We start from the raw sequence: 51,393 nt of genomic DNA, 5'->3' as shown, positions 1-51,393 counted from the left end.
TGTTGTTAATTTGTAATTAATTGTTTGTCAGACTTAAATATACAAAATAATTCGGTGATTACCAACTTTTAAAGATACTTTCTTATCCCGAACTCACGTACAAAAGTCGTGATTATGCGTCTACAAGATTTTACTATAACTTGAATAAGCTTAATCCTGTAATCGGGAGTGAAGATGCCGTTTATACTCCTTCTGATTTCCTGAATCAGGAAGTGATTGAAAATGGACAAGTGTCTATAACGCGTTCTCAGCAACCCAAAGACAGCTATACGGCTGGAAACAAAATTTATGCTGGTTATATTTCGGCAGACGTTTATCCAGTGGAAGCATTGCTTGTAAATGTGGGGTTACGCTATGAGAACAGCAGGCAGTGGGTAAATTATGCCGAAGATGGTGGCAAGATGCAGCGCAGGGATTTGAACTGCAATGATTTGTTCCCAGCCATGAATCTTCGTTACCTGCTCAATAAGAAAAACAGCCTTCGTCTTTCATTTTCCCGTACGGTAACTCGTCCTTCGTTTATTGAGATGGCTCCCTTCCTTTATCAGGAGTCATATGGTTCGGCGCAAATCCGAGGTAATGCTGATTTGCAGAACGGCTATAACTATAATCTTGATTTGCGTTATGAATATTTCGGTGAGGGGGGCGATATGTTCTCGGCTACAGCTTACTACAAGCATCTGGAAGATCCTATTGAGCAGATACAGCAGTTATCGGGAGGAGCTACTATTCATTCGTTCCAGAATGCCAGCAATGGTATGGCAACAGGTGTGGAAGTAGAGTTTCGAAAAGAGTTATTGAAAGATTTTCGTCTGGGAGCTAATGCTTCATTTATGTATACCGATGTGAAGCTTCCTGAGGGTGGGGCTTATACCAATACACAACGTGCATTGCAGGGAGCATCTCCTTATTTGGTGAATGCGGATGTTACTTATAGCCCGAGTCTGGGAGAAGTGAAGCAATTGAGTGCTGCATTGGTATATAACTTACAGGGACCTCGCATTCAGTCGGTAGGTATTTCCGGTTTGGGCGATGTGAAGCAGCAGCCCGTGCATACAATGAATTTTGTCGGAAATTTTAAGTTTAATGAAAAAGTTGCGGTAAAGTTGCAAATCAATGATTTGTTGAATCAGCCGGTCGTCTTTAAACAGGAAGTTCCATCTACAGGTGAAAAGGTGGAAGTGGAACGTTTCAAACGTGGTACTAACTTCGAGATAGGTATTACATATAATCTATAAATAAATCAATAGAATAGATTTTAATAATTAATTTAAAGCATTTGATTATGAGAAAAAATTGGAAATTGGCAACAATGGCATTGGTTGCAGGTATGACTCTTTTTACAACATCTTGTAGTGATGATGATCCTGCTGAAAATACAGGAATCGGTGGTGATACTGACGATGCTTATGTGCTCGACAAAGATATTACAGAAAATGTGACATTGGAAACGGGTAAAAATTATACGCTCAACGGAGGTATTCATGTTAAGCCGGGAGCAACTCTGACTATTCAGCCGGGTGTGACTATTACTGCTAAACATGATGGGACAGTTGACTATATTCTTGTAGAACAAGGTGCCAAGATTGATGCACAAGGTACTGCATCTCAGCCAATAGTCATGACTTCTGAAAAGAAGGAAGCTGGTGCATGGGGTGGTTTGCATATTTGTGGATATGCTCATACGAATAATGGTTCAGGTAGTTCTGAAATAGGAAATGCACCTTATGGTGGCAATAATGACGCTGATAATTCGGGTACTTTGAAATATATACGCCTGGAGTATACAGGATATGCTTTCGATGAAGAGCACGAGGCCAATGGTGTTTCTTTCTATGGCGTAGGTAATGGAACAACAGTAGAACATTTGCAGGCTTATAAGGGTTCGGACGATGGCTTTGAATTTTTTGGTGGTTCTGTAAATGTAAAATATATGGTTTCTACTAGTTGCAGCGATGATTCTTTTGACTGGACTGAAGGTTGGAATGGTAAGGCACAGTTCTTGGTCGCTTATCAGGAAGAGCCGACTTCACTGGGATATGATTGTGACTGCTTGATGGAATGTGATAATAATGGAACTAACTTTGCGGCTACTCCCGTTGCTCATCCAGTTATAGCGAATGCTACGCTGATTGGTAATGGAGGAGATGCTCAAGGTGTACGTTTGCGCGCCGGAACGGAAGTTGAACTTTATAACACAATTATAACAGGTAAGGGGAAAGCACTGAGTGTTGAAACTGATGAAACTGAAAATGCTTTGAAAAATGGTACTTCGAAACTGGAGTATGTTGCAATCGCCGGTGAGCTTTCTTCTAAACAAGGAATTTATACAAATGCGGATTTTGCTCAGGCTACAGGTAATTTGGACAATCAGACATTTACATGGAGCAACAACTATGTAGGTACACTTGATGGTGGAAAAGATTTGTCGGCCGATAGCTTCTTTACTAAAACTGATTATAAAGGTGCTGTGAAGAGCGGTGAAGACTGGACATCTGGATGGACACTGTGAAAGTGTTTTTGATAAGGCATACAAACTTCTGCTTTTTACGGAGGCTATCTCAAGCTGAAAAAAATGAGATAGCCTCTCTTTGTATATATGCTGATTGGTTGTCTTGCAGAGTTTGACGTGGTTACTTTGACAGTGAAGTTATGTCTTTCGTAATGACTTTATTCGCCTTCTTCTATTTTTTCGTCTTGACTCAACAGGCGTGAAGAAATTTTTTTCTTGGGAGTGATGCCAAGTTCCCTAAGCATTTCGGCTTGGCGGATAACATTTCCTTTTCCTGTAGAGAACTGGTTCAGAGCCGTATCGTAGGCATTGGATGTAGCTCGTAGGCTTTCACCTATCCGCTCGAAAGTTTCAGTGAAACTTACCAGCTTTTCGTAAAGGGCAGTTCCTCTCTTTACGATTTCTCGTGTATTCTTTTCCTGATATTCCCGTTTCCATAAATCGAGAGCCAGACGCAAGGCGGCTATCAGGTTGGTAGGACTCATCAGGATAACTTTTTTCTTGTAGGCATAGTTCCATAGGTTGGAATCTGTCTGAAGCGCAAGTACGTAAGCTGGTTCATTGGGAATGAACATCATGACAAAATCCAGTGACGACAAATTATATTTGGAGTAATCTTTTTGACTGAGCTCATCGATGTGTGCTTTTACTGATGAAAGATGAGCTTTTAGATATTGTTCCTGTTCACTGCGTTCTGTACTTCCTATATAATTGGTATAGGCGGTAAGCGATACTTTAGAGTCAATGATTACTTGTCGGTTGTCAGGGTATTTCACTAATACGTCAGGCTGTAGGCGCTGTCCGTTTTCGTTGCGCAGAGGATTTCCGTGTTCATCTTTCAGAAATTCCTGACGGAAGTATTCTTCGCCTTCTCTCAGACCGGAGTTTTCGAGAATTGACTCCAGAATCATTTCTCCCCAGTTACCTTGTGTCTTGGAATCTCCTTTCAACGCACGCGTCAAGTTATTGGCTTCGTCGCTGATTTGTTTGTTCAGTTGTACCAGTTCTTTTATCTTGTCTTCCAGCGAGAAACGCTGCTTCGATTCTTTATCGTACACCTCCGCTACCTGATGCTTGAACTCGTTCAGGTTTTCTCCGAAGGGTTTCAGCAGACTGGAAAGGCTTTCGGAGCTAAGTTTGTTGAAAGTTTCGGTTTTCTGCTGGAATATTTTATTGGCAATGTTCTCAAATTCCAGATTGAATTGTTTGTGGAGGTCACTCATTTCCTCTTTCTGATGTTCGAGTTTATCTTCGAGTGCACGCTTTTCGGCCTGCAGCGAAGCCACCTGACGACTTGCCTCTACATATTGTCGGGTTGTGTTTTCTACTTGATGTTGTATGCGCAGATTCTCTTCCTTGAGCTGTTCCAGTGTTGTTGCCGTCTGACGTTTTTCTGCTTGTAGCAGTTCTTCCTGATGAGTTACCTGCAAGTGCAGTTGCGTTTTCAGTGCATTCAACTGGCGGGAAGCTGCCAGATACCCCAGCACTCCTCCTATTATAAACGTAAGAATAAGGTAAAGTATTTCCATGTTTTTGTTGTACTATGATTATTTTCAGCGTAAAGATACTGCTAAACTTTTAACGGGAAAGTGACTTACATTTATATTTTTACTGGCGAATAAGTCTTATCCTTTGGCAGAAGTGTCAGATTAATCAGGACTATTGTCAGAAAAAATGTGACAGATTGTCACAATAAATCTTGTGGCACGTTTTTAGTAAGTAGTAGGGTGTCCGTTAAAGGGCATAATAAAATGTATATATAACAAGTAAAAATATAAAGACTATGAACATTAAACCATTAGCAGACAGAGTTCTGATTCTTCCGGCTCCTGCAGAAGAAAAAACAATCGGCGGTATTATTATTCCTGATACAGCGAAAGAAAAACCATTGCAGGGTGAAATTGTGGCAGTAGGAAATGGCACAAAAGACGAAGAAATGATATTGAAAGTGGGCGATACTGTATTATATGGTAAATATGCTGGTACAGAAATCGAACACGATGGCGTTAAATATCTGATGATGCGTCAGAGTGACGTTCTCGCAATTTTGGGATAATTCATTAGTTGAACTTTTAAAACATTTAAGATTATTATGGCAAAAGATATTCTCTTCAACATTGATGCTCGCGATCAGTTGAAAAAAGGTGTAGACGAACTGGCTAACGCCGTGAAAGTGACACTGGGTCCGAAAGGACGTAACGTTATCATCGAAAAGAAATTCGGTGCTCCTCATATTACAAAGGATGGTGTAACAGTGGCTAAGGAAGTAGAACTGAGCGATCCTTTCCAGAACACAGGTGCGCAGCTGGTGAAGTCGGTGGCTTCGAAAACTGGAGACGATGCGGGCGATGGTACAACAACTGCTACCGTATTGGCTCAGGCTATCGTAGGCGTAGGCTTGAAAAACGTTACAGCCGGTGCAAACCCGATGGACTTGAAACGTGGTATCGACAAGGCAGTTGCTAAGGTTGTAGAATCAATCAAGTCACAGGCTGAAACTGTAGGCGACAACTATGATAAGATTGAACAGGTTGCCAGCATTTCTGCAAACAACGATCCGGTTATCGGTAAGCTGATTGCTGATGCTATGCGTAAGGTTTCTAAAGATGGTGTTATCACTATCGAAGAGGCTAAGGGTACAGATACTACTATCGGTGTAGTAGAAGGTATGCAGTTCGACCGTGGTTATTTGTCAGCATACTTCGTAACTGATACAGAGAAGATGGAGTGTGTAATGGAACATCCTTACATCTTGATCTACGATAAGAAGATTTCTAACTTGAAAGATTTCTTGCCTATCTTGGAACCGGCTGTTCAGAGTGGACGTCCGTTGCTGGTTATCGCAGAAGATGTAGATAGCGAAGCATTGACAACATTGGTTGTAAACCGTCTGCGTAGCCAGTTGAAGATCTGTGCTGTGAAGGCTCCGGGCTTCGGCGATCGTCGTAAAGCCATGCTGGAAGATATCGCCGTATTGACAGGTGGTGTCGTTATCAGCGAAGAAAAGGGCTTGAAACTGGAACAGGCTACTTTGGAAATGTTGGGTACTTGCGATAAAGTAACTATTACAAAAGAAAATACTACTATCGTAAACGGTGGTGGTCAGAAGGAATTGATTCAGGAACGTATCAACCAGATTAAGGCTGAAATGAAGAATTCTACTTCTGATTACGATAAAGAAAAACTGCAAGAACGTCTGGCTAAATTGTCAGGTGGTGTAGCTGTTCTTTACGTAGGTGCTGCCAGCGAAGTAGAAATGAAGGAAAAGAAAGACCGTGTAGACGATGCATTGTGCGCAACTCGTGCAGCTATCGAAGAAGGTATCGTTCCGGGTGGTGGCGTTGCTTACATCCGTGCAATTGATGCTTTGGAAGGCTTGAAGGGTGACAATGCAGATGAAACTACAGGTATCGAAATCATCAAGCGTGCTATCGAAGAACCTCTTCGCCAGATTGTTGCCAACGCTGGTAAGGAAGGTGCAGTAGTTGTTCAGAAAGTTCGTGAAGGTAAAGGCGACTTCGGATACAATGCACGTACTGATGTTTACGAACACTTGCATGCAGCGGGTGTTGTAGATCCTGCCAAGGTTACTCGTGTAGCTCTTGAGAATGCAGCTTCTATCGCAGGTATGTTCCTGACTACAGAATGTGTTATTGTAGAAAAGAAAGAAGAAAAAGCTGATATGCCTATGAGCGCTCCAGGAATGGGCGGCATGGGTGGTATGATGTAATCTTCCCCTTTCCATATAGAGTAAGAACCTCTCATCCTGAATTTAATTCAGGGTGGGAGGTTTCTTTTTTTATTATACTTAAGTATGTGACTTATTGTTTGGGCGTATCTACAGGTTGGTGTGGTAACTGTATTTCGAGCCCCTCAATTTTTGCTGATATGAATTAGATGTATAAACTGTTTTGTATATCTGATTTTTTTTATAACTTTCCCATAGTGAAAATAAAGTAGCGAGGAAATTTATTATGACAAAAGAAGAATTGATGCGTAAAGCAATAGACCTTTCGGTACAGAATGTGGCCGAGGGTGGTGGACCGTTTGGTGCTGTAATTGCCAGAAACGGGGAGATAATAGCAATGGGTGTGAACCGGGTAACTCCTGATTGTGACCCGACTGCACATGCCGAAGTGAGCGCTATTCGTACAGCGGCTAAGATATTGGGTACTTTCGATTTGAGCGGGTGTGAGATTTATACTTCCTGCGAGCCATGTCCGATGTGTTTGGGAGCTATTTACTGGGCTCATCTGGACAGGATGTACTATGGCAATAGTAAAAAGGATGCGGCAAAGATTGGTTTCGATGATGCGTTTATCTATGAAGAACTCGACTTGAAACCGGAAGATCGCCGGTTAAAATCGGAAGTGCTGTTGCCCGAGGAAGCCATTAAGGCTTTTCAGGATTGGGAGAACAAGACAGATAAGGTAGAGTATTAATGTGCTTAAAAAATGAAAGCACCACCGATTACACTGATTGCTGAATGATTGCTAAGATAAACAGTGTAATCTGTGGTGCTTTTTCTTGACACACAGCTTAATTTTGTATTTGCTTGTAAATTTACATTTTCATTTGCCTTTCCGGTGTGCTGATTGATCAGTGCTGTTATCGTGTCATGGTTTCCCAAGGTCTCAAATGGTTTTCTTCCATTGTCAGGAAACTCTTTACGAATATTTTTTTCAGTTTCTTAATCATCTCTAGTTATCCTGTTTTTATGTTTTGCAACACAAAATTACAGGTTTTAGAGATACGTTGTTATGTTATATAGCAGAAAAATTAGCTGTTTTATTTAATTCTTGACGTAAATCAATTCCTAAAAAGATTGAGTCTGTTTGAACCGTAGGCAAAAGTCCCTTTGTTAAAATTTCAGCCGGAGAAATTCACTTTCGAAGTTGGGAGTGAATATACCTTTGCCTAAATTATCTCTAATTTCTTCCAAGGTCCAGAAACGCCCTCCGTCCAGTTCTTCACTGGGTGCAATCTCCCCATCGTACGTCGTACGATGACTGAATACCAGTTCTTTTTCTCTATCCGATTCGAACACATAGTGAGTCAGCAGTTCCGGGGTAAAGTCGGTTATGCCAAGCTCTTCCCCCACTTCCCGTTTCAATGCCATTTCCACACTTTCTCCCAAGTCGACATGTCCTCCTACCGAGGTATCCCATTTTCCCGGTTGAATATCCTTCCATGCCGGTCGTTTCTGTAAGTATAATTCTCCTTTTGAATTGAAAACATGCAGGTGTACTACCGGATGAAGCAGTTTACTGCCGCTATGACATTCTTTTCGGGTAGCGGCTCCGGTTATATTGCCTTCTTCGTCTACGATGGGAAACATTTCTTCATTATTGTCGAGCATAGCCTTTTGAATTAAGTTGTACGTTGCAAAGATACGGAATTTTGTCGAAATACGTCGGGTAAGGAAAAAGGGTGAAGGAAAGAGGCTGAATCTTATTGTGTAAGCACAATGCGTATTCAGCCTCTGATCAGTGTTATGGATAAAGGAATTTATTTTATTCTTCTATTGAAAACTGTCTTTTATTCTGTTAGGGAACAGCGATAGAGGGTTGTTCTAATTTCGATGGGCTAAAACAATTCTTTTACTTCAAGTTGGTGTGCGATGAAGGAATCAATTCGAAAATAGCCTTGATTCGCTTCATGTCAAATTTAGGTGTACGGTTGTAGTAATAAATACCGTTTTTCTCTTGTTCCACATCTGTGAGCTGCGTATAACAGAATCCCATTACATGTTTGGCATTTTTCAGGGCTTCTACTTGTCCTTGCAGGCGCGTATAAAACTCTTCTTCGGTTTGTGGCAGATTACCGTACCCCCATGAATTTTTGCGTTCTTCGGCACTCATCCATCCTATGCCCCCGAATTCATCGACCATGTAAGGCTGGCCTTCGTAGATAGCCAGATACTTTTTGTCACGGCTATTGCGATAAGGTTCTTGCCCTTCCTTGAACGTTAATTGTTCGGCTAAGCGTTTGCCGTCTTGCTCATAATTGTGTACACTCCATATATCGGTCAGGATGTGATCGTCCCCACTGGCATCGTTGATAGGGCGGGTGGGATCCATAGCTTTGGTCATGTGATAGATGTCTCGGATTAAGCGTGGATAAGCACCGTCTCGGCTTCCCCATGTTTCGTTGAAAGGAGTCCACGTTACCAGTGAGGGATGATTGCGGTCGCGGATCACAATTTCACTCCATTCGCTGATAAAGTTGCGTGCGGCCACTTCGTCGTTGACATCCATTCCCCAGCTTGCACTTTCGCCCCAAGTGATGTATCCTAATTTGTCTGCCCAGTAATAATAGCGCTCTTCGAACACCTTTTGGTGCAAGCGTGCACCATTGAATCCTGCATTCTTGCCTAAAATGATATCGTTTTTAAGAGCTTCGTCAGATGGGGCTGTCCATATACCGTCAGGGTAATATCCTTGGTCTAATACCAGTCTTTGGAAATAAGGCTGATTGTTCAGGTAGAATATACCATTGGCAATATGTATTTTACGCATACCGGCATACGATTCAACCTTATCGAGTACTTGTCCCGACTTATCCTTTACCAGATAAGTCAGTCCATACAAGAAAGGCGATTCCGGTGACCATAATTTCATGTTTTTGACAGGAAGCACTATACAGGCATTATTGGAACAGGTAGTCTGTTTTCTGCTGATAACTTTATCACCGTCTTTCAGAATGACCTCCAAGATATTGTCTGATTCTTTGTAGAAACTTGGAGTTGCCACCAATTGTTTCTGGTCGATGTCGGTGCGCAGTACCATATTTTTTAAACCCTCATTGGCAACAGCTTCCATCCAGACCGTCTGCCAGATACCTGTGACGCGTGTATACGAACAACCACCAGAGAAGAAGTTGGTGCATTGTTTTCCGCCGGTCTGTTTGCCTCCTCGCAAATCATCCTTTACTTGAATGACCAGATTGTGGGTATTTCCTGCCTTTACAAAGCGTGTGATATCGACAGTAAACGACGAGCTGCCACCCCAGTGTTGCTGGACTTTCTTTCCGTCGATGTACAGTTCGCACCAGTAATCTACAGCACCGAAATGCAGGAATATCTTTTTTCCCTGCCAGTCGGAGGGTATAGAGATTTTTCTTTGATACCACATACAATTTATAAAATCGGTATGTTTGACTCCCGACAACTCACTTTCCGGACAGAAAGGTACTGTAATGTTTTGACTGAATTTCTCTGAACTTTGATATTGTCGGTCGACTCCAGACTGTCCAAAGTCAAAGTCGAAAGTCCATGTACCATTTAGATTGATCCAGCTCTCTCGTTCAAATTGAGGTCTGGGATATTCTTTCCGAGGTAAATCGCTGGCCTTGGCATAAAAAGCCAATGACAGAAAGAATACGACAGCAGTAAAGAGTTTTTTCATTGTTTATTGAGTTTAAGTTTTAATGATTTGAGTTATTCATATGTATTGGGAAAAGCACTGATGCGCAAACGTGCAGCTCCCATGGGAATCAGTGTGATGCTTTCTTTTTCTCCTTTGGGTGCATTCGCTTCGGGCAATTCATGACATAGCCCATATTCATCGATCTTCCACGAAGGAACCTTGCGTCCCGTAGCTTTGATTTCAATCGGACAGCTTTCTTGCGTAAATGGGAAATTGTCATCGGGCCAGTTCTTGCGAACGATTTTGAAGTCTTTCAATGCATCTTCTTTATTCAAGACAAGGGCATAATTCCATGCAGATGCCGGGAATATCTCGAATGAAGGCCAGTTGCCTGCGTCGGCACCTTGTTGCCATTGGGAGTCTCCGATAGCAGTCTGACGGCTGTCGCGTTTGACGTATCTTTCTTTTATTTTAAGCGAAAAGGTCAGTGGCCCGTAGTCAATACTTACACTGTTTTTGTTGACTTGCCACGTACGCAGACTCAAGTGCATAGGAACCGTCAGTTCAATGGAATCACCATTATTCCATGTTCGCTGGATACGGACATATTGTCCAGCCGTAAGCGGTGTTTCTGCACTTTTTCCGTTTATTTTAAGGGAAGCATGCCGTGTCCATGACGGAATGCGCAGATACAGCGGAAATTCGGTTGCTTTCTCTGTTTGAATGGATAGATGGATAGATTCTTCGAATGGATAATTAGTCTTTTCTATAATTTTGATTTCTTGATGATTACCTACTAAAATATCTGCTTCACACGACGCATATAAGGCAAGTGCTGCTCCGTTGTCGGGAGTAGCCAGTACCAGATGTTCGGCATAGTAAGGCCACCCTTGAGCATGGTTGTGCTGGCAGCAACGGCAACTGAACGGGTTCATCGCCAAAAAGGGTCCCGAGTTGTCGATGCCTGGATGATGATTCTTGGCATCGCTGGTAATCTGGTTCGGACAGGTTATATAACGCAATGCTTTAAAGTCGGGCGTTGTAGCTGCGGGATAAGTATTAAATGCCACATCTTCACAGTTTTCTGCCCAAAAAGGATCTCCTGAAATTTTTAGCATAATTTCGTCGGATGCCATTTGTTCTACCATGCCGCAGGTCTCAACTCCCTGACGTGGATCGATATATCCCATGCGAGCATTTTCATCGGCTCCGAACATTCCACCCGGTACTTGTCCGAAAGTCCTTCGGATGAGGTGATGTACATTATAGCTTGCCGCAAGCATGGCAGAATCTTTGTTCAGCATGTAATAAGTAGCAGGTTCTCTGAAACATTGAGCTATATTCACGTTGTGCCAGTTAGGCAATGAAGAGGGTTGGGTCCAGTCGGCCGTATTGCGATGAATTTTTTCCGCGAGTTCAAGAAGGAAGGATTCACCAGTATGATTATATAACCAGTATACGCTGAGCAGATTATCTCCGCCACGACTGTTTTCCCAGTAATCCTCCAGAAATTTATCATCTGCCAGACTCAACTGCCATTTAAAGTACTTAGTCATTAAGTCGAGTACCCGTGAGTCATTTGAATACTCGTAATACGATTGCAGGCACCAGAGTATGATCATCTGTGCCCAGAGTTCAGGTTTATCTCCTCTCATATTGATAGGACCGAATGAACCGTCGGGTCTCTGACTCTTTAAGGTAGCCTCGATCCAGATTTTAGCTTCATCAATCATTTGTTGGTCTTTTAAGATATATGCCAGATCGCCATATCCTTTCAGCCAGTAAGGAACTTCCTCCCATCCGTGATCGCCTTGAGTAGTGAGCCATGCATTATTCTTTTTTTCGAGCCATGCACTGATTTCGTTCAGATGTCCGGTTAAGCCGTTCTTTTGTCGTATCAGATATTCTTTAAGCCAACCTTCGGGTTGTATGCTTCCCACAGGCAGTTTCATGAAGTGTTGTGGCAATAACGGTAGGCGGTTATTACTATAGTTGGAAGTTGTATGGGTGAAAGTCGTTCTTTCAACCATTGCAATATGTTCATCTTGCTGAGAATTTTTTACTTGTCCACAGGCCGATAATAGTATAATGGCTGTAGCGTAAAGACTTGCTTTTTTGATATGGATGTTTTTCATAGGTGAATGGATTTTCTGTATTGCAAAAGTTGCGTTTTTCGATAAGAATCAACAAAAAAAATGAGTAGATAAATGAAAAAAACTGACCATTTTGGCTGTGATGGCAAGAAATTTTAAATCTTTGAAGTCGAGATAATAAATTTTGTGTACTTTTGATCAAAAAGGAGGCATTTATAGGCTAATGTTCCGATTGTAACGTTAGATAGTTAGATAATTGTATATTTATGAAATCGAATATCATTTTCTTTTTGGGGGCAATGTTGTTGAGTTTAGTGTCGTGTAAGCATACGGGAACAAGTCAGTCTAAAGTAGAAGGAAATTATTTCGTCAATCCTATTCTTCCTTCGGGAAGTAATTCGAATGCTTTTTTCTATAAAGGGAAGTATTATTACACGCATGAAACGAACGACATGATTCTGCTTTGGGAAACAAGTGATATCACGGATATGGCTCATGCGCTCTGCAAAGAGGTTTGGCGACCAACCGATCCGAAAAGCATGCATAATTTATGGGCCCCCGAAATACATCGGATAAACGATAAATGGTATATTTATTATGCGGCTGATGACGGAAATACAGATAACCATCAGATTTATGTGTTAGAAAATGATGCGCAGAATCCTATGGAAGGGACATTTAAACAGAAAGGTCCTGTTCTGACTAACCGCGAATGGAACTGGGGGATACATGCATCTACTTTTGTGTATAAGGGAATCCAATATCTTATTTGGTCTGGGTGGCTCAAGCGACGTATCACGGAGGAAACTCAGTGTATTTACATTGCCAAGATGAAAAATCCATGGACTTTGGATGGAGAGCGTATCATGTTGTCTTCTCCTGAATACAATTGGGAACGGCAGTGGGTGAATCCGGATGGAAGCCGTACGGCTTATCCGATTTACGTAAACGAGGCACCTGCCTTTTTCCATTCCAAGGACAATAAGAAATTGATTATTTATTATTCGGCAAGCGGGTGCTGGTCTCCTTATTATTGTATCGGTATGCTTACTTGTGATGCAGGTGCCGATTTACTGAATCCGAAATCCTGGACGAAGGCAACAGAACCTGTGTTCTATCAGTCCCCTCAGGACAGTGTATGGGGACCGGGTAGTCCGTCATTCATTCCTTCTCCCGATAGTACAGAGTGGTATATACTTTATACCGCAAGAAATATACCTAATGGCATAACGGGAGAGAGTGAAAGCCGAAGCCCACGTCTACAGAAAATCACATGGGATAAAAATAACATGCCGGTATTAGGAAAACCGTTACCCGTAAGTACGTTATTGCCCAAACCATCCGGCATTAAATAAATGATACGGATCACAGAACTAAGATCATTCATCCGGACTATCTGGTAAACGGAGATGGGAGGTTTTACAACTTTCTGGACAGCTGAGTGTCCTGCTGTTCCGGAAGCTTGTCCACATCGGTTTCTGTCTAAAATGGGCAAAGGAATTCCTTGCTTAACATTAAAATTGCACTACTGGATGGGGTAGAATATGTGCTAATTCAATACTACTAACGAGTAATGTCTATCTATTTTTTTTGACCGAATAGTTGTCGAATTAAGCCAAATAGTGCTTTCAGAAGCTCCGATAGTGCAAAATGGAAACTTTTCAAGTTCCGTTATTTTTTGTTTTTGGTTACATTTGAAACAAAGAAACAAATTCCGTGTGGTCGGGAATGACTACATTTAGTTGTCTATTATTATAGGGACGACGAGGAATTTAGAAGGCTTAAAGCCATGGACACATTGTCTAATGTGAACAAAAAACGAGAGGATGAAGTGATCTCTCAAGACGTTGGATTTACCTCCAAAGTTCCCCTCAAAAAACCTGATATATCGGGTGAGGTGTCGGTAAAGTATGTCTCGGATGTGAATAAGAGATGGTTTGTGTTGAGAGTCACATACGGTCGGGAACGCAAAGCATACGATTTTATTATGAACGACCATACGGAGGCATACCTTCCGATGTGTTATGTACAGAAGATATACAATGGGAAGAAGAAACGTATTTTAACGTCTCTTCTTCCCAATTTTCTTTTTGTCTATGCGACTCCTGAAAAAGTGGAGAAATATGTGAAACAGACTCCTGAACTCCATTATCTGACTTATTATTACAATCATTTCAAAGTCGGAGAATTTGGTAAAAATCCTCCTTTGACTGTAGGGTATAATGAAATGATGAATTTTATCCGTGTAACAAGTCTGAATAATGAACATGTTCGTTTGGTTGAATCTCAACATTGTCATTATAAGAGTGGGGATAAGGTTCGGATTGTTGATGGTGATTTTGCTGGTGTTGAAGGGAAAGTAGCAAGAGTAGCTGGTCAGCAGCGGGTAGTGATAGAACTTCCTGGTGTCTGTCTGGTGGCTACGGCGTATATACCGACGGCTTTCATTAAGCCTATTCCGTCAGTAAGCGAAAAATAGACTCGTTTAGCAAGTAGAAAGATACATATTATATGGTAATCCTTAAAAATGTTATAATATTATGAGATGCAAGAATTGTGGCTGGCCTAATAAGCCAAATGAGAGAGTTTGTGTGAAATGTCATGCTCCATTAAGTGCAGATGATGATTCTATAGAAAGAGAAGTGGGTGGTAGTGGAGGAGATGCTTCTTTAAGCAAGACGGTATGTGAGGAGAACGTTTTCGGTCAAAGTATGAATGAACCATATCCTTCTGGCAATAATCAGGCTGAGACATCCGAGGAAAAGACTAAACCATGTCCGAAGTGTGGCTATCCTGTACGTATAGGAACAGAGAAATGTCCGAACTGCAAGTTTCCTGTTTCACAAGGTGGAGGAACCAGTCAGCGACAGCCTACTGTAACGGTAGACAACCCGAAATCGGAGGAATCTCATTTTCGTCCTACCAGAATGAATCCAGAAGAAAACAGAACCACCGGATTCCGTGGAACCATCAATCCATATATGATGAATATGGAGATGGAACCTACATTTGTATTGAAACCTATCAGACGGATGAATGAGCGACACGAGCTGGATGAGCAGGAATACGAAGGGAAGGAAATTTCTTTAAACCGTGCAAATACGGAACCCAATAATTCGTCTATTACGTCGCGTCAGCAGGCTATCGTAACTCGTATAGATGGACGCTGGTATATAGAAGACAAGAGTGAACAGAAAACCACGTTCGTACAGGCTGCCAAGCGTATCGAGTTACATGACGGGGATATTATTTTGTTGGGAAACCGGTTGTTTGAATTTCATGAATAAATCTGTATAGCGATGTCTGTTGTTCAGCGATGTGATTTCTTTATAGGTGACAGGATTGACCATCATTTTCAGGTGCAGAAGATACTGGGAGAAGGTTCTTTCGGAAAGGTATATGCCGTGACAGATCCTAACGGCGAGCTGCAGGCACTGAAACTCCTGAAATTGTGGGAAGTTCCTTCCGAAATCCGAGCTTCATTGATGGCACGTTTTGACATGGAGTTCGAGACGGGACGTATAGACAGCAAATACCTGGTCCATTCTATTGCGCATGGTACTGTAAACGGGAATCCATATATTGTAATGGAGTATTGTCCTAATGGTGACTTGTTGAGTATCGTAGCCCAGCAATATGTGGATTTGACTAAAGTAGCTACCCATGTATTGTATGGTCTGAAAGCCTTGCATAGTTGTGGAAAAGTACATCGGGATCTGAAGCCGGAGAATGTTCTGGTGAAGAAGAACGGCGATTATGCACTGACGGACTTCGGCATATCCGGCGATAGAAACAAGCGAATGACCGAGCGGAATATTTTGGGGAAACCTAAACAGATATTCGGGACATACGCTTATATGCCACCCGAACAGCTGAATCCGCGTAAAGACGCTACGGTGCTTCCTACTACCGATATTTTTTCCTTTGGAGTAATGATGTATCAGCTCATTACCAACCGCCTTCCTTTTGGTCAACTGGCTTTGGAACGAGACTTGGTAAGTTATCTGCGCCGGGGTAAAAATGGTGACTGGGACAAGGACTATCTGATGAGCCTTCCTTCTGGTAAAGACTGGTATCAGTTAATTGACGGATGTCTTATTCCTAATTTTCAAGATCGTCTTCAGACGGTAGAGAAGGTACTGGAGCTTGTTCCGCAAGTTCAGCGTGTACAGCAAACGATTGTGGAAGAAGGAAAAGATTTTCAGACGAGGATTGTCAATGGAGTTTTGCTGCGTATCATGCAGGGAGAGGAATTCGGCAGGGTATATAAGCTGGATGACATGCTCCGCGGAGAGTCTTCCATCTTACGTATGGGACGTATGGATGAAGGCGTATACAATGATATCGCTATCCGGGAAGAGAACAGCAGTTATATTTCCCGGAAGCATTGTACACTGGAATTGGACTACGATATTGGTTCGTGGGTCATCAGGGATGGACAATGGGACAGATGTGAGACCGGTGGATGGAGGAAGTCGACGAACGGTACTTATGTGAATTCCAGAGAGGTCTCGATCAACGGATTGCCTTTCAGCCCGGGTGATATCATATCAATTGGAGATACCAAACTACGTGCAGAAGCATATTAAAATGAAGTATAACGAATAAAATAATCAGATTATGGTTGGTCATACCACTAAACCTTATAAAAATACTTTATCCGGTTCGGTAGGAGCCGGAATGGGGTCAATCTTTGCTCCGGGTGGAAAGAAATATTATATACTGGAGCATAAAGTAAGTAGTAAATATCATCGGGCAGGAGAATGTCAGGAAATTATTGTAGATAACATTACACTGGGACGTGATTCACATTGTCAGGTACGTTTCGATGAAAGTTTCAAGACTGTATCGCGCCGTCATGCAGCTATCGTAAAAGATGGGGACATGTGGAAACTGGTACAGATTTCCCAGACGAATTCTACTTTCCTGAACGGGCGCCCCATCAAGACGGAATGGTATCTGCAGAACGGCGATGAAATCCAACTCTCCGTAAACGGACCTAAACTGGGATTCATTATCCCGACCGGGAAAAATCGACAGTGGGTTCCATTGGTCTGACCCGTAGACTCAGTCTGTTCAGACAGCAGGCTTTGAGACCTTACAAAACGGCAATCACTGTATTGTCGTGCATACTTGTGCTGGCTGTAGGTGGATTGGCTACATGGGGATTTACACTGAATGATAGGCTTAAAATGCAAAGTCAGTCTTTAGCTGATCAGATAATTCTTGCAAAAGGTAATCAGGCACTGATTGATTCACTGAATAAAGAACTCGTCGTAGCCAATCAAAAAATAACAGATAGTGAAAAGAAACTGACTGAAATCAAGACTAATTTAGGAAATATCAAGGAGGTGGTTGTTCAGCAGCAAAAGGTACAAACGGAGAATAAGATAGATATCACTCCCTATTTTAAGGATATCTTTGTTTTAACTTGTAAGATGTATTATGAAGGGAATCTTGTAACTGGATGGGGTGGAACAGGTTTCTTGTTGAATAACGGATATTTGGTTACAGCACAACATATGATTAATTATGACGCTTTCGCTTTAAAGAAGGTAAAAGACCCTCAAGATCCGACAAAAGAAATTGTGATTTTTGATCCGGATGATGAGTCAAATTATATAAATGCATATTATTATGCCGGTCTTATAAAAGTGGTAATGGAAGGTATTTCTACAGCAGGTAAGATAAATATAGAATATTCATACAATGATATGCCGTTTAAGTTGGGAGCAGCAGAAGTGCTAGAAGATAAATTTGTGGATGAATCCGGACGTAGCTGGGTTGTTAGAGCCCATAATTACAGGGGAGGTGATTGGGCATACATAAAGATTGACAAAACGGGATCTATTGAGTATGATGCAGACTACTCCATGAATCTGCCTGTCCAGACTCCGTTGTCAATTGTCGGTTTCCCTACCAATCAGGGTGAAACAGTAAATGGACAGATTTCTCCTATCGTATCTCAGGCTATTACTTCCAGACAAGGACTGGAAGATGATGGAACCATTAAAACATCAAATGATAATTCTGACCATGGAAATTCAGGTGGTCCTGTCTTTGCGGTCAAGGATGGAAAATACATTGTTGTAGGTATTTTGTCAGGAGCTGATCAAGGAGCTGACTCAATGAAAGGTAGAGTCGTTCCGATAGGTGCTATATTTAAATGATTGTCATATGAGAAAGATTATTTTTATCGTTAATTTTTTATTGCTCTCTGTCTCAAGTTTTGCTCAGTTTTCATTAGGACAGAGTGTTGGGCAACAATATGTTGAGAATGCTGTACGAACTGGTCTTTTTCTAACAAAGCATAGTTTTAGAATTTGTGACGAGAAATCGGGTGATTTGTTTGGCCTTGATGGAAAAGATGAATTTGGATCACAGTATGCTTTTGGAGTGAAAGTACCGGGTGGAATTTTATTGACCAATAGGAGTGTCTGTCCGTGGTTATATGATGTCAATTTTGAAAAATATAAAGACGATTATAGTCCGGTGCTTTTTCAGGCCTTGTATTCGGGGCTGGAGGAAACTCCAAAATATGACTTGCTTGATTATGAATATGACAAAAAAGAAGTAGTGGTAGATACAGCCGTATATAGATTCATGTCCAGTACTTTTGACGGTAAAGGTTTTACGTTAGACAATACGACTGGGAAAAAAGACGGATGGATTATATGGGTTGTTGCTCATGAGAATTCTAATTCAGAAAGTAATGTCCAGTTAGATTTTTTGGTTTATCGGAAAGAAATTACGGTTAACAAAAACGGACAGTGGATTGAAGTGGACAAACCGGATGGAAAACAGAAGATCTTGGGGGGAATCTATGTAGTTCCTACTTTTAAGGAGGTTGGTATTATTGAATTCCAATTATGTGGAGTCCTTGCTCAGGCAAATACTTCCTGGAGAATATATTGTCCTTTTATCGGAAAATCGGAAAGTAAAATAGAGCAAATAGATAACCAACAGAGCTCTGATGCCGAGTTGACTCCAATAGGTAAAAGTAAGAAAGACAAAGCGAAAAACAAGAAAAGTCGGAAATGAATACAATGAAAATCAGACTGGCGGCAAAAACCGATATGGGGATTGTCCGCACAAACAATGAAGATAATTTCCAGGTAGCAGCCGACCTTACTTCAGATAAAATGCAGTGGATAAACAATGAGGTCTACTCATTAGGAGAAAAGGGAACGCTGCTGGTCGTAGCCGATGGAATGGGAGGTATGAATGCTGGTGAAGTGGCTTCTGAGCTGGCCATTGAAACGGTACGTGAGTATTTCTCTTCGGATAGATTGACAGACGAAGTGCTCAAAAACCGCTATTCCATCGAGAAATACATGAATGAAGTGATTGTTGAGGCTGATGCGCGGATTAAACAGGAAGCCAAACGGCGTCCGGAAACTCGTGGCATGGGGACAACAATCGTGATCGGATGGATACTGGATGGTAAACTGTATGTTTCCTGGTGTGGAGACAGCCGGGCATATGTCTATAATCCGGTGGCCGGACTGCATCAGATTTCAAAAGACCATTCGTATGTGCAAGGACTGGTAGATAAGGGGGCCATTTCTAAGGAAGATGCTTTCGATTATCCTGACAGTAACATCATAACCCGCTCGCTGAGTGACGGAACTGCCAAAGCGAAACCAGAATCGCTGCTGAAGCCTTATGACTTGTGTGATGGGGATATCGTCCTTTTATGTACCGACGGATTGAACGGAATGCTTAGAGACAGTGAGATAGAGGATGTCATTCGGAATAATGAAGCGGACATGGACTGTCTGGCTGACGAATTGATCAAGGCTGCCTTTGAAGCGGCCGGTTCGGATAATATCACAATCTGTCTCTGTCAGATTCTGGAAGGAGGAGGCGTCTGTATGCCGGATACTTTCGAGAGTTTCGATAACCGTCTGGCCGGGAAGCAGCGACTGGATACGAGAGTTCCCCAGCATGATACAGAAGAAACGGTCAAATGGTATCGAAAGAAAACCTTTATAGGCTTGATGATTGCATTTGTTTTGGTCCTGATTGGTGGAGGATGCTGGTTTTGGATGCAAAATAAGGGCGAGAGTCAGGTGGAAATGAAGGCCGAAGGAGATAAGAAAGATACAGAAAAGGATGGAAAAGCTCAGTCCGCAACAGATACAACTGAGATGAGAACGGAGACTCCTTCACGTGCCGAAAAAACAAATCCAAGTAAGAGCACTAAGGAACAGAATGAAACGGGTGCCCCTCTGTCTGTTTCTACTGAAATAGAGAATAGTCTGGAACAAATTGGCGGTGTAAGTAAGCCGGAGAAAACTGGAGAGAAAAAAAAGGAGGAACCTAGGCTGACACTGATACATGATAATGAACCTGAACATGCTGGAGAGAAAAAGGAACAGAATACGAGAGGTCAAGAACCTGAAAAGCAAAAGAAGAGTGATGAGGATACTCAAGGGGCTGTCCATCCGGATTCAACCCATACCCAACAGTATCAGGTAAAAGAAGGAGAAACTTATTTCTCTATAGCAAAAAAGTTCAGTATATCAGCTGAAGAACTGATGTCAATGAACAATACAAAAAACACCAGGCTGAATGCGGGTGATATAATATTGGTCCCCAAAAAATGAAGGCTATGAACAACAAGAGAATTACAATTGGAAGAGCTCCTGGTAGTAATATCCGTATCGAGGAACGGTGGGATACAGTGAGCAATGAACATGCAGAGATTGAAGCTATAGGCAATAGTCTGTTATTTTATGACCATAGTTCAAACGGGACAATTATCAACGGGCAGAAGATTCATAATACAAATGTACCAATTTATCCGGGTGATGAAATCCTGTTGGCAGGTGTCTATAGATTGGATTGGGAGATACTTGAGCGTTTTTTTCCCATTTCCCGTAGACCGACTGTAACCAAGAATATCCACGGAGAGGTAGGCAGAAGTACTGTACGTAAAGATGTCTATGTGGAGAGGGACTATGATAATCGCCAGAGTGGACGTAAGACAGAGCCCTTTAACTATAACAAGATAGGGGGTGGAAACGATTCAGGCTATCAGATTCATCAGGAAAGGGAAAATAACTACGGTCAGGCAAATGCTTATTCGCAGGCAGAGATAGACAAGGAACTTGAAAAATGGAACTGGGGAGCCTTTTTCTGTACCTGGTTATGGGGTATATTCCATCGGATGTATTGGCCTTTGCTGATTTTGGTAGTGGCGGCCATTCCTTACCTCGGACAGGTATGCAGCATAGGTCTCTGCGTGTATATGGGACTGAAGGGTTCCAGAATTGCCTGGGACAGCGGTAAATACAAAGATTTTGAAAGCTACAAGAATGCCCAGCGTAATTGGGCGATTGCTGGATTGATCTGGTTTATCATTTCTGTATCTGCTTCAGCATTTCTGGTTTATACTACTTTATCTATGATATGATATAAATTCGGGCATTATGGAACTCAGAAAAGGATATTTATTTCATGATAGATACTTATTGGTAGCATCTCTTGGAAGTGGTGCTTCCGCAGAAGTATGGAAAGCAAAGGATACGAAGGCGAATAATCTGACGGTCGCTTTGAAGATTTTCTCTGAACATTCAGAATTCGACACCTATGGCTTACAGAATTTCAAACGTGAGTTTACTACGGTGTACAACATGAAACAGTCGAATCTGTTACCGCCTACCGGATATGATGTCTGCGCAGGAAGGCCTTACCTGATTATGCAGTATTGTGAAAACGGATCATGCAGTAGTATGGTCGGAAGGATGGAAGAGGAGGATATCATCAAGTTTCTGCACGATGTGGCTGCAGGACTGGAATACCTGCATGACCATAACATCATTCATCTGGATATCAAGCCGGACAATATCCTGCTGGACGACAACTGTAATTTTCTGGTGACAGATTTCGGTATCAGTGTCAGTGGAAATAGTGACATCAGTGATTCGAACGGTATGTCGGGGGGAACCCGTGCTTACATGGCTCCTGAACGGTTTGAGGGAAATACGGCGAATGCCAGTGATATCTGGTCGCTGGGAGCAACGGCTGTGGAACTGCTTACCGGTACTCCTCCTTATGGAGAACACGGTGGATTACTTCAAGCGGAGGGTGAACCACTTCCTGAACTTCCTAAATTACAGCCGGAAGTGAAGGGGATGATCATGAGATGTCTGGAACTTGACCCGAGCAAGCGAATCCGGGCCAATGAAATCCGACAGAAGATAGAACTTTTTTGGGAAACCGGATCGTGGGTCAAACATTCACGTAAGCAGACCATCGCCATAGTACTTACTGTGGCTGCGTCTGTATTGATGTGTGCAGGTATCTTCCTGTGGGATTATACCCGTACGAAAGTTTATTATTACAAGGATTATTGTGAACATTGGGGAGTGCCCGAAGGTATCGGCAGATTGAGCCGCAATGAGGTACAGCACCGTGAGAGGTCTTATCGGTTTGAGTACCAGAAGGGTCAGGTGAGACGTTTGACGTTGGTAAATTCTAAAGGAAAGGTAGCCAATCATACAGATACAGAACTGATAGCCAGTCGTTTCTCGGATGTTTGCTACTCCTATACCGAGGATGGAAATCTGGATAACATGTTCATTTACGACTCGAATGGAAAGATGTTGTTTAAACTGGATTTTGATGAAAACTTACAAACCGCTACTTTCCGGCAGAATGACAAAAACGGTACGGAGATGAACCTGAATGCCAACATGAATGACCTGTATAAGCAGAATTCCGGAGTGTGGGAGGAGAAAAGCCATATCTCACGCTATCTGCTGACGTATGATAAGGATGGTCTGTTGGTAGAACGACGTTATGCTGCTTTCCAGAATGTACCGGCCTGTGACCGTGACAGAATTTATGGACAGAGGTATAAGTATGATGAGAAAGGTAGAAAGATAGAAGAAACATTTGTAGGGGCAGACGGCAGTGTGACAAGTAATAAGAATGGACTGGCTATCAAGGTCTATACCTATGATGAGAATGATGACTGGACCTCTGTTACCTATCTGGATGCTGAAAGGAACGCCTCACACGATGGCAATAATTGCCCGTTGGTGAAGTTGGAATATGACGAGTATGGAAACCGAATCAAAGAATCTTATTATACACTGGATGGTGTTCCTTCGATACGTACGGATGTAAATGTGTCTGGTTTCATGTATGAATACGACCAGCAAGGCTTTCGTGTTAAACAATCTTGTTTCGGAGTAGACGGCAAGTTGGCTTACTGTACCTTTGGATACGTAACGGTAGAAAATTCCTATAATGAGAATGGATATCTGGTAAAGGAAATGTATTTGGATGAAGACGGCAATCCGACCTTATACAATGATGGAACAGACAGCTACTGTTCCGTTTCGTCGAAACCTAATGAAACGGGGCTCCCTCTGGAAATAAGTTATGCAGATGAGAACGGAAGTCCGACAGAACTTTCAATGGGAGCTGCCCGAATTACTTGTACGTACGATGAGGCTGGAAATATGACATCCCAATGTTTTTATAATAAGGGAAATCAACCAGCAGCTGTAGACGGTTTCTATTTCGAGAAACGAATGGAATACGATGAGTTTAACCGGCAAACCAGAGAATATTACCTGAATGCGGAAGGTAAGCTGACTACTTCGGATGGAGTGGTAGCAGATTATCGTATGGAATATAACCTGCAGGGGGCTTTGACAAAAATGTCTTTCCTGGATGAATATGGGCATCTGGTGAATGGAAATGACTTCTTTGCAGGATATGTTATTGAATATGATGAACGTGGAAACCAGAAAAAAATGAGCTACTTCAATAGCGACGGGAAAGCTTGTATGACCCGTAGCGGCTATTCCAGCATAGTGTACCGTTATGATGACAAGACTAACTTCCTGATAGGATCCGAATATTGCGATTTGAATGGAAATGTTTTGAACAGTTATCACTATGCGTACGATGTAAAAGGAAATATCGTAAAGGAGTATGGAGTAGAAGATGGAAGGCTTCAATCTGGAATGACTGTAATCAACCGTTCATTTGATTCAAACAATCGGATTGTTTCTGAATGGAGTACCAATCTGGAGGGGAAAAGAACCAACTTTGTAAAACAGACGTATTCGCAGATTAAGTATGCATACGATGAACGGGGAAATACGAAAGAAACGAGCTATTGGGGAATAGATGGCAGCCCTGCTGTAGATGAAATGAAAACACACAGAAGAGACCGTGAGTTCGACGCACTGAACCGTGTCATAGTTGAAAAGAATTATGGAGCAGACGGTAAACCTATTTCAGGTGCTAATGTGTATCCGGAAGGACGGGTGAAATATGACCAATGGGGAAATATGGTAGAAATTTCCTGTTACGACGGATATGGGAATCCTCAGGTGGGTGCAGATGGATTTTTCATCATGAAATCTGAATACAATAAAAGAAGAAATCTGCTGCATCAGGAGTATCTTGATGTAGACGGCAAGCTGGTCATGCATAAAAGTAATGGTTTTGCTAAAGTGGATTTTGCATACGACAATCACGGGAATAAACTGGAAGAGAAGTATTACGATACTTCCAAATGTATCCGGATAGAATCTTGGAAGTATAACGAAAAGAATAAGTTTACTGAACGGCTGATATGCGATGGTAATGGTAAACTTTCGGACGCATTTTATGGAGTATCTAAGGTAACTGTCAAATACGACGATTCGGGTATTAACCCTATCACGATGAATTACTATAACCAGAACGGAAAACTGATTGCTACCAAGAAATGGGATGTAAAAAACGGTCAGTGGGGGGATATGAATTTTACGGAAAATTCATCAGTTTCCTATTCTGACTGGCAGCAGAGTGTACAGCAGGCGGCGAGAGAATGTCCTTACAAACTAGCCGACGGAGTGTATGCTCAGTCTGTTACTTATACCGCTTCTGCTATAACGCTGACAATGAAACTGACCGAGGTGTCGAAATATAATATGGCGGAACTCAGTGAAGATAAGGTGAAAGAGGTAGGAAAATCCATGAAGATGGAATTGCGGAAGAATCTAAGTCTGCCCGATGGTGTGGCTGTGAAGATTATTGTCATCGATAAGGCTGATAGAACAATTCTTGTACTTTAAAAACAGACCGATATGAAGCAAATGATTTATAAGCTATGGCTGTTTGTAGGTTTCTGTCTATGGGGCCTGCAAGGAATATGGGCAGATGGACTGACACCGGAACAGAAGAAATTCCAGTCAAACCTGTATCAGTTTCTGAAGGAAGAAGGTTTTTCTCCTGAAATTGATCCGGAGGATAATAGCGTAACCTTCAGGGAAGATGATGAACTTTTCTGGCTTTTGGTGAGTGATTCGAATCCCTATTATATAGAATTTCATAAATCTGGGTTCAAATGTACTGATGCTGATTTGAATGTTGTCAGGAGGGCTGTGAATGAAGGTAACCTGAAGGTACGTTGTGCCAAAGCGATGTTTTCTGGTGAAACCGTTTCATTGGCTGTAGAGATGTATTGTCATTCACCGGAGGAGTTCCGTTATGTTTTCTACAAGAGCAAGGAAGAATTGTTGAAACTGGAAAAGACAGTCCTGAATTATTATAATGAAAATGAAGGATCAAATCATCTGACACATGTATCAAGCGGAACGGCAATAAACAAATTCTTTCCGGTTTATGGCTTTACTGTGGGCCAATCGACGGTAAAACAAATGAAAGCACAGGACTATATTGTCAAGGAAACGGATTCCGGTGCAAAACATTGTGATGTCAAAGGACTGACTTTCTGGGATTTTGATAAAGATAAAGTTTTTGAGTCGATTTATATGACCGACTCTTCTTATATGCCCGACAAATGGGTGAGTTTGGGATTGACTTGGGAGTCAAGTTATAACCAGATATTGAAACTTTTTAAGGGAATGGGATTCTCGATCAATATCGAGGAGAAGCCGGAAACGAAGAAATTCAGTGGACGTAAAACGCTTTCGGCAAAGGTTATAGCTGTATCGGCCGACGGTGCCCTGCAATTCAAGTTTGAGTTTGATTATGGAAATGAAAATGGAGAAGGCTATTCATTGAATTCTCCAGGTTCCTTATATAGTATAGATATTGAAGCTTTGAAGTAAAAACAATGGAACAGAACAATTTATTTCATGATAGGTATTTCCTGGAACGCTTGTTAGGCCGGGGAAATTTCTCAGAAGTGTGGCTTGCCAAAGATACTAAGACCGACATAAAGGTAGCGTTGAAGGTGTATGCACCAGCTACCGGACTTGATGATGCAGGTCTGAATGTCTTTGCACGAGAATTTTCATTGGTTGTGAATGCTAACCACAAGAATCTGTTGAAACCCTTATATTATGATTCCTGCGACCGAAAACCTTATCTGGTACTTCCGTACTGTGAAAAAGGAAGCATCATGAAACTGGTAGGAAAATTTTCGGAGCAGGATGCCTGGAGGCTTTTGCGGGATGTAGCCAGCGGATTGGCATGGCTCCATGCTATGAATCCGCCTGTCATTCATCAGGACATCAAGCCAGACAACATCATGGTTGCAGATAATGGTGATTTTATGATTACGGATTTTGGTGTCAGTACACACCTGAGGTCAACACTACGTAAAAGTCTTAGCTCCGCATTCAGTTCGGCGGGAACAGTAGCTTATATGGCACCGGAACGTTTCGGAAAGGATAATACGCCCATTATGGCAAATGATATCTATTCGCTTGGAGCTACCGTATTCGAAATGTTGAGTGGGGATACTCCTTTCGGAGATGATGGAGGACTGGTGCAGAAAAAGGGTGCTGAGATTCCTGAGTTGAAAGGAGATTATTCTCCTCAGCTAAAAAATTGATTTATAAATGCTTGTCGACAGATCCGTGGAAACGTCCGACTGCGGAACAGCTGGAGCAGTATGCCATAACGGGTTTGTCTGGTAATACCATAAAGTATGTAGACGAAAAGACCGCATGGCAGAAGCATAAGTTACTTTTTTCGGTAGTGGGAGGTGTACTTGTTGTTGCCATTATTGGTGGAGGAATGCTGATAAAGCATCAAGTCAATGTAAAGAGGGAGACTCGTGAAAAGATGGCAATCATGGCTCATAATGATTCGGTACAGGCCGAAGTTTCTCAATTGGTTTTCTCGGCTGATAGTCTGGTACAGGTAGGCGATTTGCATGATGAAGGTTATGAAAGAGCTTACTTGAAGGCCTATGACAATTATGAATCTGCTGAGGAACTGGCCCAAACGTTGCAGGATAGCGCGAATGTTGACAGACATAAAAATCTGGACGACAAGAAAAGTCAGTTGGAACGTAAGCTGTATGATGCTTATGTCTCTTTCCAGGAAAAGTCACAACTATTTAAAGATGATGTGGAAATTTCCACTGAATTCAAGGAACGTGCCGGTAATATCAGTTCTGTTATAAATGTTGCAGAATTTGAGAATAAACAGGAAAAGGCTGTTCCAGAAGAGTAACTGTATATGATTTTATCAACGAATTTTATTGTTATATTTAAATGCGTATGAAATATTTTATTGGATGCTTTCTGTGGAGTATGATGTGCATGTCTGCGCTTGTTGCTAATGCACAGAGTGCTTGTGATAAACTTTTTGCAAATGGAGTAAAATGTCAGCAGACGATGACTATCTCTTCCCAAAGAAATGCAATCGGTTATTTTGAGAAGGCTAAAATCTGTTATGATTCTCAGGCTAAGAAAGATTTGTGTGACCAGCAGATCAAGTCATGTAGGAACATTATTACCCAATTGACACGTACGGAAGAAGCAAAGAAAAAGGAATCACAGACTAGGGAACCTGAAGAAAATGATCGAAATAAGGCAAAAAATGACTTGAAACCGGTCAGAAAAGATGGTAGAATAAAGCTGAGTTTGGATCGTACCTATATAAAGTTCAAGGGAAAAGGTAATGAGTTCCAGAAGGTGAAAGTAATTTGCAATTATCCGGATTGGGAGATCACGAAGATGCCGGAATGGGTAAATTGTTCTAAAAATGAGAATAATGAAATTGTTATTGAGGTAGAGAAGAATCCTAATGATGTGGAACGATCTTCTCAACTTGAAGTAACTTGTGGTGATGAGGTTACTACCTTAACCATCATACAGGAAAAGTTCAAGAAATTTATCTTGTTCTGATAGCTCTTGTTCGTGTCGATTTCAGACATATTGTCTGAATATGTTTGTAATGTTCATACTAGGTGTACTGACTTACGGACTGTAAATCGACTATATTACTGATTGTGAAACAAGACGTCGTGAAAGTCTCTGCAGGTTGGACAACCCTAAGGGTACCTGTGTGGATGTGCTCTTCATGTAAATATTGATTTATCGATTATTTCTCTCTCGATAAAATCGTCGGAGTACGGAAAATGATTAAACTAAAAATATAAGATGATGAAAAAAATCAGGTTATTTTTTATCTTACTTGTACTTGTATTGTTAGGTACGGTACATGTAAAGGCTCAGCATACTGGTAGTTATCAGTGCACCAAAATTGTTGAAGCGAACGGGATTATGAAAAAGGGAGATGCTCCGCATATTTGGTACTTTACGTTTAATCAAAAGGTGGTGTATGAATCAGATCAGTATGGGAACGCTACTCAAGGAGGACAAATGTACGCCTATTTTTTCGTAGGCAGACAGGGAGATATGATGATATTCGAGCAGCGGTCATTACTAGATCATAGTAATCCTTTTATCGTTAATATGGAAAATGTGCTAAGTAATTATACAGGTATAAAGAGTACTAGAATGTAAGTTTCCAACGATTACAAGACCTTGAATATTTGTCAATATGATGCCAACAACAAGCTGGTCCGAACGAGGGTCTATAACTATGTGGATCCTCAAAAACCTGGAGCAGTAGAAATTCCTGATTTAATCAGATGAAAAAGCTATTCACATTCGGTATATGGATTGTTTTGTTGTTTGTTGTGGTATCCTCAACAGCACAACGTCGTTATTTTTACAGTCTGAAATATGTTAAGGTAGGGCAGAACAATGTAAAACCTCCCTACTCGGCAGGCATGTATGTAACCTTTCCTGCCAGTAAGGATGGTAAGTATATATGTTATGACTCTGATCGTAACGGTTATGCCGTAAATGCTTCTTTCAAACTGGATTATATAGGAAATAATCAAAAAGCTTATTCATATTATGGATGGACTTATTGGGGACAGGCGTACTACAATTTCTCGAGGGATTATTCACTTTTGAATGTTGTCGACGAGATTGGAAATACTTATGTCTTTTATCGTACGAACGGAACGCAGTCGAACTCTACTTACTATAGTGTAACAGATTCTCATACCGATAATAGTGGGGGTACAGGAAGTACAGTGATTGTTTCTGGTAGCCCTAATTCGTCGGGAACATCTTCCCCTGGAGGAAAAACAAAAAGAACGGTACGGGTAAAATGCCAATTCTGTAATGGAACGGGTATTTCTTGGTCGGAGAAAGTATATTTACCCAATTATACAGGTTCGGACGAAAGACAGTGGTGTAGCCGGTGTAATGCCTGGGGAATTCCCCACAAGCATATAGATCATCGTTGTACAGTTTGTCGTAATGGCTACATAGAAAAAGAAGAATAAATGCGGATATGCCTCTTCTGACATTCGTCTAAGAAACTGGATGATGCTTCCAGTCTGTAAAGTACAAAAAACCGCCTGTCATTGTGCGCATGTGCCAATGACGGGCGGCTTTCTTTTATTGGATACGATCTTAGGTATACAGTTTTAGAGATATTTACAGAATACCCTAATTTGATGCGGGTAACAAAACGTGTATGCAAGTGTATATGCTATCTGTATATCAGTTAAGCGATTCGGTATAATCTTTCGGAAGTACGCCGAATTTCGCTTTAAAACATTTGGCAAAATAGGATGACGAACCGAATCCTGTACGTTCAAAAACCTCCGTTACCCGATATCCTTCTTTTAGTAACTGGGCAGCTTTATTGAGTCGGCAGTTCTTCAGATAGTCGTTAGGCGACATTCCTGAGAGTGCTTTCAGTTTCCGGTAGAAATTCGATCGGCTCATGTGCATCTCTGTAGCAAGCACATCGATAGAGAAGTTTTCATCATTCAGCTGTAGCTCTATGATTTCTTGTATCTTTTTTATGAATTCCTGATCTTGTGCAGTAAATGGAATGTAATCTTCTTTATCCTTTTCTTCAGGAGTTGCTTGAGGGAAGAACGACGCCATACGTTTCTGAAATGCTGTGCGTAAGTTCAACAAATTTCGTATTTGCATATGTAATTGCTGAATTGTGAATGGTTTTTCTATATAAGAATCCGCTCCATAAGAAAAACCTTCCTCTTTCGATTCTGGCAAGGTCTTGGCTGTGAGTAAAATAACCGGTATATGCGAATATTCTATGTTACTTTTAATCTTACGGCACAGTTCAAATCCATTCATCAGCGGCATCATGACATCCGTAACCACAATATCAACATCTTCGTCTTTCATTATTTGTAAGGCTTCTATCCCATTTTGAGCCTTCAATATGTGATAATACTCTTTCAGTCCGTTACATTCCAGTTCCAACAAATCTCGGTTGTCTTCTACGAGTAATATTTTGGCCTTGGAGCTGCTGGCTGGCTTGTCATTGCTACCTTCCAAATCCATATGAGACCGGCTGTCGGGGAGTATGATACCCTTATTCTCCTCTTTCTGAAGGTCTTCATTGTAAATGGGCAGTGTTAAGATGAAGGCAGATCCGCCTAAAGAGCTGTTTTCAACATGCAGTGTACCATGGTGACTTTCTGCCAGAGCCCGTGAATAAGCCAGTCCGATGCCAGTGCCTTGAATCGATTGTCCGTCGGCCACTTGATAAAAGTTCTGAAATATCTTTTCCTTTTCAGCATCTGCAATACCCGGCCCGTCGTCTTCTACAATGATAGAAAACGTTTTCGCATCGTTTTTTACTGTAATCGAAATGGTTTTATTGGCATATTTCATCGCATTGCTCAACAAATTTACCAGAATTCTGTTGAGTTTGTCGCCATCAACCAAAGCCTCAAGATGGAAGTCCTCGGGTTGATGAATGGAGAGGCTGATATTTCTTAAATCGGCAGACCCAACAAATTGTTGATAGATACTATTAATCTGTTGAGGTATGTTGCAGAGTTTAAGATGTAATTTGATTTCACCTGATTCCATTTTTTGAAAATCAAGCAATTCGTTTGTTACTCCCAGCAAATAATCTACGTTTTTATTGATCACCTGTAGATAATGTTGTTCGGTTTGCTTATCTATGGCGGCATGCATGATGCTTTCTAATGGCAGTTTTATAAGAGTCAGTGGAGTTCTGATCTCATGTATTAAGTTGATAAAGAAATTGACTTTGTTTTTATACAGTTCTTTATCTTTTTTAATTTGATACTCTTCGATTCTTTTCTGGTACTTTGCCTTTAGATAGAAATCTCTTTTATATAATGCATAAATGATAAGGCAAATAGCACATGCGATATAAGCAATATAAGCCCAGACAGAGCGATACCATGGAGGAGTGATAATAATCCATAATTTCGCTATATGCTCATTCCATTTTTGGTCGTTGTTCGATCCTTTTACAGAAAAGCAGTACTTTCCCGGCGGCAAGTTATGATAGGTGGCAAAATTTTCTCTGATGTTACTATTCCATTCCGTATCGATACCTTCTAATTTGTATGAAAAATGATTTTTTTGAGGATTCTGGTAACTTAATGAGGCAAAATAGATAGAAAAGCTGTTATAGTTAAAAGGAAGTTTGATCTGTTTGGTCAAGAAAATCGGTTCTTCCAGATTCAGTAAATCTTGTGTATCTTGAGAAGAATCCGAATGAGCTAAAATGAAATCCGTAATATAGACTGGAGGTATAAACGTGTTTTTTTGAACAAATGAAGGTTGGAAAGAATTAAATCCATTGGTACCTCCAAACAATAAAGTGCCATCCGATATCTTGTGAGATGCACGTTCACAAAACAGGTTTTCCTGTAGTCCGTCTGAGTTTGTAAAATATTGATAGTCGTCGAAATTTTTCGGATTTACCCGAATAAGTCCGATGTTACTTGTAAGCCACAGATAACCGTAGAAATCTTCTTCAATGGAATATACCACAAGCGTTGAGAGCTGCTTGTTTGTAAAGGTGGTAAAAGTCTCCTCCTCAGCATTGAATAAGCATAATCCATTTCCATTAGTTCCTAACCATATTTTTTTATTGGAATCTTCAAATAAGGTAATGATAGAGTTATTGATCAGCGAAGATTCTACTCCTTGCTTATGTTCATAGTGTTTCCAGTAATTAGCATTTTTATTATTGAAAAATATACCATTATTGGCAGTTGTAATCCAGAGGTTGTTGTGGGAATCTTCGTATATGTCAGTAATGGAAATCATGGCCCCGACGGATGTTTCGGTTCTGAAATTATCTTCTTCGGGATTATAATAACATAATCCCCAGTTGGTACCAATGTAGATGGTTCCATCGTGGCATTTATATATTTTTTGAATATTGTTGCTGCAAATGGTATTAGGGATATTATAAGAATGCTGGTAAGTCCTTGTTTTACCATTGGTCAGGTTGAGGACTTTTAAGCCGTTCGAGAATGTACCAATCCACAGTTCGTCTTCTTTCAGGCAAAGACAACGTATATCATAAAGTTGTTTTTCTTTCTCTACTAATGGATATTCTTGTATGTCGTTACTGGTCGTATTATAGGTAAATAAACCTTTTTGAGTTCCGACCCAGACGATGTGGCGTTTGTGGTCTTCATAGAAGGCATTGACCGTGGGGTTGCCCGGTATTTTGTGAAGATTGAAGGTCTTATTCTTTGGGATGATGTGGATCGCTCCCGTCTGGTTGGTTAAAGCCCAGATGCCCCCTTCTTTATCTTTTATGAAAGCATTGATATTTTGGTCCGTTATATTGGTTCCGTCGTTGTTATGAATCTCTGTTAAGTTAGATAAAGTCTGGTCCTTATAATTATATAGATAGATTCCATTGTCTGTCCCAATCAGGAAGGTATCTTTGGTAAAAGGAATTAGGCATTGTACAATCTGGAACTGATCAGATTGCAGTTTACGGCAATCAACCTTTCCCGTCAGAGTGTTTATTTCGAATAAGAATTTGCTGTCAGTTCCAATCCACAGACTTTTCCCGATAGGTAATATGCAGTTGGTTTTTAGGTAATTTTTTGTTTGTTCCTTTGTTTGCAATGGGAATGATTGAATAAACTTCTGTCCTTTATCCAGGCAAATTATTCCTTCTTGCAGCGAGGCTATATATAGTTTATGGTTTCGGTCTACATACATATCCCACACAAAAGATAAATACTGGTTATTTTGTGTCAGTGTATCGTTTTGCAAATTATAAATAAAGATTCCCTGCCCTAAGGTGGCTATTGCTATTTCTTCATCGGAAAGCTGAATGATTTTTCTGACCTCACTGCTGATGGATACTCCAAATTTAGTCATTTGGGTGAACGGGATGAATGTGTTTTTTCTATCATAGATATATATACCCCGGTCGGTACCTACCCATATTCTCCGTTGCTTGTCTTCGAATAAGGAATAAATGAAATTGCTGCCTAATGATTGTTTCTTGTTTTGGGAAGAAGTTCTGAATATCGTGTTGCGTTGTCCGTCAAAACAGTTAAGTCCATTGTCTGTTCCAAACCAGATGAATCCGTAGCTGTCTTGTAAGGCACACCATATCGTATTGTGTGATAATCCGTTTTTTACCGTATAAGAATTTATGACAAATGATGGGAAAAGTTCGGCTGGAGCTACTCTGGTACATAGAAAGAATAAGAACAATAAGATGCAAGTTTTTTTTAAACGAAACAAAGTGTAGATTTTTGATAACATAATATCCCGTAGCTAACAATTTCTCATAATGGCGGTAAAGTTATAATATATTTGATAAAAACTAATAATATTTTCTATTCTTTTCATTTCGTTTGTGACACAGTATTGATAGTCGTGATTTATGATTGCTTTTTGATTAGATATTACTATTCATTGACTAAGAATTTTTGTAAAAAATGCCATATAAAGCTTTTCTTTGCCACAAAAATATTAGAGTCCTTTGTGTAAAGTAAATAAATGTACTTATGAAAAAAACATTGATTTTATCTATGCTATCTGTCTTTCTTCTGGTAGCATGTATGGGGGGAAAACAAGAAAATTCAGTCGAGCTTACTGAATCAGGCTTAAATCCACAGAAATTTGTAACTGATGTAGATGGAAAGAAAACTGGCTTGTATATATTAAGGAACAAGAACAATATGGAAGTTTGTGTTACAAACTTTGGAGGAAGAATTGTGTCAATTATGGCTCCCGACCGCAATGGTACCATGCGTGATGTGGTATTGGGTTTCGACTCTATTCAGGATTATATAAAGTACCCTTCAGATTATGGAGCCAGCATCGGCCGATATGCCAATCGTATTGCTCATGGTCGTTTCTCCTTGGACGGAGTAACCTATCAGTTGCCTCAAAACAATTATGGACATTGTTTGCATGGTGGTCCGAAAGGTTTTCAGTATGTAGTATACGATGTTGCTCATGTTGACAGTAGTGAAATCAAGTTATGTTATCACGCCAAGGATATGGAACAAGGCTTTCCGGGAAACCTGGACTGCTCTGTTACCATGAAGCTTACCGATGACAACTCTATTGATATTCGATATGAGGCACAGACTGATAAGCCTACTATCGTAAATATGACCAACCATTCTTATTTTAACTTGGATGGAGATCCGAATAGAAATAATTCAGAGTATTTGTTGATGGTTAATGCCAGCAACTATACACCTGTCGACAGTACTTTCATGACGACAGGGGAAATTCTTCCGGTAGAAGGTACTCCTATGGATTTTCGCCAGCCAACCGTATTGGGAGAACAATTGAGTAAAGATTCCGAACAGCTGAAAAATGGTCATGGAATTGATCACAACTGGATACTTGATACACAAGGTGATATCAATCAGGTATGTGCGTCACTGGAATCGTTGTATAGTGGCATCAAACTGGAAGTTTATACTGATGAGCCGGGTATTCAGGTATATACCGGAAACTTTCTGGATGGCACTCAAACAGGTAAAAAACATATAACATATAATTTCCGTGCATCCGTGTGCTTGGAAACCCAAAAATATCCGGATACTCCGAATAAGCCCCAATGGCCTTCGTGCGTATTACGTCCGGGTGAAAAATATATGAGTCATACAATCTTTAAGTTTACAGTAGATAAATAGTTTATACTATGTATTGCAGAAGATACTTTGTAGGAGTGAGCCTTATTATGCTTTCTTCTCTTTTAGCCATAGGGCAAGGATATACCAATCAGGATGTGTGGACGGCTTATTCCGGATTTAATAATGCTTTATTGGATGGTAAGAAATATATTTATAAAACGAATACTTCTTATCCTGAAGCGGTTGACCGGTGGAATGGAGCTGCTGCAATCTGGTGCCAGCCAATTTATTGGGATATGGCAATGAATGCCTATCGTTTGGCATGTAAATTAGGAGACAAAAAGAGAATAAAAGAATTTAAAGACTTGAGCCGCAAGATCTTTGAAGGAAATAAATCTCAGTATGCCGGATTCGATTTTCATGACAATAACGAGAATACAGGGTGGTTCATTTATGATGATATCCAATGGTGGACAATTACTCTGGCACGTGCCTATCAGCTATTCGGTAACGATGAATATTTGCAACTATCGGAGGCAAGCTTTAGTCGTGTGTGGTATGGATCGGATAGAGTAGGGGATACGGGTTCATATGATCCGAAAAAGAGTGGAATGTTTTGGCAATGGCAGCCTATTCAGCATCCAGAGCCTAATAACAGCGAGCGCGACGGCAAGATGGCTTGTATCAATTTTCCGACAGTTGTTGCAGCGATGACGCTTTACAATTGTGTACCTTCCACAAGAAAGCCTTCTGCTGATAAAGTACCTTTGTATCAAACGCGTGACCAGTATTTGGCAAAAGCGAAGGAGATCTATGATTGGGGGGTGAATAATTTGTTTGACTCAAAAAGAGGAAGGGTAGCCGACAGTCGTCATGGAGAACATGAACCCGATTGGAAGACACATGTCTATAATCAGGCGACCTTCATTGGAGCATCGGTACTTTTGTATCGGGCAACCGGTGTACGCAAGTATTTAGATAATGCAATTCTGGCTGCTGATTATACGGTAAAGAATATGTCTTCCGAGCATGGTGTATTGCCGTTTGAAGATGGGATAGAACAGGGTATTTATACTGCTATTTTTGCCCAATACATTGCCATGTTAGTGTACGATTGTGGTCAAACTCAGTATTTGCCTTTTTTAAAAAATACGATTCTTACAGGATGGAACAATAGAGATAAAACTCGTAATCTGTGTGGAGGAAGATATGAACAAAAGTTACCTGAAGATGAAGTGATTGATAGTTATTCTGCTTCAGGGATTCCAGCACTGATGTTGTTGTTTCCTGCAGAAGAAAAGCATTGAAAAACATATACATCCAATAAAATTTATGAATTATACTTATAAGGGCTGACTTCTTCAGTGAAGTTGGCCTTTTTTAATTAAATGACACTTTATAAAGAGAACAATTTGTAATTCATTTAGCGGTAGAACTACTAGGAGAAAAATATTGGATAGTTAATGTAAAAAAGTTTGATTCATATAAAAGCAGAGTATTTATGTTGTATGGAGTGAGCAGTATTTTATGTTGATTATATTTCTTATGTAGTTGGAAGTTCATTTCTTATTGGGGACAATAAAATGTGGTATTTATAATTATTATACAATTTTATTCAAAAGATTTGTACTTATTTGTTCTGTATAATGATTTGTATGTCAGCGTTTTGTGCGTAATGATTAGTTTCTTTCCTTTTTTGGATAAATATTTTCCCTTATATAATATGCGCTAAATTACTTTTGTATTGCTTGATTGTTACCACTTAGATTTAATATATAATTAACTTTTTATTTAGTGTCTTATGAAAAACTTAAAGTATGTAAGACGTGGGAGTATCTATTGGATACTGAGTCTTATTTTAGGGCTATCGGCATGTAAAGACAGTATGTCGGAAGAGGGAAACATCCCTTATGATCCAAATCTTCCTGTTGAGATTACGGGCTTTACTCCTGATTCAGGAACAGTAAAAACTCAAATGCTTATTGAGGGAAAAAATTTTGGAACAGATACCTCCTTGGTTAAAGTTTTTATAGGGGGAAAGCGAGCCGTATTAATTAATGCTAAGAGCAATTCCATTTATTGTATGGTTCCCGCTAAAAGTTATGAAGGGACTGTATCTGTTATGGTTGGTGATCAAAAGGCTATTGCTCCTAAAAAATTTTATTATAATAGAGAGATGATGGTTAGTACATTATACGGGAAAGTACGTGATGATGGTAAGTATGATGTAGTAGATGGACCATTTGAAGAATCTTTTACTAATTATTATGGTGTGCAGGAACCAACCTGGTTTTCGTTTAATCCTAATGATCCGACAGAACTTTATATGTCACAGGATAATGGTAAGCCGATTCGTATTTTTGACTTGGATGCAAGGGTCGTTCGTACAGGATTGACTACAGGAGAGGCTGGAATAGGACGTATGCGAACTCTTTCTTGGACGGCTGATGGTGATACATTAATAGTAGCTAGTGATGATGGAGGAGGAGGCGACAATGACAAAGATCGTAAGAGTGCTATTTATGTGACTAAGAATGGTAATGGAGAATTTAGGAACGCAGGAATTTTGGCTGCTGGAAGACAATGTAATGGAGTGGCTATCCATCCAGTCAATCATGAAATGTATTATAATAATTTCTCAAAAGGAGTACTGTACCGCTTTGACTATCATAAATGGGGGATTGGACCAGAGAATTGTATGGCACATCGTGAATATATTACAACTATTCAGGATAATGAATGGGAATTTAATATTGTTATTCATCCAAGTGGCGACTATGCATATCTCGTCGTTATCAATCGCCATTATATTATGCGGATGAATTATGACAAGGAGAAAAAAACATTTGGTGTACCTTATCTTATAGCAGGCAGCGTAGGACAAAGTGCATGGGTAGATGGTGTTGGGGCGAATGCTCGTTTGAGTTCTCCTTATCAAGGTGTCTTTGTTAAGAATCCGGAATATGAAAAGGCTAATAAAAGCGATGTCTATGATTTCTATTTTACAGATTCAGGGAATCATTGTATCCGTATTTTAACTCCGGAAGGGGTTGTTACCACTTATGCTGGTCGTGGTAGTGCTAATCTTAATAATGAGGCTAGAGGATATGTTGATGGCACATTGCGTGATGAGGCTCGTTTCAATAATCCTCGTGGTCTGGCTTATGATGAATTAAACAATGTGTTTTATGTAGGAGATATGGATAATCATATTATCCGTAAAATAGCTATGGAGGATGAAGAAAGTGTACACGAATCAGAAGAATTTTCTGGAGAATAGCAAACTGACGTAGAGAATATGGTAAATAATAAATGAAAAACACAGATAAGATGAAAAATATTATCACATTTCTTTTGGTGTTCTTCACCGCTACAACTGCTTTGGCTGAAAAAATTATCGTATCAGGAACAGTTGTTGATTCAAATAAAGAGCCGCTGATAGGTGTAAACGTGACAGTAAAAGATGTTCCTGGTTTAGGAACGATTACTGATATTGAAGGTCACTATCGGATTGAAATAGATTTATATAGTACATTGCTGTTTTCATATATTGGATTCGATACTTATAAAGTATTGGTAAAGGACAATATGAAAGTTGTAAATGTACAAATGAAGGAATCTTCAAATAATGTAATCGATGAAGTCGTTATTACAGGTACTGGTGCACAGAAAAAGATAAGTGTTACAGGTGCTATAACAACTGTGGGAGTGAAGGAACTTCAAGCTGCTCCTGGAGGAAACCTGTCGAATGCATTAGCAGGTAATGTACCAGGTATTATGGCTATGCAAACTTCGGGGCAGCCTGGGCAAAATACTTCGGAATTCTGGATACGTGGTATCTCTACATTTGGAGCCAATACTTCAGCCTTAGTATTGGTTGATGGATTTGAACGTGATTTGAATGATGTGAATATTGAAGATATTGAGTCGTTCTCAGTCTTGAAAGATGCTTCTGCTACAGCTATTTATGGTTCACGGGGTGCGAATGGCGTTGTATTGATTACGACTAAACATGGTGGAGCTGGTAAGATTAATATTGATGCAAAGGTAGAAACTTCTTATAATACGCGTACTATTACACCTGAATTTGCAGATGGCATTACTTATGCCAATATGATGAATGAAGCACGTATTACTCGTAATCAAGAACCTATCTATTCTCCTGGAGAATTGGAAATTTTACGCAGGGGATTGGATCCTGACCTTTATCCGAATGTTGACTGGATGGGAATGTTGTTGCGTGACGGGGCTATGCAGTATCGTGCGAACTTGAATCTGAACGGTGGTGGATCTACTGCTAGATATTTCGTGTCTGTCAGCTACTTACAGGAAAATGGTATGTATAATACGGATGAATCTCTCCGGAAGGACTATAATACCAATACAAATGCAGGAACATGGAACTATCGATTGAATACTGATATTGATATTACTAAGATTACATTACTGAAGGTTGGTGTATCTGGATCGTTAAGAAAATGGAACGAACCCGGATTATCAGGTGATATATGGAAATCCTTGATGTATCAGAACCCGATCAGTATCCCTGTTATGTATTCAAATGGTTACGTACCGGCTTATGGTACAGGAGAACAAACAAACCCATGGGTATTGGCTACTCAGACTGGTTATAAAGAACATTGGGAAAATACGGTACAAACGAATATTACGTTGGAACAAAAATTGGACTTTATTACTAAAGGTTTGAGATTTGTGGGACGTTTTGGTTTCGATACCTGGAATAAAACAAATATCGATAGAATCAAATGGCCCAAACAATGGAAAGCACAGCGTCAGCGTGACGAATATGGAAATTTGATTTTTACTAAGGTTTCTGATGAGCAGTTAATGACACAAAGTAGTTCTTCGGAAGGAAATAGAAGAGAAGTTTTTGAAGCTGAATTACACTATGACCGAGCTTTTAATGAGCATCATATAGGAGGATTGGTTAAGTTCAATTATGATTCTCAGGTTGCAACGGTGAATATTGGTGATGATATCAAAAATGGTATTGCCAGACGTCATATGGGACTGGCAGGACGTATTAGTTATAACTGGAAATTCCGATATTTTGCCGACTTTAACTTTGGATATAACGGGTCAGAAAATTTTGCAGATGGACACCGATTCGGTTTCTTCCCTGCTTTTTCTGTAGCTTGGAATGTGGCAGAAGAGCCGTGGATTAAAAAAATAGCTCCTTGGTGTAATATGTTTAAGTTACGTTACTCTTGGGGTAAAGTAGGTAATGATAATTTAAATATCGGAGGTGCGGAATATCGTTTCCCTTACCTTTATACAATTGGTGATGGAGGTAGTTATCAGTGGGGAGATTATTCCTATGATCGTAATTACGTAGGGTTGAAGTATACGGGTGTTGCATCTGTAGGAGCTACTTGGGAAGTTGCGACCAAACATGATGTGGGAGTCGACCTTTCACTTTTCAATGATAAATTTACGGCAACCGTCGATTATTTCCATGAACAGAGAGATGGTATCTGGATGGAACGCAAGTATCTTCCTGCTATTATAGGTCTTTCTGGTATTACTCCTAAAGCAAATGTCGGTAGTGTTTTGTCGGAAGGTTTTGATGGTAATTTTGCTTATCGACAGAAGATAGGAAAAGTTGATATAACTGTACGAGGTAATATCACATATAGCAAGAATACCGTTCTGGAAAAAGATGAAGAAAATAATGTTTATCCGTATCAAATGGAAAGAGGATATCGGATTGATCAAGCTAAAGGATTGATTGCCTTGGGACTCTTTAAGGATTATGATGATATCCGTAACAGTCCAAAACAGGAATTTGGAACAGTACAGCCGGGAGATATTAAGTATAAGGATGTGAATGGTGATGGTGTAGTAAATGATGGTGACCGTGTAGCTATTGGAGCTACTACCAGACCTAATATGATTTATGGCTTTGGTATTTCTGGAACATGGAAAGGATTTGATTTAAACGTACACTTCCAAGGTGCAGGAAAGAGTTCGTTCTTTATTGATGGTCCTACCGTTTATGCATTCAGTTCAGGCGAATGGGGAAACGTATTGAAGGATGTGGCTGAGTCTGACCGTTGGATTTCTGCCGATATTTCTGGTAATCCTGCGACGGAAAATCCCAATGCAGCATATCCTCGTTTGTCATTTGGAGGAAACAGTAATAATTACCGGGCTTCTACATTTTGGTTACGTGATGGTTCTTATTTACGCTTAAAGACATTGGAATTTGGTTATACATTACCTAAGCAGATTGTAAATAAGATCATGTTCAATAATATACGTATATTCTTCCGTGGAAGTAATATCCTGACATTCTCTAAATTTAAACTTTGGGATCCTGAGTTGCATAGCTCAACAGGAACAGAGTATCCGTTGTCCAGAAGTTTAACATTCGGTTTAACTGTTAATATTTAATATTATCTTATGACTTATGAAAAGTAAATATCTATTATATTCTGCACTTTTTTTGTTTGCGATGTCTTCTTGTGAAGATAAGTTGGATGCAGACCGTTATTTTGGAGATCGTATGACTATTGAAAAGGTCTTTGCTGACCGAGATTATTCGGAAAGATGGTTGTCCGACGCTTATTCTCATCTTATTGGTGTCAATGCCGATGTGTCAAGCAAAGGATTTACGATGTATTGTTTTGCAGATGATATGTATTTTGGTGATCGTGATGATAAGTATAAAAAATGGAAGAATGGTGAGTATGACGAGCAATGGGAGCAAGGACCATGGGGAGAGTGCTATACCGGAATTTATCAGGCTTCGGTTTTTATACACAATATAGATAGTAATACAAAGTTTACGGCAGAAGAGCGTGCTGACTACAAGGCTCAGGCTCGTTTTGTACGTGCTTATTATTACTGGCTGTTATTACGCAAATATGGACCTATACCTATTATGCCCGATGAAGGTATGGATTTTACACAAGAATATGAGGATTTGGCTGTGGCTCGTTCCAGTTATGATGAAGTAGCTAATTTGATTGCTTCCGAAATGCAGATTGCTGCAAAAGACTTGCCTCTGGAAAGAGGACCTTTGGCTATTGCTCGTCCTACCCGAGGTGCTGCTCTTGCAGCACGTGCTAAGGTTTTGCTATATGCTGCAAGTCCTATAAATAATCCTCGACCTGGTGATACTGAAAAATTTAGTGACTTAGTAAATTTTGATGGTAAGCACTTGATAGCCCAAGAATATGATGAGGCTAAATGGGCACGAGCCGCGGCCGCTGCACTTGATGTAATGGAATTACCCGGAAATCAGGCAAATGGAAAGAGATATGACCTTTATCATTTGGGAAGACGTACTTCTGGCTCTGTCGGATATCCTGTAACTATTGAGCCTTATGACGACGGGGATTTTTCTGAGCATACATGGCCTGATGGTTGGCAAGATATTGATCCGTTTGAATCTTATCGTTCATTGTTTGATGGTGAAGTGAGTGCTTCTGACAATTATGAATTAATTTTTACACGTGGTCAGAACCAATCTTCAGAGGGGGTGGATATGATGGTTGTTCATCAGTTGCCTACTAGTGCTACAGGTTGGAACACACACGGATTGACTCAAAAAATGTGTGACGCCTACTACATGAGTGACGGTACAGATTGTCCAGGAAAGGATTTTGAAATAGGAGGAGCTAATGGTACCATTCGTGAAACAGGATTTGTGGATGAAACAAATCAAGAAAATTATCCAGAATTGGGTGAACATCGAATTGGAGTTTCTCTACAGTATGTAAAACGTGAACCACGTTTCTATGCTTCGGTCGCTTACAACGGATCCACTTGGTTTTTGCTGAATGAATCGAACGATGCTAATAGAAATCAGCAAGTTTTTTATTACCGTGGTATGGGTAATGGATATAATAATAACAATGCTTTTTGGTTACGTACAGGCATTGGCGTTAAGAAGTTTGTCCATCCTTACGATACTCATGAAAATCGAGATATGGGGAAGATTCGCCAAAAGGCAGAACCTGCCATTCGCTATGCCGAGATATTGTTGATTTATGCTGAGGCTTTAAACGAACTTGATGGAACACATAATATAGAATCATGGGATGGTACTAAAACATATACAATAAAACGTGATGTAAATGAAATGAAAAAAGGTATTCGTCCTATTCGTTGTCGTGCTGGCATTCCTGATTATACTAATACTGAATATGCAAATAAGGATCTATTCCGGGAAAAAATCAAACGGGAACGTATGATTGAGTTGATGGGAGAGGGACATCGATACTATGATATACGTCGGTGGAAAGATGCGGAAAAAGAAGAATCTCAACCTATTTATGGTTGTAATACGTTGATGACAGAGCAATATAGAGATTTGTTCCATACGCCGGTAGTCGTGCCTTCATTGCCTACTAACTTTTCACGGAAAATGTATTTCTGGCCTATCAGTCATAGTGAATTAAAACGTAATCGTTTATTGACTCAGAATCCAGGATGGACGTATAATGATTAATTAACTATAAACCGAAAAATAATGAAAAAGATATATTCTTATATTATTTTATTGCTTGTTTCGTTTTGTTGGGTTTCTTGCAATAATGAGTGGGAAGATGAACAATACGAGCAATATGTATCGTTCAAAGCACCTATAGGCTCCAATGGAGTAACGGATATTTATATCCGTTATAAGAAAGATGGAAAGGTAACTTATCAACTTCCTGTTATCATAAGTGGTTCTACTTTTAATGAAAAAGACCTGAATGTAAAGGTAGAGGTTGATAATGATACATTAGGTATTTTAAATAATGAACGTTTTGGGCGTGAAGATTTGTATTTTTTACAACTCACGCCAGATTATTATACTTTCCCGGCTACAATCAATGTCCCTAAAGGAATTTCTGTTGTTACATTACCTATTGATTTTGATCTTACAGGTATTAATATGGTTAGAAGCTGGGTTTTACCTTTGACTGTTGTGGATGAGCCTGGGGTATATCTTGGTCATCCTCGTAAAAATTATGCCAAGGCTTTGTTGAATATTAAACCATTTAATGATTATTCAGGTACATATAGCACTACTACATTACAAACTTTTATCTCTAATGATGATGGTAGCTACGATCAGGCAAATCCAATTGTGAGAAATACTCGTACAGGGCAGGTTGTAGACGAAAATACAATTTTCTTTTATGCAGGTGCCATGGAAGAAGATTTGATAAATCGTGAAGATTATAAGGTAAATTTCTATTTTAACCCTGAGACCAAAATGGTTGAATTGTCTTCTGAAAATGAAAATTTAAAATTGGAACAATTGAAGAAGGAGCAGGCTGCATATACTGTTGCAGAAATTATGGATGAAGAACTTCCTTATTTGAAGCATCGTTATGTAATTTTTAATATTGAGTATACGTTTGTTGATTATACCTCCGTTAAAGGAATAGAAATTCCATATCATGTGAAAGGAACGATGACGCTTGAGCGTAAGATTAATACTCAAATTCCAGACGAAGACCAAGCTATTGAATGGTAAGATCTTCATAACCATCGTATCACTATATTCTTAATAGCGGATTTAATTGTTTTGAACTGCAAATGTTGTTTTTGGAACAATTATTTCCGCTGTTTTTTGTTCTTGCAGCATATTTTTGCATCGTAGGGTTGAAAGATTCATGAATATGACATTGACTTCTTTAAGAATCCTACCAACGTTTTTCTGACTAATTATTACTTAAAATTTAATACCAAAAGAAGTGAAAACAATGAAAAAACTGACAGCTACGACTTTGTTTGCTATGGGGATGTTTGCACAGCTTCAGGCAACAGATTTATTTACACCTGTACAAAAGACCGATTTACGGCTCCCTTCTGTACCTTTAATTACTTCCGATCCTTATTTGTCTATTTGGTCACCATATGATAAATTGAATGAAGGAACAACCAGACATTGGACCGACGATGAGAAGTCGCTGATTGGGGCGGTACGTGTAGATGGAAAAATATACCGCTTCATGGGAAAACAGGCACTCGAGTCATTGCTGCCTATGGCAGGTAGTGAAGACTGGGAAGGCGATTATACCTTTGAAGCACCGCAAGGCGATTGGACTTCGTTGAATTATAGCGTGAGTGGCTGGAAGAAAGGAAAAGGAGCTTTCGGTACCAGCGATATGCCTGTGGTACGGACTCAGTGGAATACAAAGGATATCTGGGTGCGTCGCGAGTTTAATTTAGATGATGTTCCGGCAGATGCTCCTGTCTACCTGAAATACTCGCACGACGATGTCTTCGAGTTGTACCTGAATGGTGAAAAGCTGGTGGCTACGGATTATGTCTGGAAGAATAATGTTCTGGTGGAGCTGTCGGATAAGGTACGTGCCAAAATGCAGAAGGGAAAGAACGTGATAGCGGCTCATTGCCACAATACAACCGGTGGGGCGTATGTCGATTTCGGATTGTATACATCGAATAAAAAAACTGCCGGATTCGAGAATGCTGCTGTTCAGAAGTCGGTAGATGTACTGCCTACACAGACTTATTATACATTTACTTGCGGACCGGTGGAACTGGATGTCGTATTCACCGCTCCGATGTTGATTGATGATCTCGATTTGATTTCTACTCCGATCAATTATGTTTCTTATCAGGCTACGTCTACCGATAAGAAGAGTCACGATGTACAGGTTTATATCGAAACAACTCCGCAGCTGGCTATCAATGAAATGACACAGCCTACCAAAGCGGAGATGATTAAAAAGAATGGCATCAGTTATGTGAAGGCAGGCAGCATTGACCAGCCGATAACAGCCCGTAAGGGGGATTTGATTTGCATCGACTGGGGATATGCTTATTTGGCTGGTAATAATGGGGCCAATACGTCTGTCAGTCTGGGCGATTATACCGATATGAAGGCTGTCTTTGCCGACAAGGGGGAACTGTTGCCTGGCCAAAGTGAAATTGTTACACGTGATGCCGACGATATGCCGGCCATGGCGTATGCCGACGATTTGGGAAATGTCTCCTCTACAGGTAAGAGTGGCTTTATGATGATCGGATACGATGATGTCTATTCGGTGGAATATATGTACGAGCGTCGGATGGCCTATTGGAAGCATGATGGAAAGGTTTCTATTTATGATGCCTTCGAACGTGCCAAGCAGAACTATCAGCAGGTGATGGAACGCTGCCGTGACTTTGATGCCATGATTATGAAAGATGCAGAAAAGGCTGGCGGAAGGAAATATGCCGAGATTTGTGCGGCTTCTTATCGTCAGGTGATGGCTGCCCATAAGCTGTTTACCGATAAAGACGGAAATTTGCTGTTCTTTTCTAAAGAAAACAATAGCAATGGTTGTGTCAACACGGTCGATTTGACTTACCCTTCTGCGCCGTTGTTCCTTGTGTACAATCCGGACCTGCAAAAAGCGATGATGACCAGTATCTTTGAGTATAGTGCTACAGGCAGATGGAACAAGCCTTTCCCGGCTCACGATTTGGGTACTTATCCTATTGCCAACGGACAGGTTTACGGAGGTGACATGCCGATTGAAGAAGGCGGTAACATGGTTATTTTGGCTGCTGCTATTGCAAAGGTAGAAGGTAATGCCAACTATGCTAAAAAGTATTGGGATTTATTGACTATCTGGACTGATTACTTGGTGCAGTACGGTCAGGATCCGGAGAACCAGCTCTGTACAGACGATTTTGCCGGCCATTGGGCACATAATGCCAATCTTTCTGTCAAGGCGATTATGGGAGTAGCCGGTTACAGTGAGATGGCTAAGATGCTGGGCTTGGATAGAGTGGCCGATGAGTATGCAGCAAAGGCTAAGAAGATGGCTCAGAAATGGATGGAAATGGCGGGAGAAAATGATCATTATCGTTTGGCATTCGACCGTGCAAATACGTGGAGCCAGAAATATAACATGGTCTGGGATAAGATGTGGGGATTGAATCTTTTCCCGGGTGTTATCGATAAGGAGATTAAGTATTACCTGACAAAGCAGAATGCGTTTGGCTTGCCTTTGGATTGCCGTAAGGAATATACGAAATCCGACTGGATTATGTGGACGGCTGCGATGGCTTCCGATATGGAAACTTTCCAGCAGTTTGTCGATCCGCTGTATAAATACATCAATGAAACGGTATCGCGTGTACCTATCAGTGACTGGCATCATACCGACAGTGGAGAATGGGTAGGATTCCGTGCTCGCTCTGTAATCGGCGGATACTGGATGAAGGTACTGATGGATAAAATGTTGGTGAAATAACCGGCATGCTCAGTTGAGTCTGTATAAATGCTGTGGAGATGACCTCCGGAGAGTTTATACAGACTGTTTTTATATGGAGCGCATTTTTTGTTATCTTTTTAAAATCTGGTAATGACTATGAAAAAGAAATTTCCAATATTGTTGTTGTTTGTGTGTTCCGGCTTTTCTTTAGGTGTTGCCCAGAAGGTATCGGTTGTTTCTCCCCGGGTTGAAATGCAGGAAAATCCGCTGGGAATAGACCGGAAAGATCCTCATTTTTCATGGCAGCTGAAGTCGGGTATGAATGATGTGCAGCAAACTGGATATGAGATTCAGATGGGAACCGATTTGCAGGGACTGAAACGGGGAAATAATCTGATGTGGCAGTCTGGACTGGTTTCTTCGGATCACATGCAGGTCGGCTATCAGGGCTCACCTCTACAGTCGGGCAAGGAGTATTACTGGAGGGTGCGTGTACATACCAATTGTGGGGAGAGTCATTGGAGTGCTGTTCAACGGTTTACCACGGGATTGCTGCATGACACAGACTGGGTGGCTAAATGGATTGGCGAAGATGCGATGTCAAATCCGGGTGAGTCGCAGACCGAACTGCATACCCGTTTGGCTGCCAGGTATTTGCGGAAAGATTTTCAGGCGTCCTCTCATGTCAGTCGTGCTACGCTGTATATCAGTGGATTGGGATATTATCAGGCTTTCCTGAACGGAAAATGTGTGAGCGAAGATTTGCTTACTCCCTCTATTACGTTCTATTCCGAAACCGTATATTACAATACGTACGACGTGACCAGGTTGGTACACGGAGGCGACAATGCGTTGGGGGTGATTCTTGGAAACGGTCGTTACTTCTGGGTAAGAGGAAGCGGTATGGAAGGGTTTGGCTTGCCTCGTTTGCTGGCACAGCTGGTGATTGAGTATGCCGATGGTACCCAAAAAATCATCGCTTCGGATGAGACTTGGAAGGTTACATCGAAGGGACCAATTGTAGCCAACAATGAGTTCGACGGTGAAGAATATGATATGCGAAAAGAATTGTCCGGATGGAACGTGAGCGGATACAATGATGCTGCTTGGAAGAACGCAGATATCATGTCGGTTCCCTGCAAGCGATTGCGTGCTCAGCCGTGCCCGTCGGTTGCCGTCATGGAACGTCTGAGGCCGTTATCTGTTACCCGTCTGGCATCGGGTAAGGTCCTGATCGATATGGGACAGAACATGGTAGGTCGGCTGAATGCTTCTTTTCAGGGAAAGGAAGGACAGAAAGTGATTATGCGTTTTGCCGAGCTTATAAATCCGGACAGTACCTTGTATGTAGCCAATTTACGTACGGCTCAGGCTACCGATGTGTTTACTCCTGCTGCCGATGGACGCTTTTCGTGGGCTCCTGTTTTTGTGTATCATGGATTCCGGTATGTGGAAATAGATGGTATAGAGGGACGTCCCGATACGGACGATTTTGTAGGCGAGGTGATGTACGACAAGATGAAATGTACCGGCGATTTTGAGACGTCCAATGCTGTCGTCAACCAGATTTTTAAGAATGCTTATTGGGGTATCCGGGGAAATTATCATAACATGCCTACCGACTGTCCGCAGCGGGACGAACGTCACGGATGGCTGGGCGACCGTGCTACCGGATGCTGGGGCGAGAGTTTCATGTTCGACAATGCGTTGCTGTATCGTAAGTGGTTGCAGGATATTGAAGAGTCACAGCGTGAAGACGGCGTCGTATCGGCTGTTTCCCCTCGTTTCTGGACGATTTATTCTGGCGATGTAACATGGCCTTCGGTGTATATATTGGCTGCCGAAATGCTGTACCGTCATTATGGAGATACGACGGCTATCATCAGGCACTATGATTCCATGAAACGCTGGGTAGAGTATATCTGTCAAAACTCCATGAAAGACGGACTGGTGGTACGCGATGAATGGGGTGACTGGTGCATGCCTCCCGAGTCTCCCGAGCTGATTCATTCGCAAGATCCGCTGAGAAAGACGGATGGAGCTATATTGGGAAGTACTACCTTTTATGGATTGCTGTATAAAATGATGGAGTTTGCTCGCCTGACAGGGCATCCGGAGGATGTTGATAATTACCGGACACATGCCGAAGTGTTGAAGAAGGCGTACAACAAACGCTTTTTCAACTATGAAACGGCTCAGTACGGCAACAACTCCGTTACGGGAAACCTGTTGTCGCTTCGTTACGGACTCGTGCCGGAGGGATACGAACAGCGTGTCTTTCAGAATGTAGTCGACAAAACGGAAAAAGACTGCAAGGGGCATGTCAGTGCCGGCGTGGTAGGCATACAGCATTTGATGAGGGGACTGACGGAATATGGCCGGAAAGACCTGGCGTATAAAATTGTGACCAACACAGATTATCCCAGTTGGGGATATATGATTGAAAAAGGAGCTACTACTATTTGGGAGTTGTGGAATGGAGATACGGCCGCACCCGATATGAACTCAGCCAATCATGTGATGCTATTGGGCGACTTGTTGATCTGGTATTACGAAAATCTGGCAGGCATCAAGAATGCCGAGGAGTCTGTCGGGTTCCGTCACATCGAGATGAAGCCCTGTTTCCCCGACGGACTGTCGTATGTCAAGGCTTCCTACCAGTCGGTTTCCGGCGAGATTGCCAGCCATTGGAGCCGGACAGGAAAGGAGTTTTCATGGGAAGTGACGATTCCTGCCAATTGCTCGGCTACGGTATACCTTCCTGTAGCTTTGCATCCTGAAAAGCCGGAAGCTGTCAGGGCTCACAGCATCAAGCGTGCAGGAGAGTATTGGGTTGTGGAGTTGGGCTCCGGAGACTATCGCTTTCAAAGTAAAATCTGAGCATGTTTTCCTGAAAAGTTGGTGAGATTTTATCTTTTTCTGAATAGATTTTTCGCATAAGATTCGCTTCTTTTCAGCATCTTTGTAATAGAGTTGTTAACAGTGACAATATAGCAGTGTAAAAGAGGGAGATTCTCTCTTTTATGCTGTTGATTTGTGTATTATAAATTTATGATGATGAAAACAAAAATATGGGTATCTGTCGTCTTATCTTTTATGGCGTGCGGGGGAATAGCGCAAGGTCAGTATCATAACCCGGTCATCGACGAGAGTTTGCCCGATCCGACTGTGATCCGTGCTGACGACGGATCGTTCTGGCTTTATGCTACCGAGAATATTCATAATCTTCCGATATATCGTTCGACCAATCTGGTGGACTGGAGCTTTCAGGGGACTGCTTTTACTGATAGTACGCGCCCTGATTTCGTGCCGGATGGAGGCATCTGGGCACCCGACATCAATCAGATCAACGGGAAATATGTTTTGTATTATTCCATGTCTACATGGGGTGGGGAATGGACATGTGGCATCGGAGTTGCTATAGCCGATGCTCCTCAGGGACCTTTCAAGGATCATGGAATGCTTTTCCGGAGCAACGAAATTGGGGTGAGAAATTGTATTGATCCTTTTTACATCGAAGACGGGGGAAAGAAATACTTGTTTTTCGGAAGCTTTCATGGCATTTATGCCGTGGAACTTTCCGATGACGGTCTGATGCTGAAAGAAAATACCCGTCCCTTGCGGGTGGCAGGCGATGCCTACGAAGGTACTTATATCTGCAAGAAAGGGAAATATTATTATTTGTTTGCTTCCATCGGCAGTTGTTGCGAGGGGTTGAAGAGTACCTATACCACGGTGGTGGGAAGGTCGGAGTCGTTGATGGGACCTTACTGGAATAAGGAGGGCAGGTCGATGCTCGACAACCAACATGAAATATTGATCAAGGTAAGTAATCATTTTGTGGGAACAGGACACAATTCGGAGATTGTGACTGATAAAAAGGGACAGGACTGGCTGTTTTACCATGCAGTGAAAGTGTCCGATCCGGAAGGAAGAGTGTTGATGCTCGATCGGGTACAATGGAAGGATGGCTGGCCGGAAGTAGAAAATGGCGTTCCTTCCGACAGCCACGATAAGCCTGTCTTTTAGTATGTATAACTTAAAAAGAGTTGGGTAATTTATGATTTTGAAA

Annotated in this window: 34 protein-coding genes and 2 pseudogenes; 31 read left to right on the top strand and 5 right to left on the bottom strand. The window is 41.1% G+C overall.

Annotated elements, in window-relative coordinates:
* Positions 1–101: 101 nt before the first annotated feature.
* Both ACZM60_RS05395 and ACZM60_RS05390 read left to right on the top strand, forming a co-directional pair.
* A pseudogene (locus ACZM60_RS05395) lies at positions 102–1,238 on the top strand (TonB-dependent receptor domain-containing protein); the annotation flags it as partial.
* A 47-nt stretch (positions 1,239–1,285) separates the two neighbouring features.
* Positions 1,286–2,512, top strand: a complete 1,227-nt coding sequence (locus ACZM60_RS05390) for a hypothetical protein (protein ID WP_418586009.1) — start codon at positions 1,286–1,288, stop codon at positions 2,510–2,512.
* 158 nt (positions 2,513–2,670) lie between these two features.
* Here ACZM60_RS05390 and ACZM60_RS05385 read toward each other — a convergent pair whose 3' ends face one another.
* Positions 2,671–4,041 carry a DNA recombination protein RmuC gene (locus ACZM60_RS05385; protein ID WP_489520962.1) on the bottom strand — a complete coding sequence of 457 codons (1,371 nt, stop codon included), beginning with the start codon at positions 4,039–4,041 and terminating at the stop codon, positions 2,671–2,673.
* A gap of 254 nt (positions 4,042–4,295) precedes the next feature.
* Between ACZM60_RS05385 and ACZM60_RS05380 the strand changes: the two genes are divergently transcribed.
* The 3 genes from ACZM60_RS05380 (at position 4,296) to ACZM60_RS05370 (ending at position 6,954) form a co-directional block, all read left to right on the top strand.
* Positions 4,296–4,568 (top strand): co-chaperone GroES, encoded by a 273-nt coding sequence (locus tag ACZM60_RS05380; RefSeq protein ID WP_021971075.1) that lies wholly within the window; start codon positions 4,296–4,298, stop codon positions 4,566–4,568.
* 36 nt (positions 4,569–4,604) lie between these two features.
* Positions 4,605–6,242, top strand: coding sequence for a chaperonin GroEL (groL, locus tag ACZM60_RS05375; protein ID WP_021971076.1), 1,638 nt, complete (start codon positions 4,605–4,607; stop codon positions 6,240–6,242).
* Positions 6,243–6,486: 244 nt separating this feature from the next.
* Complete coding sequence (locus tag ACZM60_RS05370) at positions 6,487–6,954, top strand: nucleoside deaminase (protein WP_489520961.1); 468 nt, start codon at positions 6,487–6,489, stop codon at positions 6,952–6,954.
* Between the two features lie 419 nt (positions 6,955–7,373).
* Here ACZM60_RS05370 and ACZM60_RS05365 read toward each other — a convergent pair whose 3' ends face one another.
* From ACZM60_RS05365 to ACZM60_RS05355, 3 genes are all read right to left on the bottom strand, one after another.
* Positions 7,374–7,871, bottom strand: coding sequence for an NUDIX hydrolase (locus tag ACZM60_RS05365; protein WP_337419770.1), 498 nt, complete (start codon positions 7,869–7,871; stop codon positions 7,374–7,376).
* Positions 7,872–8,112: 241 nt separating this feature from the next.
* On the bottom strand, positions 8,113–9,918 hold the full coding sequence (locus ACZM60_RS05360; protein ID WP_489520960.1) for a glycoside hydrolase family 2 protein: 1,806 nt from the start codon (positions 9,916–9,918) through the stop codon (positions 8,113–8,115).
* 32 nt (positions 9,919–9,950) lie between these two features.
* The gene (locus tag ACZM60_RS05355; protein WP_489520959.1) at positions 9,951–12,014 is read right to left on the bottom strand and encodes a beta-L-arabinofuranosidase domain-containing protein; all 2,064 of its coding nucleotides are present in this window, start codon (positions 12,012–12,014) and stop codon (positions 9,951–9,953) included.
* A gap of 224 nt (positions 12,015–12,238) precedes the next feature.
* Here ACZM60_RS05355 and ACZM60_RS05350 point away from each other — a divergent pair, with 224 nt between their 5' ends.
* The 16 genes from ACZM60_RS05350 (at position 12,239) to ACZM60_RS05275 (ending at position 29,544) form a co-directional block, all read left to right on the top strand.
* Complete coding sequence (locus ACZM60_RS05350; protein WP_489520958.1) at positions 12,239–13,327, top strand: glycoside hydrolase family 43 protein; 1,089 nt, start codon at positions 12,239–12,241, stop codon at positions 13,325–13,327.
* Between the two features lie 434 nt (positions 13,328–13,761).
* A complete protein-coding gene (locus ACZM60_RS05345; protein ID WP_489520957.1) occupies positions 13,762–14,451 on the top strand; it encodes a UpxY family transcription antiterminator in 690 nt (229 codons plus the stop codon).
* A gap of 61 nt (positions 14,452–14,512) precedes the next feature.
* A complete protein-coding gene (locus tag ACZM60_RS05340) occupies positions 14,513–15,259 on the top strand; it encodes an FHA domain-containing protein (protein ID WP_489520956.1) in 747 nt (248 codons plus the stop codon).
* 12 nt (positions 15,260–15,271) lie between these two features.
* The gene (locus ACZM60_RS05335; RefSeq protein ID WP_337419762.1) at positions 15,272–16,561 is read left to right on the top strand and encodes a protein kinase domain-containing protein; all 1,290 of its coding nucleotides are present in this window, start codon (positions 15,272–15,274) and stop codon (positions 16,559–16,561) included.
* 31 nt (positions 16,562–16,592) lie between these two features.
* Positions 16,593–17,030: an FHA domain-containing protein gene (locus ACZM60_RS05330; RefSeq protein WP_489520955.1), complete on the top strand. Its 438-nt coding sequence runs from the start codon at positions 16,593–16,595 to the stop codon at positions 17,028–17,030.
* 32 nt (positions 17,031–17,062) lie between these two features.
* Complete coding sequence (locus ACZM60_RS05325) at positions 17,063–18,142, top strand: trypsin-like serine peptidase (RefSeq protein ID WP_489520954.1); 1,080 nt, start codon at positions 17,063–17,065, stop codon at positions 18,140–18,142.
* A gap of 7 nt (positions 18,143–18,149) precedes the next feature.
* Positions 18,150–19,013: a hypothetical protein gene (locus ACZM60_RS05320; protein ID WP_484246198.1), complete on the top strand. Its 864-nt coding sequence runs from the start codon at positions 18,150–18,152 to the stop codon at positions 19,011–19,013.
* The gene (locus ACZM60_RS05315; RefSeq protein ID WP_489520953.1) at positions 19,010–20,581 is read left to right on the top strand and encodes a protein phosphatase 2C domain-containing protein; all 1,572 of its coding nucleotides are present in this window, start codon (positions 19,010–19,012) and stop codon (positions 20,579–20,581) included. The genes ACZM60_RS05320 and ACZM60_RS05315 overlap by 4 nt, the downstream gene beginning before the upstream one ends.
* A 5-nt stretch (positions 20,582–20,586) precedes the next feature.
* On the top strand, positions 20,587–21,390 hold the full coding sequence (locus ACZM60_RS05310) for an FHA domain-containing protein (protein WP_022231680.1): 804 nt from the start codon (positions 20,587–20,589) through the stop codon (positions 21,388–21,390).
* A gap of 16 nt (positions 21,391–21,406) precedes the next feature.
* Positions 21,407–25,057, top strand: a complete 3,651-nt coding sequence (locus ACZM60_RS05305; protein ID WP_489520952.1) for a protein kinase domain-containing protein — start codon at positions 21,407–21,409, stop codon at positions 25,055–25,057.
* Between the two features lie 12 nt (positions 25,058–25,069).
* The gene (locus ACZM60_RS05300) at positions 25,070–26,056 is read left to right on the top strand and encodes a hypothetical protein (RefSeq protein WP_294598234.1); all 987 of its coding nucleotides are present in this window, start codon (positions 25,070–25,072) and stop codon (positions 26,054–26,056) included.
* Between the two features lie 5 nt (positions 26,057–26,061).
* Entirely contained in the window at positions 26,062–26,784 is a 723-nt protein-coding gene (locus tag ACZM60_RS05295; RefSeq protein WP_489520951.1) for a serine/threonine protein kinase, read from the top strand.
* Positions 26,781–27,410: a hypothetical protein gene (locus ACZM60_RS05290; protein ID WP_489520950.1), complete on the top strand. Its 630-nt coding sequence runs from the start codon at positions 26,781–26,783 to the stop codon at positions 27,408–27,410. Before ACZM60_RS05295 ends, ACZM60_RS05290 begins: the two co-directional genes overlap by 4 nt.
* A 47-nt stretch (positions 27,411–27,457) precedes the next feature.
* Positions 27,458–28,087, top strand: a complete 630-nt coding sequence (locus tag ACZM60_RS05285; protein ID WP_022231676.1) for a BACON domain-containing protein — start codon at positions 27,458–27,460, stop codon at positions 28,085–28,087.
* A 255-nt stretch (positions 28,088–28,342) separates the two neighbouring features.
* The gene (locus tag ACZM60_RS05280) at positions 28,343–28,708 is read left to right on the top strand and encodes a hypothetical protein (protein WP_489520949.1); all 366 of its coding nucleotides are present in this window, start codon (positions 28,343–28,345) and stop codon (positions 28,706–28,708) included.
* Between the two features lie 128 nt (positions 28,709–28,836).
* The gene (locus ACZM60_RS05275; RefSeq protein ID WP_022231674.1) at positions 28,837–29,544 is read left to right on the top strand and encodes a DnaJ-like cysteine-rich domain-containing protein; all 708 of its coding nucleotides are present in this window, start codon (positions 28,837–28,839) and stop codon (positions 29,542–29,544) included.
* A 220-nt stretch (positions 29,545–29,764) separates the two neighbouring features.
* On the opposite strand, the gene ACZM60_RS05270 is transcribed toward ACZM60_RS05275, so the two are convergent.
* Positions 29,765–33,751, bottom strand: a complete 3,987-nt coding sequence (locus ACZM60_RS05270) for a hybrid sensor histidine kinase/response regulator transcription factor (protein WP_489520948.1) — start codon at positions 33,749–33,751, stop codon at positions 29,765–29,767.
* Between the two features lie 296 nt (positions 33,752–34,047).
* Here ACZM60_RS05270 and ACZM60_RS05265 point away from each other — a divergent pair, with 296 nt between their 5' ends.
* The 10 genes and pseudogenes from ACZM60_RS05265 (at position 34,048) to ACZM60_RS05220 (ending at position 51,350) form a co-directional block, all read left to right on the top strand.
* The gene (locus tag ACZM60_RS05265; protein WP_489520947.1) at positions 34,048–35,193 is read left to right on the top strand and encodes an aldose epimerase family protein; all 1,146 of its coding nucleotides are present in this window, start codon (positions 34,048–34,050) and stop codon (positions 35,191–35,193) included.
* 47 nt (positions 35,194–35,240) lie between these two features.
* Positions 35,241–36,440: a glycoside hydrolase family 76 protein gene (locus ACZM60_RS05260; RefSeq protein ID WP_489520964.1), complete on the top strand. Its 1,200-nt coding sequence runs from the start codon at positions 35,241–35,243 to the stop codon at positions 36,438–36,440.
* A 494-nt stretch (positions 36,441–36,934) separates the two neighbouring features.
* Positions 36,935–37,261, top strand: a pseudogene (locus ACZM60_RS05255) (IPT/TIG domain-containing protein); the annotation flags it as partial.
* 48 nt (positions 37,262–37,309) lie between these two features.
* A complete protein-coding gene (locus ACZM60_RS05250; RefSeq protein WP_489520965.1) occupies positions 37,310–38,413 on the top strand; it encodes an IPT/TIG domain-containing protein in 1,104 nt (367 codons plus the stop codon).
* 32 nt (positions 38,414–38,445) lie between these two features.
* Positions 38,446–41,547: a SusC/RagA family TonB-linked outer membrane protein gene (locus ACZM60_RS05245; protein WP_489520946.1), complete on the top strand. Its 3,102-nt coding sequence runs from the start codon at positions 38,446–38,448 to the stop codon at positions 41,545–41,547.
* 16 nt (positions 41,548–41,563) lie between these two features.
* Positions 41,564–43,609 (top strand): RagB/SusD family nutrient uptake outer membrane protein, encoded by a 2,046-nt coding sequence (locus ACZM60_RS05240; RefSeq protein ID WP_484246836.1) that lies wholly within the window; start codon positions 41,564–41,566, stop codon positions 43,607–43,609.
* A 21-nt stretch (positions 43,610–43,630) separates the two neighbouring features.
* The gene (locus ACZM60_RS05235) at positions 43,631–44,626 is read left to right on the top strand and encodes a DUF4973 domain-containing protein (RefSeq protein WP_484246835.1); all 996 of its coding nucleotides are present in this window, start codon (positions 43,631–43,633) and stop codon (positions 44,624–44,626) included.
* 229 nt (positions 44,627–44,855) lie between these two features.
* Positions 44,856–47,360: a glutaminase family protein gene (locus ACZM60_RS05230; RefSeq protein ID WP_489520945.1), complete on the top strand. Its 2,505-nt coding sequence runs from the start codon at positions 44,856–44,858 to the stop codon at positions 47,358–47,360.
* 117 nt (positions 47,361–47,477) lie between these two features.
* Positions 47,478–50,201, top strand: a complete 2,724-nt coding sequence (locus ACZM60_RS05225; RefSeq protein ID WP_489520944.1) for an alpha-L-rhamnosidase — start codon at positions 47,478–47,480, stop codon at positions 50,199–50,201.
* A 216-nt stretch (positions 50,202–50,417) separates the two neighbouring features.
* On the top strand, positions 50,418–51,350 hold the full coding sequence (locus ACZM60_RS05220) for a family 43 glycosylhydrolase (RefSeq protein ID WP_489520963.1): 933 nt from the start codon (positions 50,418–50,420) through the stop codon (positions 51,348–51,350).
* The last annotated feature ends 43 nt before the right edge of the window (positions 51,351–51,393 follow it).

Source organism: Phocaeicola sp. (assembly GCF_057861905.1).
This window is presented reverse-complemented; position numbering and strand designations above follow the sequence as displayed.

What these genes read in the sequence shown, in the direction of transcription:
- ACZM60_RS05390 (WP_418586009.1), top strand. Translation starts at nt 1,286, where the DNA reads ATGAGAAAAAATTGGAAATTGGCAACAATGGCATTGGTTGCAGGTATG.
- ACZM60_RS05385 (WP_489520962.1), bottom strand. Translation starts at nt 4,041, where the DNA reads ATGGAAATACTTTACCTTATTCTTACGTTTATAATAGGAGGAGTGCTG.
- ACZM60_RS05380 (WP_021971075.1), top strand. Translation starts at nt 4,296, where the DNA reads ATGAACATTAAACCATTAGCAGACAGAGTTCTGATTCTTCCGGCTCCT.
- groL (WP_021971076.1), top strand. Translation starts at nt 4,605, where the DNA reads ATGGCAAAAGATATTCTCTTCAACATTGATGCTCGCGATCAGTTGAAA.
- ACZM60_RS05370 (WP_489520961.1), top strand. Translation starts at nt 6,487, where the DNA reads ATGACAAAAGAAGAATTGATGCGTAAAGCAATAGACCTTTCGGTACAG.
- ACZM60_RS05365 (WP_337419770.1), bottom strand. Translation starts at nt 7,871, where the DNA reads ATGCTCGACAATAATGAAGAAATGTTTCCCATCGTAGACGAAGAAGGC.
- ACZM60_RS05360 (WP_489520960.1), bottom strand. Translation starts at nt 9,918, where the DNA reads ATGAAAAAACTCTTTACTGCTGTCGTATTCTTTCTGTCATTGGCTTTT.
- ACZM60_RS05355 (WP_489520959.1), bottom strand. Translation starts at nt 12,014, where the DNA reads ATGAAAAACATCCATATCAAAAAAGCAAGTCTTTACGCTACAGCCATT.
- ACZM60_RS05350 (WP_489520958.1), top strand. Translation starts at nt 12,239, where the DNA reads ATGAAATCGAATATCATTTTCTTTTTGGGGGCAATGTTGTTGAGTTTA.
- ACZM60_RS05345 (WP_489520957.1), top strand. Translation starts at nt 13,762, where the DNA reads ATGGACACATTGTCTAATGTGAACAAAAAACGAGAGGATGAAGTGATC.
- ACZM60_RS05340 (WP_489520956.1), top strand. Translation starts at nt 14,513, where the DNA reads ATGAGATGCAAGAATTGTGGCTGGCCTAATAAGCCAAATGAGAGAGTT.
- ACZM60_RS05335 (WP_337419762.1), top strand. Translation starts at nt 15,272, where the DNA reads ATGTCTGTTGTTCAGCGATGTGATTTCTTTATAGGTGACAGGATTGAC.
- ACZM60_RS05330 (WP_489520955.1), top strand. Translation starts at nt 16,593, where the DNA reads ATGGTTGGTCATACCACTAAACCTTATAAAAATACTTTATCCGGTTCG.
- ACZM60_RS05320 (WP_484246198.1), top strand. Translation starts at nt 18,150, where the DNA reads ATGAGAAAGATTATTTTTATCGTTAATTTTTTATTGCTCTCTGTCTCA.
- ACZM60_RS05315 (WP_489520953.1), top strand. Translation starts at nt 19,010, where the DNA reads ATGAATACAATGAAAATCAGACTGGCGGCAAAAACCGATATGGGGATT.
- ACZM60_RS05310 (WP_022231680.1), top strand. Translation starts at nt 20,587, where the DNA reads ATGAACAACAAGAGAATTACAATTGGAAGAGCTCCTGGTAGTAATATC.
- ACZM60_RS05305 (WP_489520952.1), top strand. Translation starts at nt 21,407, where the DNA reads ATGGAACTCAGAAAAGGATATTTATTTCATGATAGATACTTATTGGTA.
- ACZM60_RS05300 (WP_294598234.1), top strand. Translation starts at nt 25,070, where the DNA reads ATGAAGCAAATGATTTATAAGCTATGGCTGTTTGTAGGTTTCTGTCTA.
- ACZM60_RS05295 (WP_489520951.1), top strand. Translation starts at nt 26,062, where the DNA reads ATGGAACAGAACAATTTATTTCATGATAGGTATTTCCTGGAACGCTTG.
- ACZM60_RS05285 (WP_022231676.1), top strand. Translation starts at nt 27,458, where the DNA reads ATGAAATATTTTATTGGATGCTTTCTGTGGAGTATGATGTGCATGTCT.
- ACZM60_RS05280 (WP_489520949.1), top strand. Translation starts at nt 28,343, where the DNA reads ATGATGAAAAAAATCAGGTTATTTTTTATCTTACTTGTACTTGTATTG.
- ACZM60_RS05275 (WP_022231674.1), top strand. Translation starts at nt 28,837, where the DNA reads ATGAAAAAGCTATTCACATTCGGTATATGGATTGTTTTGTTGTTTGTT.
- ACZM60_RS05265 (WP_489520947.1), top strand. Translation starts at nt 34,048, where the DNA reads ATGAAAAAAACATTGATTTTATCTATGCTATCTGTCTTTCTTCTGGTA.
- ACZM60_RS05260 (WP_489520964.1), top strand. Translation starts at nt 35,241, where the DNA reads ATGCTTTCTTCTCTTTTAGCCATAGGGCAAGGATATACCAATCAGGAT.
- ACZM60_RS05250 (WP_489520965.1), top strand. Translation starts at nt 37,310, where the DNA reads ATGATGGTTAGTACATTATACGGGAAAGTACGTGATGATGGTAAGTAT.
- ACZM60_RS05245 (WP_489520946.1), top strand. Translation starts at nt 38,446, where the DNA reads ATGAAAAACACAGATAAGATGAAAAATATTATCACATTTCTTTTGGTG.
- ACZM60_RS05240 (WP_484246836.1), top strand. Translation starts at nt 41,564, where the DNA reads ATGAAAAGTAAATATCTATTATATTCTGCACTTTTTTTGTTTGCGATG.
- ACZM60_RS05235 (WP_484246835.1), top strand. Translation starts at nt 43,631, where the DNA reads ATGAAAAAGATATATTCTTATATTATTTTATTGCTTGTTTCGTTTTGT.
- ACZM60_RS05230 (WP_489520945.1), top strand. Translation starts at nt 44,856, where the DNA reads ATGAAAAAACTGACAGCTACGACTTTGTTTGCTATGGGGATGTTTGCA.
- ACZM60_RS05225 (WP_489520944.1), top strand. Translation starts at nt 47,478, where the DNA reads ATGAAAAAGAAATTTCCAATATTGTTGTTGTTTGTGTGTTCCGGCTTT.
- ACZM60_RS05220 (WP_489520963.1), top strand. Translation starts at nt 50,418, where the DNA reads ATGGCGTGCGGGGGAATAGCGCAAGGTCAGTATCATAACCCGGTCATC.